This window comes from Rhizobium sp. 42MFCr.1 (assembly GCF_000377185.1).
GTDB classification, from domain to species: domain Bacteria; phylum Pseudomonadota; class Alphaproteobacteria; order Rhizobiales; family Rhizobiaceae; genus Rhizobium; species Rhizobium altiplani.
On sequence record NZ_KB897820.1, the window covers coordinates 1 to 57,671 of the forward strand.

At 59.1% G+C, this 57,671-nt stretch carries 46 protein-coding genes (1 of these 46 running past the window's edge); 18 read left to right on the top strand and 28 right to left on the bottom strand.

Annotated features, from left to right (window positions below; all coding sequences use genetic code 11):
* The 11 genes from C934_RS0103995 to C934_RS0104045 form a co-directional block, all read left to right on the top strand.
* A partial coding sequence (locus tag C934_RS0103995) for a DUF4082 domain-containing protein (protein ID WP_018855405.1) occupies positions 1–1,827 on the top strand: 1,827 nt, incomplete at its 5' end.
* 103 nt (positions 1,828–1,930) lie between these two features.
* Complete coding sequence (locus C934_RS0104000; RefSeq protein WP_037089261.1) at positions 1,931–3,115, top strand: GTP-binding protein; 1,185 nt, start codon at positions 1,931–1,933, stop codon at positions 3,113–3,115.
* Between the two features lie 215 nt (positions 3,116–3,330).
* Positions 3,331–3,663 carry a type II toxin-antitoxin system TacA family antitoxin gene (locus C934_RS0104005; protein ID WP_272481243.1) on the top strand — a complete coding sequence of 111 codons (333 nt, stop codon included), beginning with the start codon at positions 3,331–3,333 and terminating at the stop codon, positions 3,661–3,663.
* Positions 3,664–4,293: 630 nt separating this feature from the next.
* Positions 4,294–4,593: a helix-turn-helix domain-containing protein gene (locus C934_RS0104010; protein WP_245267903.1), complete on the top strand. Its 300-nt coding sequence runs from the start codon at positions 4,294–4,296 to the stop codon at positions 4,591–4,593.
* A complete protein-coding gene (locus C934_RS0104015; protein WP_018855409.1) occupies positions 4,590–5,921 on the top strand; it encodes a type II toxin-antitoxin system HipA family toxin in 1,332 nt (443 codons plus the stop codon). Before C934_RS0104010 ends, C934_RS0104015 begins: the two co-directional genes overlap by 4 nt.
* A 632-nt stretch (positions 5,922–6,553) precedes the next feature.
* A complete protein-coding gene (locus C934_RS0104020; protein WP_018855410.1) occupies positions 6,554–7,276 on the top strand; it encodes a FadR/GntR family transcriptional regulator in 723 nt (240 codons plus the stop codon).
* Positions 7,273–8,439 (top strand): PLP-dependent transferase, encoded by a 1,167-nt coding sequence (locus tag C934_RS0104025; RefSeq protein WP_018855411.1) that lies wholly within the window; start codon positions 7,273–7,275, stop codon positions 8,437–8,439. Before C934_RS0104020 ends, C934_RS0104025 begins: the two co-directional genes overlap by 4 nt.
* A 37-nt stretch (positions 8,440–8,476) precedes the next feature.
* Positions 8,477–9,736 carry an ABC transporter substrate-binding protein gene (locus tag C934_RS0104030; protein ID WP_018855412.1) on the top strand — a complete coding sequence of 420 codons (1,260 nt, stop codon included), beginning with the start codon at positions 8,477–8,479 and terminating at the stop codon, positions 9,734–9,736.
* A gap of 84 nt (positions 9,737–9,820) precedes the next feature.
* Positions 9,821–10,756 carry a carbohydrate ABC transporter permease gene (locus C934_RS0104035; RefSeq protein ID WP_018855413.1) on the top strand — a complete coding sequence of 312 codons (936 nt, stop codon included), beginning with the start codon at positions 9,821–9,823 and terminating at the stop codon, positions 10,754–10,756.
* 4 nt (positions 10,757–10,760) lie between these two features.
* Complete coding sequence (locus tag C934_RS0104040) at positions 10,761–11,591, top strand: carbohydrate ABC transporter permease (RefSeq protein ID WP_018855414.1); 831 nt, start codon at positions 10,761–10,763, stop codon at positions 11,589–11,591.
* A gap of 5 nt (positions 11,592–11,596) precedes the next feature.
* Positions 11,597–12,652 carry an ABC transporter ATP-binding protein gene (locus C934_RS0104045; protein ID WP_018855415.1) on the top strand — a complete coding sequence of 352 codons (1,056 nt, stop codon included), beginning with the start codon at positions 11,597–11,599 and terminating at the stop codon, positions 12,650–12,652.
* A gap of 11 nt (positions 12,653–12,663) precedes the next feature.
* Here the strand turns inward: C934_RS0104045 and C934_RS0104050 are convergent, their stop codons facing one another.
* The 6 genes from C934_RS0104050 to C934_RS0104075 all read right to left on the bottom strand — a co-directional run bounded on the left by C934_RS0104050 (position 12,664) and on the right by C934_RS0104075 (position 18,415).
* Entirely contained in the window at positions 12,664–13,491 is an 828-nt protein-coding gene (locus C934_RS0104050) for a cell wall hydrolase (RefSeq protein WP_026371538.1), read from the bottom strand.
* Between the two features lie 271 nt (positions 13,492–13,762).
* Positions 13,763–14,809: a sulfate/molybdate ABC transporter ATP-binding protein gene (locus tag C934_RS0104055; protein ID WP_018855417.1), complete on the bottom strand. Its 1,047-nt coding sequence runs from the start codon at positions 14,807–14,809 to the stop codon at positions 13,763–13,765.
* 10 nt (positions 14,810–14,819) lie between these two features.
* Positions 14,820–15,689 (bottom strand): sulfate ABC transporter permease subunit CysW, encoded by an 870-nt coding sequence (cysW, locus tag C934_RS0104060; protein WP_018855418.1) that lies wholly within the window; start codon positions 15,687–15,689, stop codon positions 14,820–14,822.
* Positions 15,679–16,536, bottom strand: coding sequence for a sulfate ABC transporter permease subunit CysT (gene cysT, locus C934_RS0104065; RefSeq protein WP_026371539.1), 858 nt, complete (start codon positions 16,534–16,536; stop codon positions 15,679–15,681). Before cysT ends, cysW begins: the two co-directional genes overlap by 11 nt.
* 8 nt (positions 16,537–16,544) lie before the next feature.
* Positions 16,545–17,570: a sulfate ABC transporter substrate-binding protein gene (locus C934_RS0104070; RefSeq protein WP_018855420.1), complete on the bottom strand. Its 1,026-nt coding sequence runs from the start codon at positions 17,568–17,570 to the stop codon at positions 16,545–16,547.
* 389 nt (positions 17,571–17,959) lie between these two features.
* Positions 17,960–18,415: a PTS sugar transporter subunit IIA gene (locus tag C934_RS0104075; RefSeq protein ID WP_018855421.1), complete on the bottom strand. Its 456-nt coding sequence runs from the start codon at positions 18,413–18,415 to the stop codon at positions 17,960–17,962.
* Positions 18,416–18,847: 432 nt separating this feature from the next.
* Here C934_RS0104075 and C934_RS0104085 point away from each other — a divergent pair, with 432 nt between their 5' ends.
* On the top strand, positions 18,848–19,891 hold the full coding sequence (locus C934_RS0104085; RefSeq protein WP_018855423.1) for an NAD(P)-dependent alcohol dehydrogenase: 1,044 nt from the start codon (positions 18,848–18,850) through the stop codon (positions 19,889–19,891).
* Between the two features lie 77 nt (positions 19,892–19,968).
* Here the strand turns inward: C934_RS0104085 and C934_RS0104090 are convergent, their stop codons facing one another.
* The 15 genes from C934_RS0104090 to C934_RS33205 all read right to left on the bottom strand — a co-directional run bounded on the left by C934_RS0104090 (position 19,969) and on the right by C934_RS33205 (position 38,230).
* On the bottom strand, positions 19,969–20,805 hold the full coding sequence (locus C934_RS0104090; RefSeq protein ID WP_026371540.1) for a nickel-binding protein: 837 nt from the start codon (positions 20,803–20,805) through the stop codon (positions 19,969–19,971).
* Between the two features lie 180 nt (positions 20,806–20,985).
* The gene (locus tag C934_RS34520) at positions 20,986–21,231 is read right to left on the bottom strand and encodes a hypothetical protein (protein WP_156828717.1); all 246 of its coding nucleotides are present in this window, start codon (positions 21,229–21,231) and stop codon (positions 20,986–20,988) included.
* A gap of 97 nt (positions 21,232–21,328) precedes the next feature.
* Entirely contained in the window at positions 21,329–22,348 is a 1,020-nt protein-coding gene (locus tag C934_RS31590) for an alginate lyase family protein (RefSeq protein ID WP_198011796.1), read from the bottom strand.
* Positions 22,349–22,412: 64 nt separating this feature from the next.
* Positions 22,413–25,160 carry a tetratricopeptide repeat protein gene (locus tag C934_RS0104105; RefSeq protein ID WP_018855427.1) on the bottom strand — a complete coding sequence of 916 codons (2,748 nt, stop codon included), beginning with the start codon at positions 25,158–25,160 and terminating at the stop codon, positions 22,413–22,415.
* An 11-nt stretch (positions 25,161–25,171) separates the two neighbouring features.
* Positions 25,172–25,810, bottom strand: coding sequence for an alginate O-acetyltransferase AlgF (locus C934_RS31595; protein ID WP_018855428.1), 639 nt, complete (start codon positions 25,808–25,810; stop codon positions 25,172–25,174).
* Between the two features lie 4 nt (positions 25,811–25,814).
* Positions 25,815–27,155, bottom strand: a complete 1,341-nt coding sequence (locus C934_RS31600; RefSeq protein WP_083929813.1) for an alginate O-acetyltransferase AlgX-related protein — start codon at positions 27,153–27,155, stop codon at positions 25,815–25,817.
* Positions 27,152–27,949, bottom strand: a complete 798-nt coding sequence (locus C934_RS0104120) for a hypothetical protein (RefSeq protein ID WP_018855430.1) — start codon at positions 27,947–27,949, stop codon at positions 27,152–27,154. The genes C934_RS31600 and C934_RS0104120 overlap by 4 nt, the downstream gene beginning before the upstream one ends.
* A gap of 4 nt (positions 27,950–27,953) precedes the next feature.
* Positions 27,954–29,045, bottom strand: a complete 1,092-nt coding sequence (locus tag C934_RS0104125; protein ID WP_018855431.1) for an alginate O-acetyltransferase — start codon at positions 29,043–29,045, stop codon at positions 27,954–27,956.
* Between the two features lie 10 nt (positions 29,046–29,055).
* Positions 29,056–30,486 (bottom strand): MBOAT family O-acyltransferase, encoded by a 1,431-nt coding sequence (locus C934_RS0104130; protein WP_018855432.1) that lies wholly within the window; start codon positions 30,484–30,486, stop codon positions 29,056–29,058.
* A gap of 6 nt (positions 30,487–30,492) precedes the next feature.
* The gene (locus C934_RS0104135; RefSeq protein ID WP_018855433.1) at positions 30,493–32,013 is read right to left on the bottom strand and encodes a right-handed parallel beta-helix repeat-containing protein; all 1,521 of its coding nucleotides are present in this window, start codon (positions 32,011–32,013) and stop codon (positions 30,493–30,495) included.
* Complete coding sequence (locus tag C934_RS31605; RefSeq protein WP_018855434.1) at positions 32,006–33,445, bottom strand: mannose-1-phosphate guanylyltransferase/mannose-6-phosphate isomerase; 1,440 nt, start codon at positions 33,443–33,445, stop codon at positions 32,006–32,008. Before C934_RS31605 ends, C934_RS0104135 begins: the two co-directional genes overlap by 8 nt.
* The gene (locus C934_RS0104145) at positions 33,442–34,563 is read right to left on the bottom strand and encodes a hypothetical protein (protein ID WP_018855435.1); all 1,122 of its coding nucleotides are present in this window, start codon (positions 34,561–34,563) and stop codon (positions 33,442–33,444) included. Before C934_RS0104145 ends, C934_RS31605 begins: the two co-directional genes overlap by 4 nt.
* Before the next feature lie 13 nt (positions 34,564–34,576).
* Positions 34,577–36,046: a glycosyltransferase gene (locus C934_RS0104150; RefSeq protein WP_018855436.1), complete on the bottom strand. Its 1,470-nt coding sequence runs from the start codon at positions 36,044–36,046 to the stop codon at positions 34,577–34,579.
* A gap of 11 nt (positions 36,047–36,057) precedes the next feature.
* Positions 36,058–37,374 (bottom strand): nucleotide sugar dehydrogenase, encoded by a 1,317-nt coding sequence (locus C934_RS0104155; RefSeq protein ID WP_018855437.1) that lies wholly within the window; start codon positions 37,372–37,374, stop codon positions 36,058–36,060.
* A gap of 247 nt (positions 37,375–37,621) precedes the next feature.
* Positions 37,622–38,230, bottom strand: a complete 609-nt coding sequence (locus tag C934_RS33205) for a helix-turn-helix transcriptional regulator (protein ID WP_018855438.1) — start codon at positions 38,228–38,230, stop codon at positions 37,622–37,624.
* A 917-nt stretch (positions 38,231–39,147) separates the two neighbouring features.
* Between C934_RS33205 and C934_RS0104170 the strand changes: the two genes are divergently transcribed.
* The 3 genes from C934_RS0104170 (at position 39,148) to C934_RS0104180 (ending at position 44,985) form a co-directional block, all read left to right on the top strand.
* A complete protein-coding gene (locus C934_RS0104170; protein ID WP_018855440.1) occupies positions 39,148–40,320 on the top strand; it encodes an efflux RND transporter periplasmic adaptor subunit in 1,173 nt (390 codons plus the stop codon).
* Positions 40,317–43,478, top strand: coding sequence for an efflux RND transporter permease subunit (locus C934_RS0104175; protein ID WP_026371541.1), 3,162 nt, complete (start codon positions 40,317–40,319; stop codon positions 43,476–43,478). The genes C934_RS0104170 and C934_RS0104175 overlap by 4 nt, the downstream gene beginning before the upstream one ends.
* Before the next feature lie 334 nt (positions 43,479–43,812).
* Complete coding sequence (locus tag C934_RS0104180; protein ID WP_037089271.1) at positions 43,813–44,985, top strand: ATP-binding protein; 1,173 nt, start codon at positions 43,813–43,815, stop codon at positions 44,983–44,985.
* 18 nt (positions 44,986–45,003) lie between these two features.
* On the opposite strand, the gene C934_RS0104185 is transcribed toward C934_RS0104180, so the two are convergent.
* The 7 genes from C934_RS0104185 to C934_RS0104215 all read right to left on the bottom strand — a co-directional run bounded on the left by C934_RS0104185 (position 45,004) and on the right by C934_RS0104215 (position 54,238).
* Positions 45,004–46,728: a hypothetical protein gene (locus C934_RS0104185; protein WP_018855443.1), complete on the bottom strand. Its 1,725-nt coding sequence runs from the start codon at positions 46,726–46,728 to the stop codon at positions 45,004–45,006.
* A 558-nt stretch (positions 46,729–47,286) separates the two neighbouring features.
* Positions 47,287–48,819 (bottom strand): UxaA family hydrolase, encoded by a 1,533-nt coding sequence (locus tag C934_RS0104190; protein ID WP_018855444.1) that lies wholly within the window; start codon positions 48,817–48,819, stop codon positions 47,287–47,289.
* 46 nt (positions 48,820–48,865) lie between these two features.
* Positions 48,866–49,780, bottom strand: a complete 915-nt coding sequence (locus C934_RS0104195; RefSeq protein WP_018855445.1) for an SMP-30/gluconolactonase/LRE family protein — start codon at positions 49,778–49,780, stop codon at positions 48,866–48,868.
* A gap of 14 nt (positions 49,781–49,794) precedes the next feature.
* Positions 49,795–50,745 (bottom strand): ABC transporter permease, encoded by a 951-nt coding sequence (locus tag C934_RS0104200; protein WP_018855446.1) that lies wholly within the window; start codon positions 50,743–50,745, stop codon positions 49,795–49,797.
* Positions 50,742–51,689: an ABC transporter permease gene (locus C934_RS0104205; protein ID WP_018855447.1), complete on the bottom strand. Its 948-nt coding sequence runs from the start codon at positions 51,687–51,689 to the stop codon at positions 50,742–50,744. The genes C934_RS0104200 and C934_RS0104205 overlap by 4 nt, the downstream gene beginning before the upstream one ends.
* Positions 51,686–53,152 carry a sugar ABC transporter ATP-binding protein gene (locus C934_RS0104210; protein WP_018855448.1) on the bottom strand — a complete coding sequence of 489 codons (1,467 nt, stop codon included), beginning with the start codon at positions 53,150–53,152 and terminating at the stop codon, positions 51,686–51,688. Before C934_RS0104210 ends, C934_RS0104205 begins: the two co-directional genes overlap by 4 nt.
* A 69-nt stretch (positions 53,153–53,221) precedes the next feature.
* Positions 53,222–54,238, bottom strand: a complete 1,017-nt coding sequence (locus C934_RS0104215) for an ABC transporter substrate-binding protein (protein ID WP_018855449.1) — start codon at positions 54,236–54,238, stop codon at positions 53,222–53,224.
* A 240-nt stretch (positions 54,239–54,478) separates the two neighbouring features.
* On the opposite strand from C934_RS0104215, the gene C934_RS0104220 reads away from it, so the two are divergent.
* The 3 genes from C934_RS0104220 to C934_RS0104230 all read left to right on the top strand — a co-directional run.
* Positions 54,479–55,720 carry a GAF domain-containing sensor histidine kinase gene (locus C934_RS0104220; RefSeq protein ID WP_018855450.1) on the top strand — a complete coding sequence of 414 codons (1,242 nt, stop codon included), beginning with the start codon at positions 54,479–54,481 and terminating at the stop codon, positions 55,718–55,720.
* A complete protein-coding gene (locus C934_RS0104225; RefSeq protein WP_018855451.1) occupies positions 55,717–56,439 on the top strand; it encodes a response regulator transcription factor in 723 nt (240 codons plus the stop codon). Before C934_RS0104220 ends, C934_RS0104225 begins: the two co-directional genes overlap by 4 nt.
* Positions 56,440–56,570: 131 nt before the next feature.
* Positions 56,571–57,671 carry the 5' portion of a transporter substrate-binding protein gene (locus C934_RS0104230; protein ID WP_037089238.1) on the top strand. The gene runs 72 nt beyond the window's last position, so the window shows 1,101 of its 1,173 coding nt (coding positions 1–1,101); its start codon is at positions 56,571–56,573; its stop codon lies beyond the right edge, outside the window.

Sequence of the window (57,671 nt, forward strand, 5' to 3'; positions counted from 1 at the left end):
GATGCGACCGAAAAGGGCGGCGTTGCCAATGGCTCGGGTGGTTCGCTCGCCAGTGGCAACGTGCTTGCTAACGACACCGATCCTGATGCCGGCGACACCAAGACGGTCACGGCCGTCAGCTTCGGCGCGACAACAGGCACGCTCGGCACCGCACTTGCCGGTGCCTATGGCAGTCTCGTCCTCGCGGCCTCGGGCGCCTATAGCTATACGATCAACGAGGCCAACTCCGCGGTACAGGCGCTGCGGCTGTCGACCAACACGCTGAGCGAGATCTTCAGCTACACCATGCGTGATGCCGCCGGCGCCACCGCCACGGCCGCGCTGACGATCACCATCCACGGCGCCGACGACGCGCCTGTTCTGGCGGCCCAGACCGCCACCCAGAATGCCACGGTCAACACCGCCTTCTCGTTCGCGTTGCCGGCCGGCACTTTCACCGATGTCGACAGCGGCGAAACGCTGACCTACACGGCAACCTCTGGCGACGGCTCGGTTCTTCCCACCTGGCTGAGCTTCAACGCCGCGACGCAGACCTTCAGCGGTACGCCGACGGCAACAGGCACCTCAGGCATCAAGGTGACGGCAACAGACATTGCCGGCCTCGCCACCAGCGAGACCTTCAATATCTCCACCACGATACCGGGCAACACGACGCCGACGGCGGTTGCCGACGCTGGCGATGCGACCGAGAAGGGCGGCATTGCCAATGGTTCGGGCGGTTCTGTCGCCAGCGGCAACGTGCTTGCTAACGACACGGATCCGGATCAAAACGAAACCAAGACCGTCACGGCGGTCAGCTTCGGGGCGACAACAGGCACGCTCGGCACCGCACTTGCCGGCACCTATGGCAGCCTGCTGATCGATGCGACGGGCGCCTATAGCTACACGATCAACGAGACCAACACCGCGGTGCAGGCGCTGCGGCAGTCGACCAACACGCTGAACGAGGTCTTCAGCTACACCATGCGTGACGCCGCCGGCGCCACCGCCACGGCCTCGCTGACGATCACCATCCACGGTGCCGACGACGCCCCTGTTCTGGCGGCCCAGACCGCCACCCAGAACGCCACGGCCGGCACCGCCTTCTCCTTCGCGCTGCCGGCCGGCACCTTCACCGATGTCGACAGCGGCGAAACGCTGACCTACACGGCAACCTCTGCCAACGGCACGGCACTTCCCACCTGGCTGAGCTTCAATGCCTCGACGCGCACCTTCAGCGGCACGCCGACGACATCAGGCACGTCAGACATCAAGGTGACGGCAACAGACATTGCCGGCCTCGCCACCAGCGAGACCTTCAGCATCAATACGGCCGCAGCGCCAACGACCTACAGCCTGTTCAGTGCCTCCAGCACACCGGCCCAGACGAACCTCAACGATGGCCAGCAACTCGAGCTCGGCGTCAAGTTCCAGGCAAACGTTGCCGGCGATATCACCGGCATCAAGTTCTACCGCAACGCCAACGACAACGGCCAGAACGTCGTCGACCTGTGGACGACCGGAGGCACCAAGCTTGCCACCGCCACCTATTCCGGTACCACCGGCAGCGGCTGGCAGACAGTGAACTTTGCAACCCCGGTTACCATCACCGCGGGCACTACCTATGTGGCGTCCTACCACACGACTGGTGCCTATGTGGCGACCGACGGCTTTTTCACAAGTGGCGTCACCAACGGTCCTCTGACGGCCCTCTCGAGTGCCGCCGCGGGTGGGAACGGCGTCTACAGCTATGGCGGGTCCGCGACCGCGGGTCTCTTCCCGACCAGCACCTTTGATTCGGCGAACTACTGGGCCGACGTGGTCTTCCGGCCGCAACTCGCAGCGTGATGGGTCGGCCGAAGTGAGAGGCCGACTTCAGATGCAATGAATGCAATGCAGGTTCTTGCCGCGGCAAATAGTCGTCGCAAATGCCGACATCGAAAGGATGCCGATGGAAGGAACAAAGAGGCTGCCGGTGACAGTGCTCGCCGGTTTTCTCGGGGCTGGCAAGACGGCACTCCTCAACCATGTACTGGCCAACCGCGAGGGCTTGCGGGTCGCTGTCATTGTCAACGACATGAGCGAAGTGAACATAGACGCCAGCCTCATTCGAGATGGCGGCTCCAACCTGTCGCATACGACGGAGACATTGGTTGAGCTGAGCAATGGTTGCATATGCTGCACCCTGCGCGACGACCTGTTGACGGAAGTGCGGCGACTGGCCGAGGAAGGGCGATACGACTATCTGTTGATCGAGGGAACTGGGATTGCCGAGCCACGCCCCATCGCGGCAACCTTTTCGTTTCGCGACGAAAATGGGATCTCCCTATCCGATTTTGCGAAACTTGACACGATGATTACCGTCGTCGACGCGGCAAGCCTTCTTGCCGACTACAGCAGCGCAGACCTGCTCCGTGATCGTGGCCTGGAGCGTGACAGCCAGGACCGGCGAACCTTTATTGACCTTTTGGTCGATCAGATCGAATTTGCCGACGTCGTGGTGATCAACAAGGTCTCGGACACGACCGAGGGCGTTCGCACCGAGGTCCGCAGGGTGGTTGCGGCACTTAATCCGGATGCGCTCCAGGTGGAGACGGATTTCGGCAGGATTCCTCTCGCGACCGTTCTCGACACCGGTCGCTTCGATGAGGCAAAGGCTGCCGCCCACCCGTTGTGGCACAAGGAGCTCTACAGCCCAGGCACCCATGTTCCAGAGACGGAGGAATATGGGGTGTCGAGCTTTGTATACAGAGCAAGGAGTCCCTTCGATCCCATGCGATTTCGCGCATTCCTGGATGAGCCCTGGGCGGGCGTCATTCGCGCAAAGGGCCATTTCTGGCTTGCCACGCGCCCGCGTCACGTGGGTCTGCTGTCGGCTGCCGGAGTGCAGCGGCGCTGCGAACCGATGGGGCTCTGGTGGGCGGCGGTGCCCCGGCAAGATTGGCCTGTCCATCCGCAGTTTCGTGAACGTCTGGAGAGCCACTGGGACAGCGCCTGGGGTGATCGTCGGCAGGAGCTGGTGTTCATTGGTGTGGGCATGGATGAGACAGGCGTTCGCGGCGCGTTGGACGAGTGTCTGGCCAGTGCGGATCCGCGGGACTGGTCCGCACTCGAAGATCCGTTTCCGGTTTGGTAGCGCGAGCGACACTATTTGCTCGTTGACTTCTCTAATGCTTTCTATGTTCCGTCTGACACCATGCTAAAGAGCGATCCAGTGCATCGGCGATACATGGAAGTCTCCATGGCCAATGGCCGAGCGACGATCTTGGCCTAGCCTTCTGCGGGGAGCCCGGCAACGCCCCCTGGGATTGGGTGGGCAACGTACACCATCAAGACACACCATCTTGAAAAATCGGGTGCAATCGCGAACATCTTGAACATGTACGATTTAGGAGGAAGACGGAGATGCCCGAGGCTGCCGTTGATGACAACAAACGCATGAATTTGCGGGTTTCACCGGAAGCGAAGGCCAAGCTCGTGCGCGCCGCTGCGCTGCGCAACACCGACCTGACCAACTTCGTGACCCAGGCCGCCTTACGCGAAGCCGAAGCCGTGATCGAGGCGGCGGAGGTCGTTCGCCTGACCGCGCGCGATCATGCGTGCGTGCTCGCGCTGCTGGAAAATCCGCCCAAGTCCAATGCGAAGCTGCGGGCGGCAATAGCTGGGTTGCCTGACACTCTATGACGCTGCCCTCCTGGAGAGAGGAAGCCATCGCGAAATCGCATCATCGTCAGTCCTTCGATTGCCGCGACCCAACGAAGAACGACTTTTTCCGACGCTATGCGCGTCAAAGCCACAAACAAAACGCCTCAAAGACATTCTGCGCGATCGACGCTTCTGCGCCCAATCGTGTGTTGGGATCTACACGATCGCCCCCTTTTCCGTGGCACACACAGGCGTGCCGGCGTCGATATGTATGCGCTGCCGCATTCCGCATTTTTGTCTTTTCCAGCACAGCGCACAGCCGAGGTCGAGTTGAGGATCAACTCGACGGCTTCGGTTTTACCTCCGCCTTGAGCGGGCGCAATTCGCGCAAAGGGTCATTTCTGGCTTGCCACGCGCCCGCGCCATTGGGTCGGCTGTTCGGCTGCCGGAGCGGAATGACGGACGTTGTCGGAGACCATGTTCAATTGCCTGTAGGATCGCGATACGACGGGATCTCGCCAGGATCGGCGAACTGAACGTTGTCGTATTCGGATGATCCTGAACATCCGGCGAACCATACCAGGGCGATCGATTAGATCATCGACTTGCAATATATTTAAATGCTATTATATTGGCATTAACTTCCCAATAATGCGATTAGGTGATAATATGTTCACATTTAACATGTCGTCCCCGGTGGAAGTTATTCGAGGCTTGGCGGAAAGAATGAAGCGCCGGCGGATCGAGCACGGACTGACCCAGCGGGAACTGGCGGCAAGATCGAATGTCTCGTACGGGTCGTTGAGACTGTTTGAAGAAAGTGGAAAAATCTCCCTCGAGAGTCTCGTGAAAATTGCCTTCGCCCTTGAGGCCGAGGTTGAGTTCGAGCGATTGTTTCCGAGTCGGCCGCCGCAGAATATCGATGATGTCGTTGATCGTCCTCTTAGGCAGCGGGTGCGCAGGAAATGAAGTTCAAACCAGTCCAGCAGATGAACGTCTATCTGAATCTCGAAGGGAATGAGAAGAAGCTCGGCACGCTCGCTTGGAGCGGCAAGGAACGGAGGGCCTACTTCGAGTACTCGGCAGAGTTTCTCGCAGCACCCCTTTTGATTTCACCATTCCATATGATGGCCGCCACTGGATTGATTGCAGCGCCTCGCGATCCGTTTGACGGGCTCCATGGGCTCTTCAACGACAGCCTGCCTGATGGTTGGGGTCGTCTATTGCTTGACCGCCGTCTCCAGCGAGCGGGCATCGACTATACGCAGCTCACTCCTATCGACCGTCTCTCGGCAGTGGGAAGAACGGGAATGGGCGCGCTGACATACGTTCCCGATTTGCCGGACGATCGGAAACAACCGACCGACGCTGACCTCGACTGGTTCGCTGATCAAGTGGAGTTGGTGCAGACAGAAATGGACGTCGCTGACATCGATAGCTTGCAGGGCGCGCAAGGTGGATCCGCAGGTGCACGACCAAAGATTATGATCGCCTTCAACAAGGCCGAGAATACCTGCGTTTTGGACTACGGCCGGCCGTTGGATCCGGGATTTGAAAGATGGATGGTCAAAGCGCCCAGTTCTAATGATCCGGGGGAGATCGGTGCCGAAGAAAAAGCCTATGCGCTCATGGCGGCAGCTGCAGGGCTGGAGATGGCCGACACCCAGCTATTCGACACCCGGAAGGGAAGGCGGCTTTTTGCAACGAAGCGTTTTGACAGGATACCTGCCGGTAGGCTTCACATGCACACGGCAAGCGGTCTGTTGAATGCCAGCCATCGCGAGGCCTCTCTCACCTACGAGCAACTTCACAAGCTTACCCACATAATGACCCGCGACGCCGCAGAAGTCCTCAAGATGTTTCGAAACATGGTGTTCAATGTATATGCCAAGAATCGCGACGACCATGCGAAGAACCACGCATTCCTTATGGACGGGAATGGTCGTTGGTCATTAGCACCTGCATACGATCTTACCTTTTCGTCCGGACCAGGCGGAGAGCACAGCGCGGCAATAGCTGGGGAAGGTAGAAACCCTGGCATGTCTCACCTCTTGGCGGTCGCCAGAGGGGCTTCGATCTCGGATCAAGACGCTCGGTATGTTATAGAGCAGGTGCGAACGGCCGTAGACCGGTGGCCGCAGTTTGCTGACAAAGTCCGGCTATCCAAATCCCGTACTGCTGAACTCGACAAATTCTTGAACGGCAATCGGCCGGCTCAGACGCTTCGCGTGCACTACGATCGGAATGACTACAGCATTTCCAGGCCAACACGAGCGGCCGAAAATCGTAAGCGATGATGATACGGGTGGCTTCAGCCCCAAGCGTTGAATTCCGCCTATGAGGTGTGGCGGTTGCTACCTTACTGCGAGAATTCGTCGCAATCGTTCAGGGCGATACCGACACTGCACGGACGCTGGAACTTGCTGCTAGTCAAGCAGGCGCTGTGGTTTTTCTTTCTCCGGGTTTTCGCGCGCGACGTTTCGGTGTGAGGTCATTCATACATCGCCGATGGCGAAGGACGAAGCGGACGTCCGCGGCGATGGTTGCCGTTGTCCTCCGGAGTGAGGGCGACTTGGAGCAATGGCGGGAACGCCCACGAAGGATATTCGAGAGGTTCCAACCGAGGCTGAACTGGCGGTGCTTGATAACCCGTCGGATAGTCGGCGGTAAGTCTACGGCGGGTTTGCACCGCTCGGTGGGCAAGGACCGACCCGCGCCTTCAGCGTCTGCTGTGAGGTCTGCCTTTTAAAGGTTTGTGTAAGGGTCGCTGACCTTCGCCACGACCTCGATTTCCGAGATCCGTATCTTGGGAGAATCTAGAATCTGCTCTTTAACTTCCGACTTGCCCTTGACGTTTCCGCAGCTTTTTGGAAATGCTAAGATGTCAGACCAATTTCAGGTCGACTGCCTATAAGAATTCTGGGGAACCATGAAGGCACCACGCAGCGACAGGCCGGTTATCCGGCCGCTTCCGGCCATGGATCGGGCACGTCAGGTGACCGACGCACTGGCCGAGTATGTTCAGAGCGCGCAATTGAGGGCAGGCGATCGCCTGCCGGCGGAGCGCGAGCTGATGGCGGCGCTGATGGTGGGCCGTTCGACGATTCGCGAAGCGATCCGTCATTTCCAGGCGCTCGGCGTCATCGAAACCCGAAAGGGCAGCGGAACTTACCTGCTGAAACCGGTTTCGAAGGCGACAATCCATATGCCGCTGTCGCTTGATACCGGCCATCTGCGTAACGCTCTTTTGCAAACGCTCGAGGTGCGTCGCGGGATCGAGTGCGAGGCCTGCATGGTCGCTGCACGCAAGCGGACCGACAAGGATCTCATCGTGATCGAGCAGAACCTCGACGAGATGGAGCGCGTCCACATAGAGAAAGGCACGTCGGGGCCCGAAGACCTTGCCTTCCATCTGGCGATCTACGATGCCACCCACAATCCGCTTTTCCGCCAGCTTCTCGAGCAGATGCGCGAGACATTCTGGCAGTTCTGGGAGCATCCCTTCGAGCGCGAGGACTTCGCCCGCCGCTCGTTTCCCTTTCACCGCACGCTCTTCAACGCGATCGCTGCCCGGGACGCCGAGGCCGCGCGTGAAGAGACACTGAAGATCCTCGGGGTCGTCGAGGAAGATATCAAGGAAATGTCGAAATGAACAACGGCGCAGACGCGTTCGATCTTGCCTCGCTCATCACAGCACACGACGAAGGAAACTTCGCCGAAGCCGTCGTGCCACCGATCTTTCAGACGTCGCTTTTTACCTTTTCCGACTATGACGACATGATCTCCTCCTATCGGGGCGAAAAGGTCCGGCCGATCTATACGCGCGGCCTCAACCCGACCGTCCGCATGTTCGAGGAGATGCTGGCAAAGCTCGAGGGCGCTGAAGATGCGCTCGGCTTTGCAAGCGGCATGGCAGCGATTTCCTCGGCGGTGCTCTCCTTCGTCGAGCCGGGCGACCGGATCGTTGCCGTCAAGCACGTCTATCCCGATGCTTTCCGCCTGTTCGGCACGATCCTGAAGCGCATGAAGGTCGAGGTGACCTATGTCGATGGTCGCGATGAAGAGGCTGTAGCCAAGGCGCTGCCCGGCGCCAAGGTCTTCTACATGGAAAGCCCGACGAGCTGGGTGATGGAAGCCCATGATGTCGGCGCGCTCGCGGCCCTCGCCAGGAAGCATGGCGTTGTCACCATGATCGACAATAGCTGGGCGAGCCCATACTTCCAGCAGCCGATTTCACTCGGCGTCGATATCGTCATCCATTCGGCCTCGAAATACCTCGGCGGCCACAGCGACGTCGTGGCCGGTGTCGTTGCCGGCTCGAAGGAGATGATCGCCCGCATCAAGGCAGAGGCCTACCCCTATCTCGGCGGCAAGCTCTCGCCGTTTGACGCATGGCTTCTGATCCGTGGCCTGCGCACATTACCGATCCGTATGCGAGCGCATGAGGCGGCCGCGATGACGATCGCCAGGCGCCTGCAGGAACTCGACGTGGTGGAGACCGTCTGCCATCCGGGCCTTGCCAACCGGCTTCCGGCTGGCCTCAACGGCACGTCGGGCCTGTTTTCCTTCATATTCCGCGAGGGCGTCGATATCCGCGCCTTCGCCGATCACCTCAAGCTCTTCAAACTGGGAGTGAGCTGGGGTGGGCATGAAAGCCTGATCGTACCAGGCGAGGTCGTCCTTCAGCAGAAGGCGCAACCGAATTCCGCGCATACCTTCGGGATCCATGCGCGGTCAGTACGCCTTCACGTCGGCCTCGAAGGAACTGAGGCGCTGTGGAAGGACATCGAGGCGGCATTGGCGGTCGCCTCTTGAGTTGACAACCTGAAAAACCTGAAAAGGGGGAGCAAGCATGAAAAGACTGATCACCGCCACTCTACTCGCCACGATGATGGCCGGTACGGCGCTCGCCGATACCACGCTGAAACTGGTCGAGGTCATCACCAGCCCCGAACGAACCGAGACCCTGAAATCGATCGTCGGCAAGTTCGAGGCCGCAAACCCCGGCACCAAGGTCGACATCATCTCGCTGCCCTGGAACGAAGCCTTCCAGAAGTTTGCGACCATGGTCTCGGCCGGCGACACGCCAGACGTGATGGAAATGCCCGACACCTGGCTTTCGCTCTATGCCAACAACGGCATGCTCGAAAGCCTCGAGCCCTACCTTGCCAAGTGGGAGCACACCAAGGGCCTGACGCCGCGCGCCCTTGAACTCGGCCGCGACGTCAAGAACACCGCCTACATGCTGCCCTACGGCTTCTACCTGCGTGCGCTGTTCTACAACAAGAACCTCTTCAAGGAAGCCGGCGTTTCCGAGCCGCCGAAGACGCTTGACGATTTCGTCGCAGCTTCCGAAAAGGTCTCCAAGCTCCCGGGCAAGTCCGGTTACTGCCTGCGCGGTGGTCCGGGCGGCCTGAACGGCTGGGTGATGTTCGGCGCGACGATGGCGGGCTCCAACAAGTTCTTCAACGAGGACGGCACCTCGACCATGAACAGCGAAGGCTGGGCAAAGGGTCTCGAATGGGTTGTCGATCTCTACAAGAAGGGCCTGACGCCGAAGGACAGCGTCAACTGGGGCTTCAATGAAACCGTCGCCGGCTTCTACTCAGGCACCTGCGCGATGCTCGACCAGGATCCGGACGCGCTGATCGCGGTTGCCCAGCGCATGAAGCCGGAAGATTTCGGCGTCACCAAGATGCCGGTCGGCCCGAGCGGCAAGGGCTTCACGACTATCGGCTTTGCCGGCTGGTCGATGTTTAACACCAGCCAGAACAAGGATCTCTCCTGGAAGCTGATCGAGACACTTGAATCGCCTGAGGGCAACATCGAGTGGAACAAGCGGACGGGCGCACTTCCGGTTCATACTTCTGCCGAGAAGGATCCCTTCTATGCGGGCGATCAGTTCAAGGGTTGGTTCGAGGAGCTGGCCGATCCGAATATCGTTCCGACCGTGATGCCGACCTACCTCGAAGAGTTCGCCTTCTTCAAGGATTCGCTCGCGATCAAGACGACCCAGCAGGCGCTTCTCGGCGACATCACGCCGAAGGAACTGGCTGACCAGTGGGCAGATTATCTGACCAAGGCACAGCAGAAGTTCCTCGCCAAGAAGTAACGGACCACCGGCGGCGGACCTGTCCGCCGCCTCCTTCCCTGTCTTGCGACGGCGCAACAAGCGCCGCAAAACGGATTTTGTCTGATGACCATGACTGCCGATACGCTGGAAAGGCGCCAGGACCGACGCCCCTGGCTGAAGCGCGTCGCCGATGCCTCCGAACCCTATCTCTACAGTGCGCCATCGCTGGTCCTGATCATTGCGGTGATGCTGGTGCCACTGGTGATCGGGGTGTCCTACGCGTTTCGTGACATCCAGCTGCTCAATCCCTTTTCGGGCGGCTTCATCGGGCTCGACCATTTCCGTGCACTCTCGCAAGATGCCGCTTTTTACGGTGCCTTGAAGAATACGCTGTTGTGGACGGGCGCCTCCGTCCTGCTGCAGTTCATCTTCGGCCTCATCCTCGCGCTTCTGCTCGACAAGCCGTTCTGGGGCAGGGGCGTCGTGCAGGCTCTGGTCTTTCTGCCCTGGGCTGTCCCATCCTTCCTCGCCGGTCTGAACTGGGCCTGGCTATTCAATCCCGTGATCGGGCCAATCCCGCACTGGCTGTTTGCGCTGGGGCTGATGAGCGAGCCTGCCAACATCCTCTCCGATCCGCAACATGCGATGTGGGGACCGATTATCGCCAATGTCTGGTGGGGCATCCCGTTCTTCGCGATCACCCTGCTTGCCGCACTGCAGGCGATCCCGCGCGATCTCTATGAGGCAGCCTCCATCGACGGCGCCGGCTGGTTCCAGCGGTTTCGTTCGATCACCTTGCCCTTCCTCGCGCCGACGATTGCCATCACCGTGCTGCTGCGCACCGTCTGGGTCTCCAACTTCGCCGACCTGATCGTCGTCATGACCGGCGGCGGACCGGCCGACCGGACGCAGATCGTCGCGAGCTACATCTTCACGCAGGCCTTCAAGCGCCTGGACTTCGGCTATGCCTCGGCAATAGCACTGGTGCTGCTCGTCCTGCTGCTCGCCTACTCGATGCTGATCATCCTGCTGCGGCAGACCCTGCTGAACAAGGATTGATGCCATGAAGCGATCCCTTCTCCCCACCATCGCGCATCGCCTGGCCATTCTCTGCTACATCATCTTTGCGCTGTTTCCGCTGTTCTGGCTCCTCAAGGTGTCGGTGACGCCGAACGACCTGCTCTATACGGAAGGCGTCCGGATGTGGCCTTCACGGACGACCTTTGAACATTATTCCTTCGTCATCCAGCACAGTGCCTTCCCGACCTTCTTCAAGAACAGCCTGATCGTGTCGGCCTCGACCGCCGTCGTCGTGACAATCTGCGCTTCGCTTTCGGGCTATGCGCTGTCGCGCTTCAACTTCCGGGCGAAGTACTGGATCGTCGCCTTGATGCTGCTGACGCAGATGTTCCCGCTTGTCATGCTGGTTGCGCCGATCTTCAAGATCTTGACGCCACTGCACCTGACAAACAGCCTGACTGGTCTCGTCGTCGTCTACACCGCCTTCAACGTGCCCTTTGCCACCTTCCTGATGCAGTCGTTCTTCGACGGCATTCCGAAGGATCTCGAGGAGGCAGCGATGATCGACGGCGCAACGCAGTTTACGGCCTTCCGGCAGATCATCCTGCCGCTGACGTTGCCCGGCATCGCCGCGACGCTCGGCTTTGTCTTCACCGCTGCGTGGAGCGAACTGCTCTTTGCCCTCATGCTGATCAACGGCAACGACGCGGCGACCTTCCCGGTCGGGCTTTTGACCTTCGTTTCCAAATTCTCCGTGGATTTCGGGCAGATGATGGCGGCGGGCGTGCTCGCGCTCATCCCGGCCGGTCTCTTCTTCCTGCTCATCCAGCGTTATCTCGTCCAGGGCCTGACGGCCGGCGCGGTCAAGGGTTAATCAAAATGGCATCGATCGATATCCAGAACGTCAAGAAGGCCTATGGCCCCGTCAAAGTGCTGCATGACGTCGACCTCAGGATCAAGGACGGCGAGTTCGTCGTGCTTGTCGGCCCGTCGGGCTGCGGCAAGTCCACCCTGCTGCGCATGATCGCTGGCCTCGAGGACGTTACAGGCGGCGAGATCCGCATTGCCGGCAATCGTGTCAACGAGCTGCATCCGAAGGACCGCGACATCGCCATGGTGTTCCAGTCCTACGCGCTCTATCCGCACATGAATGTCGCCGGCAACATGAGCTACAGCCTGAAGCTTCGCAAAACCGCCAAGGACAAGATCGCCAGCGCCGTCGGTGCTGCCGCCTCAAAACTCGGCCTCGACCCGTTGCTCGAACGCCGGCCGAAGGCGCTTTCGGGCGGCCAGCGCCAGCGCGTCGCCATGGGCCGTGCCATCGTGCGCCAGCCGAAAGCCTTCCTCTTCGATGAGCCGCTGTCGAACCTCGACGCGCGCCTGCGCGAACAGATGCGCGCGGAAATCAAGAAACTGCATGGCGACCTGAAGGCGACCTCGATCTATGTCACCCACGATCAGATCGAGGCGATGACGCTCGCTGACAGGATCGTCGCCATGCATGGCGGCGTCGTGCAGCAGGTCGGCAGCCCGCTTGAACTCTACGATACTCCCGCCAACCTCTTCGTCGCCGGCTTCATCGGCTCGCCAGGCATGAATTTCCTGGACGCGACCTATACAGACGGCGGGGTCCGCCTGAAGGACGGAACGGTTGTCCCGCTCGCTGCGCCGCTATCGCTGACAAACGGTGCCAAAGTCACGCTCGGCATTCGTCCGGAGCATGTTGTGATTGCCAGCGAAGGCGGTCTGAACGCGAACGTCGAATTGGTCGAGCCGACCGGTTTCGGCATCATCCTGCACCTGTCGCTGCACGGCCTGCCATTCAAGATCTTCACGCTCGACCGGGCCGCGTTGACATCCGGCCCGACAATCAACGTCTCGTTCCCCGCGCAGCATCTGCACGTCTTCGATGCCGATGGAACCAGGGCGAAGTAGGGCGAACAGCCTCAGCCGTGGGCGAGGCTGCCGCGCAGAACGGCGTTATCGAGGTCCGGCCTCGGCGTCGGAATGGCGACTGGTATCACCGCGTCGGTGCTGACAGGCACGACAGCTTCCGTCGGTGCCGGAGCAGTGGGTTCCGTTCCCAAGGTCGCCACCGCCCCGGGCATCGGGATCGGCACAGGGACCGTCGTCGGAACAAGCGCCTCGAACTGCACCGGCATCCTGCTGCGGCCCGGCAGATAGTTCATCGCAACTTCATATGCGGGCAAGGGTGCTGGCGTCTGCAGCTCGCCGTCCCGGCCACGCTTCTCGTAGAACGCATTGCCGCCGGCAATCGTCACGTAGTGCATGTTGCGATATGGAAACGACAGACCGTCCGTGTGAAAGAACATCGCGTCCTTGACGCCCGGATGCCGTTCGCCACGCAAGATTGCGTCAGCGGCGTCTGCCAGTTCAACCTCGGCCACAGGCTCGACTTCGCGCGTCATCACGCCAGGTGCAAACTGCCTCTGTTGGGCAACGACACCGCAGATTGAATCGGGATAGGCGCCCGACGTCAGACGGTTCATGACCACGGTTCCGACCGCCATGTAGCCGTCGCGATCAGAATGCTCGGATTCGAAGTACATTGCCCGCTTCAGGCAATCGCGATCCTTGGCCGTATAATTGAAGGTAACTTTGGATGATTGCGCCGCGTGCGCCGCATTCCTGGGCTTGGTGGCGTCGCTCACCACCTTCGAAGCCGGTTGCTGTGCGGTCGTGCAGCCTGCAGCAGCCACGCCCGCGAGCAAAATCCCGGCGAGAGATTTTCCCAACGATGTATGCGCCCTCAATGTCAGGTGCCCCCTATTTAGAGTAGTAAGCCCTTCTCGATTAAGTGATCGCTTTTTTACCTTCGTTTCAGGTAAATTTCAAACCCAATTAGTATCACAATTTGATTTGGCCGCCTTTTGCCCGGCTGCACAGGCTGATTCGCACCCCCGCCATCCACTGAAATGAAAGAGATCTTCCATCGCAGGTGATGGCCACCAGGCGGATGCAACCACCGAAATCGGCCCGCGCAGCATGCTGATTCGTGCCGCTATCGGCCGCGTGGACCCGTCACTATAAAACCGGCCGGAACAACTTCCACCGTGTCGGTCTGAAGGCGATTCGCGTGCGATCGAGCGCCCCTGCCTGCGAAGGCGACAGTTCGAGTTCGATGGGCGGATGTCCCTTGCCGATGTCGACCTCGATGTGGCGCGTGCCGGCAACGCGCCGGCTTGTCGTCAGCAGACCGGCGATGCAGCCGCCGCAGCCGTCCCGCAACTCGATATCGTGCGGCCGGAAGTAAAGCTGGGCGTCTCCATCCGCTTCGCTCTCGACCTTCAGCCCGAGCGGCCGGTCCTCGAACCAGATCTCGCCGCCATTGACCCGCACCTCGAGACAGTTCGACTGTCCGACAAAGCCAAAGACGAAGGGCGAGTTCGGGTTGTCGTATACCTCGTCGGGTGTTCCGATCTGCTCGATCGCGCCCTGGCTCATGACGACCACGCGGTCGGCAAGCTCCATTGCCTCGTCCTGGTCGTGCGTGACGAAGACGGTGGTGTGGCCGGTGCGATCATGGATCTCGCGCAGCCATTTGCGCAGGTCCTTGCGCACCTGGGCGTCGAGCGCGCCGAAGGGCTCGTCAAGCAGAAGCACGTTCGGCTCAACCGCCATGGCACGCGCAAGCGCCACGCGCTGACGCTGGCCGCCGGAAAGCTGGGCCGGATAGCGCTTCTCCAGGCCGGAGAGCTGAACGAGGTCGAGAAGCTCCAGAGCCCGCCTGCGGATCTCAGCCTTGGGCGGGCGCCGCTTACCATCGCGCACTTTCAGGCCGAAGGAGACATTGTCGAGCACGGTCATATGCCTGAAGAGGGCATAATGCTGGAACACGAAGCCGATATTGCGCTGCTGCACGGTCTTTTTCGACGCATCCTCGTCGCCGAAATAGATCGACCCTTCTGTCGGGCTCTCGAGACCGGCAATAAGACGCAGCAAGGTCGTCTTGCCGGAACCAGAGGGTCCGAGCAGCGCAATCAGTTCACCGGAATGTATGTCGAGCGAGACGTCGTGCAGCGCCGGAAAGCGGTCGAATTCCTTGCGCAGGTTTTGTACGCGAACTTCCATTCTAATTCCTTCAGTGCCGTCGGCTGGCGGCGATTTCTTCACTGTATCGCATCTCGAGCAGCGTCTTTAAAACAAGGGTCACGAGCGCAAGCAAGGCAAGCAGGGTGGCGACGGCGAACGCGCCGGTGAAATTGTACTCGTTATAGAGAATTTCCACCTGCAGCGGCATGGTGTTCGTCTGTCCCCGGATGTGACCGGAGACCACGGAAACGGCGCCGAACTCGCCCATGGCGCGGGCGTTGCAGAGCAGCACGCCGTAGAGCAGACCCCATTTGATGTTCGGCAAGGTCACATGCCAGAAGGTCTGCCAGCCACTGGCCCCGAGCGATATCGCCGCCTCTTCGTCACCCGTGCCCTGTTCCTGCATCAGGGGGATCAGCTCGCGCGCCACGAAGGGAAAGGTGACGAACATGGTCGCGAGAATGAGCCCCGGAACGGCAAACAGGATCTTGATGTTGTAGGCGCTCAGCCAATGACCAAGATAGGTATTGGCACCAAGCAACAGGACGAAGACCAGGCCCGAAATGACCGGCGAGACCGAGAAGGGCAGGTCGATCAGCGTTGTCAGAAGAGCCTTGCCCTTGAACTCGAACTTGGCAATCGCCCAGGCGGCCGCCACTCCAAAAGACAGGTTGAGAGGCACGCTGACACCCGCGACGATGAGGGTCAGGCGAATGGCGGAAAAGGTCTCCTCGTCCTGGAGCGCCTCGAGGAACGGTCCGGCGCCCTTGCGGAAGGCTTCGACGAAAACGGCTGCCAGGGGCAGAAGCAGGATCAGCGTCAGGAAAGTGAGAGAGACAAGGATCAGCGTCCACCGCGCGAACCGGTGCTCGGTAACGGCGGAGCGCACCTTTGTCGGAGCGACGGTATCAAGTGCCATAACCATATCTCCGTCTGCTCCAGCTCTGGATGAGGTTGATGATCAGCAACATGGCAAACGAGATGACCAGCATCACGGCCGCGATGCCCGTCGCAGCTGCATAATTGTATTCTTCGAGCTTGATGACGATCAGAAGCGGCGCAATCTCCGACCGGAACGGAAGATTGCCGGCAATAAAGATCACCGAGCCATACTCGCCGACGCCGCGGGCGAAGGCGAGCGCAAAACCCGTCAGGACAGGTGGGGCAAGGCCCGGCAGCAAAACGCGGAAGATCGTCTGCAGACGCGTGGCGCCAAGCGTTGCGGCAGCTTCTTCCACCTCCTTGTCGATCTCCTCCATGACGGGCTGGACCGTCCGCACGACGAAGGGAAGGCCGACGAAGACCAGGGCAATGACGATACCAAGCGGCGTGAAGGCGATCTTGATGCCGAGTGGTGTCAGGAACTGGCCGATCCAGCCATTCGGCGCATAAAGTGTTGCGAGCGCAATACCGGCCACGGCGGTCGGCAATGCAAACGGCAAATCGACCATGGCATCTATGATGCGCTTGCCAGGGAAGCGGTAGCGCACGAGCACCCAGGCCAGAACCACGCCGAAGGCGGCATTGAGGCAGGCGGCTGCGAAGGCGGTTCCAAAGCTGATGCGAAGAGCACTCAGCGTTCGAGGATCGAAGGCGATGGCCAGGAATTTTGTCCAGCCGAGCTCGCTCGACCGCCAGGCAAGGCCCGAAAGCGGAATGAGGATCAGAAGGGTGAGCCAGGTCAAGGTAAGGCCGAGCGCCATTCCAAAGCCTGGAATGACGCTCGGCCGTCTGAACCGCCACCGCGTGGGGCTATATGATTTCATGCGACGTATTATTGTGCCGGCTTGTAGATTTGGTCAAATACGCCGCCATCGCCGAAGAATTTCGGCTGCGCGTCCTTCCAGCCACCGAAATCATCGATTGTCGCCAGCTTCAGGTTCGGGAAGCGCGCAATGTCTGCCTTGTCGGCAGCTTCGGGCTTGATCGGCCGGTAGAAGTGCTTGGCAGCAATCTTCTGGCCTTCGTCCGAATAGAGATAATTCAGATAGGCTTCAGCGAGCTTGCGGGTGCCCTTCTTGTCGACGTTGCCGTCAACGACTGCGACCGGGGGGTCCGCGCGGATCGAGAAGGCCGGGGTGACGATCTCAAACTGGTCGGGACCGAGTTCTTCCAGGGAGAGATAGGCCTCATTCTCCCAGGCAAGGAGGACGTCGCCGAGGCCGCGCTGCACGAAGGTCGTCGTTGCGCCGCGCGCACCGGTGTCGAGTACCGGGACATGCTGCAGGAGCTTTGTTACATATTCCTGTGCCTTGGCGTCATCGCCGCCATTGGCCTGCTTGGCCCATGCCCAGGCGGCCAGGAAGTTCCAGCGCGCACCACCCGACGTCTTCGGATTGGGCGTGATGACCTGGACATCATCCTTCACCAGATCAGCCCAGTCCTTGATACCCTTCGGATTGCCCTTGCGCACAAGGAAGACGATCGTGGAGGTGTACGGCGTCGAGTTGTTCGGGAACTTGGTCTTCCAGTCGGCAGGGATCTTTCCAGTCTTCTTGGCAATCGCGTCGATATCGCCCTCGAGGGCGAGGGTTACGACATCGGCATCAAGCCCGTCGATGACAGAACGTGCCTGTGCGCCAGAGCCACCATGAGAAGCCTTGACGGTGACCGCTTCACCGGTGTCCTTCTGCCACTTCGCAGCGAAGGCGGCGTTGAAATCCTTATACAGTTCTCTCGTCGGATCGTAGGATACGTTGAGAAGCGTCTGATCCGCGAGTGCGGGAGCGACAGCCCCGATTGCGACGCTGCCTGCCAGCGCCACAGCCGCGAGAAGCCGTGTGATCCTTATGGACTGCATGGAAACCTCCTTCGTTGATGGCCGAAACTCTACCAAGTCAGTCGTATAATGAAACGAAGAATGTTTCTGTTCCTCCCTCAACTCTGGAATGGCATCCCATTTGGAAGCCACTTTGGAAATGGACTTGCTCCCTCGGGCACGCCGGACCTTCAGGTGCACCCGTGAACACAGCCCGTCTGCGGGCGCTTATCCTCATCGATATCGCCTGAATCGGATCGGATGCACCGGCTGGCGGGTCCACCGAGCGGCGAGAAGCCGAAGCTGTCGTCAGCAACGAGGCGAACTATGGTCGAGAGGCATTCGGTGCGATCCTGTCTGCCGGGTCCGGACGGCAGCCTGGGCCCGCGGCGTTGGAACACCGAGCCAAATCGGAGAGATCTACCGGTTCGTCAAAGACGCGAATCCGCCAGGAAATCAGAATAGAGTTCTTCGACGGTCCTGGCCTTGCGCATGGCTGCAAGAACCCCCGGCGCCTGCAGCTGACGCGCGATTGCCGCCAGCACGTTCAGATACTCGCCGCGGTTGGCCTCGCCAAACAGAAGCGCGAAGGCAATGTCTGTCGGCACGTCGTCGACGGCCTCGAAATCCAGTGGCCGCGCAAAGCGCACGAGCAAGCCACGCGGATGTGTCAGCCCTTCGACGACAGCGTGCGGAACGGCGACACCATTGCCGATCCCCGTCGATCCAAGGCTCTCACGGCTCTCCAGAGCCTGGAGTATCTTCCTCTCCTCGACATGGAAGGCGATGGCGGCTTTCTCAGCAATATTCGCCAACGCCTTCCATTTCGTCGCCACCGACACACCGATGAAGGTGTGCTCGGGACGGATGATCATCGAAAGGTCCATGAAGTCTCTCTTGTCGTTCGTGCGGGCGGGTCCGGGGATCAGCCAGGACTGTCGCTGTCGCCAGCCGGTTTCGTGGGTCGCCTGGCTCCGCGTTCATAGGCTCAGACGGGATAAAGGTTCGAGCGTGATAAACGACTACAAATATAAGGACGGCATAAAGATCACCCAAGCTTCCAACCACTGATCGAGGAAAATTCAGGCAAGCGATCAGTTTCTAGAAATGAATTGATCGGCGGTTCCCGGTGGACCATCGTCAGCGATAAATCTCGTCACCTCCGGCTGATCAGATCTCAAACAAAATGAGCATTTGAACTTTTCTTGAGCAAAAGCCTTCTAGGTACGATTGAATGCGAAGGCTTCGGATCATATAGTCCGTCCGAAAGCCGCCGCGCCCAGACAAGAGCGGGCGCCAACCGGGAAGGAAACACACAAATGGCCAAAGTCCGCGCGCTGGTGCTCGAGCGCCAGCATGAACTCGCGCTTCGCGACATCGATTTGCCAATGGAGACAGGCCCGGGACAGGTGAAGATCAGGATCCATACCGTCGGGGTTTGCGGTTCCGATGTGCATTACTACACCCATGGCAAGATCGGTCCCTTCATCGTCAACGAACCGATGGTGCTCGGACACGAAGCGGCCGGCACCGTCGTCGAGGTCGGCGCCGGCGTCACGCATCTGAAAGTCGGCGACCGCGTCTGCATGGAGCCCGGTATCCCCGACCCCAATTCCAAGGCGAGTCGCCTTGGAATGTACAATGTCGACCCGGCCGTTGCCTTCTGGGCCACTCCGCCGGTCCACGGGGTGCTGACATCAGAAGTCGTGCATCCGGCCAATTATACCTACAAGCTTCCTGATGGCGTCAGCTTCGCCGAAGGCGCCATGGTCGAGCCCTTCGCGGTCGGCATGCAGGCCGCAGCCAAGGCGAAGATCAGCCCTGGCGATACGGCCGTCGTGCTTGGTGCCGGCCCGATCGGCACGATGGTGGCGATTGCCGCTCTTGCCGGTGGGTGTGCTCGCGCTGTCGTTGCTGATCTGGCCCAACCAAAGCTCGACATTGCGGCCCAATATCAGGGTGTCATCCCGGTCAATATCCGCGAGAGGAACCTCGTCGAGGAAGTGGCTCGCCTGACGGATGGGTGGGGCGCTGATGTGATCTTCGAATGCTCCGGCTCGCCAAAGGCCTGGGAAACCATCATGGAACTGCCCCGTCCGGGCGGCGTCATCGTCGCCGTCGGTCTGCCGGTCAATCCGATCGGCTTCGATCTCTCGACGGCCTCGACAAAGGAAATCCGCATCGAGACGGTGTTCCGCTACGCACACCAATACGAGCGTTCGATTGCGCTGCTCGGCTCCGGCCGTGTCGATCTCAAGCCGCTGATCTCGGAGACATTCAGCTTCGAGGATTCCATTGCCGCCTTCGATCGCGCCGTCGAAGCGCGTCCGAGTGACGTGAAGCTGCAGATCGTGATGGGGTAGGGCGACGGTTTTCGCAGGCTCTGTTGCGTTCATTCGGAGCGAACCTGCCTGCGGCGCCGACATCGACATTGCGATTCCTACTCCGACCGAACTCCCTCGGCGTCGCTCCAGGCGCATTCGAATGCCAGCACAGGCTTCGAAAAGCCCTTGAGACGTCGGCGCCCTGCGTTGGCGAAAAGATCGGAGGCTCCGTGTTCCCTGAAGATATTCTCCGATACGAGTATCTGATCGACACCGGCTGCCGCACAGAGCCGAGCGGCGAGCTGCACCGTCGAGCCGAAGAGATCGTGGCTGTCTTCGATGGGCTCGCCGCAATCAAGGCCGATACGAACGTGAATGGGTTCCGGCGTTCCGCTGTTATAGCTGGTGAATTCGCGCTGGATGCTCATGGCACAGCCAACGGCGGCGTGCGTCGAAACGAACGAGGCCATGATCCCGTCGCCGGTATGCTTTACTTCCCGACCCTCGCATTGTGCCAGGCAACGGCGCACGATCGCATCATGCGCTCGCACCAGTTCCGCAGCCATGCGGTCGCCAAGGCGTGATGTCATCTCCGTCGAGCCCACAATATCGGTAAACAGGATCGCCCTGTGCCCGGCATCCCTTTCGGCACCGGGCTGGCCGGCCTTCTGCTCGGGCTCGTGAATGCGCCCAAGGAATGCCTCGACCGCCGACAACGCCACCTCGACCACTTCACCGGCGACAAATCCATGTGCCTCGCGATGCACGCATTGCGCGGTGTCGGCGTCCGGCGCATCGATAAGGCAGAACGCCGTTCCGCGCCGCTGGTCATACCAATAGGTGAGGAACTTCACCCCATACCGATCCTCGACCGCCAGATCCCTGCGATGCGCCTCGGCTATGTCTTCGGCGGATGTCCCCGCAAGATCATGCCGGTCCATGAAGATAGCCACGTGCGTGCGTCCTTCGGAGAGCCCCTCAGCATTGGCGGCATCTTACGCCGTTGGCACCGTCAGGTCCACCTGAGGGGATGGTGGCGCGTCAGCGGGAGTGCCAGGACGCCTTGCTGACAGGGGCCGGCTGCGGGATATTCACACCGCAGATCGAGGCGGAAATATGGACGCTGGCCGGCGTCAGAAAACGCAGCCTCGTGCCTCAAGCCGCATCTTTCTTCTCAGTATGATTTCGTTGCTTTTGCCTGAGTTTTTCGCTTTTGCTATCAGCTTTGCGCAGGCCTTCGGACTTAGCCTGGATTGACTGTCAGGCGCAACATATCCGCTTTGTTGTTGCGGGGCAGTGGGCGGAGCAGCAAGAACCGGATTAAAGGTGAGTGCGGCCACGGCACTGAACGCGATCCCAAATACCAGGTGCTTTTTCAACGCGACCTCCCTATTCGATTGGTTTTTTGAGGATAGGTTGCAGGCCCGCCTTTGACCGTCAGTCGTGGTAAAGGAGGGCGTTCCAGCTATCCTGCACTCATTTTTTTGACTTCGCGGAATACTGACTGGTCAAGTTTCCGCCGAGGTTCGAATTGGATAGCGGCCGGTAGCGCTCGGCGAGCCGTGTCGCTTTCTCACTATGCCGAAACTTCAGATAGGGTTCCAGCCATGCGATCTGGAAGGCTTCGAGTTTTTCCTTGCCAGTCGAAAATGTCTGTTCAGTGCCTGCCTTGGCCGCAGCCAGCTCTGGTTTCTGGAGTGCGGACAGCGTGAAATCAACGATCCGGTCGAGCTTGCCCTGGCATACGTTGAAACTGTCGTTGAACTTCGCATTGAGGAGTGCCGCATTGACGACAAGAGGACCCACCGCATGAAGCTGGTAATGGAGCGCCTTGTCGCCCCGCTTCATCTCCAAGGGCAGTCCGCCGTCATCGTCTGCCGAGCAGATGACCATCTCATTCGTTTTTGCACCCCAACTGGAAAGCTGGTCATTGTCTGTCGCCACACCGATCTGGCCGACGGCGAGGCCTGCCCAGGCCCGTAAATTGTTTCGCGAAGCCATTTTCGGCGCGTCTTCGTCGAAGAATGTCATGAGCTCCACGCCGAGAGCCTGAAGCCAGGTTTCGATCGCCTTCTTCTGTTCGTCGTCGGGCGGCGTGACGGCCTTTGCGTCGTGGTAGGATATTGCCATTCCCGCCACTCGCGGCGAGATCGCAAGCTTGGCATTGAGCGTGCCAAGGTCGGAAAGTGCGCCGGCATCCGCCCAACTCGACAGCGCACGATACAAACAGCGGTTCGTTTCGTCCCGCGTCGAAGCCTTCGGCGACTGGTCGGAAAGATTTGCCAGGCTCCTGACATAGACGTCGATCGGCTTCAACGCCTTGTCGACGGCCGCATCTGCATTCTCGTCGATGTCGGAACGAGACTTGTCATTGCTTTCATATCGGCTGCCCAACTCCAGGCTGACCACAGGTTTTCCGATGCTTGGGCACTTTACGGCCGCCAACGCGAAGGGCGGTGCAGCAAGCAGGCCCATTGTCATGATGATAGATGGCAACTGCCACTTTCGGCGCCGATCGACGTGACCTTCGCATGGTCTCCAAAACCGAATGGTTTGCATGTCAATTGGCCTTCATTGTCATGACAACGAGCATTTCCTTCGCCTCCTTGTTGCCCAGGCTTGCCGCCTTTTCGAGCCACGTCCTGGCCAGCGAGAGGGATGGGGTGGTGCCGATACCGAACGCGTAATTTCTGGAAAGCAGCACCATTGCTTCGACGTCGCCCTTGCCGGCTGCCTTTTGGAACATATCCTGGGCGACCACCGCGTCTTCGGGACCGTCCATCCTGGCAAGCTGGAGCTTGCCAAATTCCCTCATGCCAACGGGATCGCCAGCTGCAGCAGCATCGTGAAACAGTGTCGCCAGGTTCACGCGCGCCAACACCTGCTGTTGTATGGCCTTGTGTGACCTCTCAAGCCGCGACAAGCTGTCAAGAATCTGCGCAGGCGAAGCCTTGCTGATCGTGGCCACCATCAGGTCGACCGCTTTTTCCTGGGAGTAATTGGCGCCCGCGGCGTCCAGGTAGGCCTTCAGCAGATACTGCTGGGCCTTTGCGTCGCCGCCTAATGCCGCGACTTCAAACAGCCGCATGGCATTGGTCTGCATATCGGGCTGTGGGATCCTCTGGAACGTCTCGCCGAGCAGTCTTGATCTCCACGGCTTTCCTGCAGAAAACGCCTCTGCAACCGTCATCCATTTGACGGCGTCCGCCGCCTGATTGAAGGAGAAATAGGCGCTGGCCATCGAAAGTGCCGAGTCGAAAGAGCAATCGATTCTACCCGCCGCCCGGGCAAGATAACTCCGTTTCTGTTCGACGTCGGAAACCTGCCCGGCCGCAAAAATCATTGCCTCCGTATCACCGCGGGCTTCGATAGCGTCGCTATACTCCCGGTAGACGTCGGCAGCCGATGTCGACGGGCCCGACTTTGTTGCAAGAAGCTGCATGGCGGCTCCCGATCCGCCTGCCGCTTCGGCATGAAGGAAATCTCCCGCCGTCTTAACCAGTTTCGCGTCTTGACCAAAAGAGGTCAGGATAAGATCGGCGGCGGCTGTCCTTGCGCCCCGGCCGCCGGCTTGCGCCGCTTCCAGCAGCATTTTCAAGGCAGCCTTCTTGTTGTCTACGCCGTCATCAGCCTGCAGCATTAGAACTGCGTAGGCGGTCTTCGCGTCGGGATTTTGCGCAACGCGTTTTTCCCATTCGCCGATCGCCTCGGGGGTAGCCTTCGACGTCTTGAGGTACCAGAGATATCCCGCGATGAAATTGGATTGCCCGTTCAAGGCGCCCGACTGCAGGCTCGCCGTTTCGGCGGTGCTGGGATGCTCGACAAGATCTCCGATGGTCTTGACGGACCACCCGGCATTGAGTGCCTCTTTTGCATTCGCCGACCAGTATTGGGCCTTCTCGATCTGCGGACCGTCGGGGGCATGGCAAAGGTAGGCATCTCGAAGGTCGGCCATCGTGTCCGTCCGGCCATAGCTATCAAGCAATTCGAGAAGCAGATTTATGCCCTCGTCGAACTGACCGTCGGTGGCACTGTGTTGAAGACGGATCAGAGCCAAACTGCGGATTGATGTCATATCCCGGCGCTCGGCGCCCTTTTCGAAAAAGTCGGTCGCTGTTTTCTCTGCCCGCCAGTAGCCGCTTTCCTCGATGGCGAGATTGCCAAGCTTGGCAAAAGTCCAGCCTGGTGGGTCCGAGAGTGCAGCGAGTTCATTCAATGCGTGGCGGTATTTTTCGCGCGCCCCCTGCTGATCGGTGTCTTCGTAGAGATTTGCAAGTTTGATCAGGCTGTTTCGATGACCCGCGGCGACGGCAAGCTGATAGTAATACTCGGACTTGGCCAGATCCTTTGGAACAATCGCCCCGACCTCATAGAGGTGCCCGAGTTCAGACTGCGCGGCAACCACGCCCTTGTCGGCGGCAAATTGGAGATAGTGGATCAGCAGATTGTTGTCCTTGGTAATCTCGGAGCTGTCGAGATGGTAACGGGCAACATTCCAGGCGGCGTTTCCATCTCCGAGATCGGCCGCAAACCGCAACCACGCCTCAGAAATACGGCGATCGGCGGCGACCACCTCTCCCTTTTCGTACTCCCGCGCGATCCGCGTGACGCGGTCACATATTCCGTTGTCGAGCTTACCAACCATCGCGCCAAAGGCCATCGTTACGGCCAGCGACGGATCGACACTCCAGCCCTGGATCTGCTGACCCTCGAGATTTCTCTTGGCCAGCTCCAGAAGGGCGTTCGGGTTGCCGCCGTAGGCGGCTGCCACGAGATAGGAAAGGGCCTTCTTCTCATCCTGCTTTGCGCTTACACCATCAAGCATCAGTTCAGCAGCAAGATAAAGGCTTTTCGGGGTGTTCGCCTCTGCGCGATTGATCAGCTGTTCGACCATCTTGCTCTGACGCAGCTCGTCAGTCTTTCCGGCGCGCAGGTAGAGTGTAATCTCCTCAGCGGCGACATCGTCTGCCTTCATTCCGGGGTCGATCGTGGGCAGAAGTTCGATCATCCGTTTTATGATCGGAAAATACTGTTGCGGGTCGATGTCGCGCAGGCGCTGAGCCTCCCTCAGAACAAGCCAAGGCTGTTGCTTCGGCAGCGCCTTTCTGTCCCAGGCAAGCCAGCGACCGACGACATCGCTGTCCTGTGAGCGCTGTTCGCAAATGGGCTTCAACTCGATCGCCGGAGGCAGAAACTCAACGGCGACCGGCTTTGCAGCAGCGGATGCAGCCCCCAAAACGGCACACACGCCCGCTGCCACACCGAGATGGCTGATCCACAGAACTGAGAAACGCAAACGCCCGGTCACGATTGGATCTCCTATTGGTTCAAGTAATTTTCTAGTGCGATGACGCGGTAGTTGCCGGCGCTGCCGGAAAGAACAATCGTGAAGCCCGAGCGCCTCTTGAGATCCACCTTGCTGGTTTCCGCTACGGTCTTCCCGCCTTCCTGGATGGCAAAGCTCAAGCTCAGTGGTGCTCTCAGCGATACGCTTTGAGCCTCTCCCTGCGCCACTGCCTTCAGTGCGGTGGCCTTGGCAGCCGGAACCACGAGATCCACCGCTTTCAAATCGCTCAGATTGTAGAGATAAACCTGTGCCTTCGACGGATCGTCCTTGACCGCATCCGTGTAAAGCTTCGTCTGCCCATCTGCCAGGGCGGCGTATGTGTAGTATTTTCCGGGTTCGGCCGTCACCTTGGCTGTCTTGGCCCCCAGGGACATCTCTACTTCGCCCGGCTTTACGTTGACGTAGGGTGAGACGCCATCGCTAAAATTCTCGATGGATGCCCCCGCAATGATGGCTGAAGAGGCAGTTGCGTCAAGAACTCGAATGAAGGAGGAATTCGGATCCATCGGCTTGCCGTAGAGGCCAGAGTCCTGGGCCAGCCCAGCTGAATAGGTTGAGGCAACCAGAAGAGTTCCTGCGGCGAATATTCCAAAGGCACGAGCCCTATCCATCAGATTATCCTCCTCTTGTGTTGCAGATGCCGACCGACACTTCCTTCGCCGACATGCGATCAAACTCAAGGTTCAGTTTTTGCGATGCCTGTACTCCAAAGTAGCGCACAGGAAAGTAATACCGCCCGGTGGAGATCATCCTGTCCGCACGCCGGATGCTGCTCTCGAACATGTGGCCGTCATTCAATTGGAAGCGCAGGGTTGCCTGTCGACTGCGGTCATCGCCGGAATACACGTATATTACTGCCGAATCCGGGATTTTGCCGCCATCTTGAAGGGCGATTTCGAGAGTACTGTCGCCAACGGTGGAAATCTCGTCGGGCTCGATCTCGTGGCAACTCTGGCCAGCCGCCGTTCTCAGCTCGAGCAGGGGCGCATCACCAAATTTTCCGAGACTGTTGTAGATCGGGTTTTCCCAGATGAGAAAGCGCGGTCGCGACTGCGCGAAGGTCTTCGAGGTCAGATAGGATGTAATTGATCCGAACTGATTGCCGCCCGAGATCGAATAATTCGTAACCGGGGAGGAGAGCGCTTGCGAGAGGAAGCCCGCAAAGTTCGATGCAGCCAGATCCGAGTAACTCGTTCCCACCAGCGCTACAGCGCCCTTCGAGGTGCCGTCTCCAAAAATATCGAGCCCGGCATCTCCGGCTGCCACCTCAGTCGTCGTAAATGCATCGGTTTCCGGCAACGGCAGGGCCTGTTTGCAGTTTGCCTGCAGCAGGCGGCGCATCGTTGAGATGATTGCCTGGCGCCCTGCGGGTTTGGTCTCGAATGAAGCCTTCGCGAGATCATTGACACCCGGAAGTTGCTGGATCACGGCCGCAATCCCATCTGCCGCTGCGCGAGCTCCTGAAGAGGTCCAGTGAAAGTCCGCTTGAAAGAACGGTGGCTCCTGGCCTCCTGCGCGCTTCATCGCACCGAGAACATCGACCGTCACCACCCCGTGGTCGCGAAGGCGCTTGATGACATCGTCATAGACGCGCTTTGCCACGTCATAGTCAAAACCATAGTCGCCCGCCTCCCGCGGCAGATACTCGGGCATCACCAGGCTTTTTGTCGGAATTGGCACATAAACGAGCGTCGTTCCTCCTGCTTCCAGAGCCTCCGAGAGTGCGGCCATTTGACTGGCCGTATGCTCGGAAAGTTGCTGCTCCATTCGCAGATCCGCGATCGTCCGATAAAAATACCCCTGCCTGCCTTCCACGACGCTCAGTTGCTTATCGGTCTCAAGGTTCGCACAGCCGAAGTTTGATTCCGCCTTGGCGGTATGGGCCAGCACAAAAACGCCAAGTGCACATAGGACAGCGCAGGGCCACCGCGACGATCTTGTCAGAGGATACCTCATTGGCTTACCTCGATCGGGTTGACGGGCGCAGCGTCGAGTTGCCGGAGCACCGCCGCGGCTACGGTCTTGACACTCAGTTCAGGTGACTTTTCGGCGATTTCCAGATATCTGCGGGCCTCGGATTTTTCGTCTTCGTCCAGCAGGCCTTCCGAGATCATCGCGATGGCTAAATCAAGCGCGACTTTGCTGTCGCCACCCTTTGCGGCCTCGCGTCGCAGTCGTTCGGCTTCCTGCGGGTTGGTGCCGAACGGCTCCCCGGCGGCATAGAATTTGACAAGCGCGTCGATGGCGACGGGGTTCCTGCGCGCGGCGTGCTGAAGCAGTGTCGCCTCTGCCTGGTCAAGGCGGACCTTGCTGACACCATCGCTGGCGCTCTTGAGCTGTCTTGCAAGCGGTGCAACCGCACCCGCCCTGCCGGTGGTGCAGGCGATTGTATAGTAGTGAATGGTATCCGCGTTATGGGCGGGATTTGTCGAAAGCCGTTTTGCGACGTAAAGCGCTGCCAGGCCATCGCCACGATCCGCCAACAATTGAAGCTCCCTGTAGGACACTTTCCGGTGGCCAATCATGCGCTTGCGAATTCCCTGAAGCTGGGCGCTGTCGAGCTGATCGGTGCGCGTTACTCCCTGATTAAACCCGCGTCGATAACGCCGATCGTCGGCTTTCGATTTCCTGGTCTCGACCTTGGTGTTCTTGGGTTGGGTAACCGCGCCCGACTGGGTAACCGCGCCAGCGTCGCTGCCAGCGATGCATATCGCGATGCCAAGAGCGATCAGACTCGCGGTCCTGAGCATCCTGTTACTCCTTCGTCTTTAGATCGTCCGACTTCCACAACGCCGGATCGGTCAAGTAGCGGATCGGAAATTCCCATATGACTGTCTCTGGCCAACTCGTGCCGTTTGCGTTGGACAAGAACTTGTGCATTGGAAAAACCGGTCCTCGACCGACCTCGGCGACATTGAGGACGTTCGACCCCAGTGCCGCTTCAAGATAAGAAGCGAATGACCAAGCCTCGTTGGCACTGTAACTTGTCCCGACCAGAACCGTTGGAAAGCTCTCGTCTGCCAGAATGTCATTTAGCGCGTCGGACCCGGTTTGCGACGCTGTTTGCGGCGTGATGCTTTCATCTGCCAGCCCGATCGCAGCCGCAAGCGCCCTGCCGGTGACGAATTTGACCAGGTCGCCCCGCACGTCTTCGGCTGGGGCATCATTCAGTGCATATTGCGCCATGGGGGAAACACCCACCCTGGCGCCGGTAGCGTCGGCGACGGCCTTGGCACCAAGCGGCGTCCAATGCGTGTCGGTCTTCAGAAAAACGGTTCCCCTCGACTTCATCTCAAGAAGCGCCGCTCTTGCGTCTACAAACTCAATATTCGCCGAAGCCATCGCCCGGGTGAAGTCCAGATAGCGATCCCGGGAAATCTCGGCGTAACGAGGATCTGCAAGGTGCTCGCGATAGACATCGTTCTTGGCTGGAAGCGGAACAACAATCAGGCGTACGCCGTGTGAGCGCAACGACGCCGCGATCTTGGCTATTTCCCGTGTGGCGTCGCTAATACCGGCTTCAGCGCTCCCGGCACCGCGAAATTCCTCGTCCGAAAACAGCCATCCCTCCTTTCCGACGATAACGCCGCGGCGGCCTTCCCCGAGGACCATGTACCTTGCTGCACCGATCAGATCGAACGCGAGTTCCCGATGGGGAAGCTCAGTCTTGTAGAGCGCGTCGAGCCCGTCTCCGAGCATGCCGTGGCTCAGCGAGCCGCCATCGGTTGGCAGCCGTGAAAAGGCGCCGGCAATCTTATCTCGGATGTCGACATTGGCGAAGGCCGCATAGCCGAACAGCAAGGCGGGAAGCAGGAATTTTGTAATCGGTATAGCGCGTTCAAACATGGCACCACCCTCAGAATTGAAAATAGAGGAAGGGAGTCTGGCTGGATTCCGCGAGCTTCAGAATGGTGACCGTGGCGAGCAAGGAAAGCAGCAGCGGCATGACGATCGGCTGGCGCATCACGGCGGCGCCGTCACCTGCCGGTGCTGCAATGTTTGTTTGCCTGAGCGATCCCATCATCGGCTCGATGGCCACCACGAAACACGCAACGGCCAGCGTCAACATTGCCTCATGCGTGATATCGAGGAGCGTGTCGGCACGAATTCCCAGCCCGTTTTGACCGAGCATGCCGCCATAAAGGGCAAAAGCATCGGCCACGCTGTCGGCGCGAAACATCACCCAGCCTAGCAACACGACAAGCAAGGTCCCTGGCAGGGCGATCCACCTGGTGTCGGCGATCCTGTTCCAGCCAGTCGCACGCTCAAGCGCAAGCCATCCGCCGTGCCATCCACCCCAAAGCACGAATGTCCAGTTTGCTCCATGCCACAGGCCGCCAAGCAGCATGACCAGAACCAGATTGACATAGGTGCGCGTCGGGCCGAGCCGACTGCCGCCCAACGGAATGTAAAGGTAGTCACGAAGCCAGCTCGACAGGCTGATGTGCCAGCGACGCCAGAATTCGGTTATGCTGCGGCTGATGTAGGGGTTGTCAAAGTTTGGTCTGAACTGGAAACCGATCATCAGCCCGAGACCGATTGCCATGTCGCTATATCCCGAAAAGTCAAAATACAGCTGCATCGCGTAGGCGATCGCGCCGAGCCAGGCCTCCGCCATGGTCGGATGCGAGCTTGCAAAAACGGTGTTGGCAATGGGCGCGATGGGATCGGCAAGCAGCACCTTCTTTGCAAGGCCTATGACGAACAGGGACGTGCCGTCCGTGAACTTCTCGAGCGTATGTTGCCTCGACTGGAACTGGCCGGCGAGATCCCTGAAGCGCAAGATGGGGCCTGCTATCAGCTGCGGAAAGAGGGCTTTATATGCGGCCAGGTCGATGAAATTGCGGGTTGCAGGCGTGTCACGCCGATAGACGTCGACCAGATAGCTGATCGACTGGAAGATATAGAAAGAGATACCGATCGGAAGGATGAGGCGCCAGTGAACGCCAAGGCCCTGCGCATCGGTTCCCATCAACTCGGCGAAGCTGTCGATAAAGAAATTCAGGTATTTGAAGATGCCGAGCACAGCCAGGCACCCGGCAATCCCAATGGTTAGGAAGAGCTTGGCATGGCGGCTACCGAGATTGCGCTCGACCAGGATCGCAAAGGTGTAAACCCAGACGGTCGTTCCGAACAAAAGAAGAAGGAAGTCCATCCGCCACCACGCGTAGAAGACATAGGATCCCAAAAGGATGGTGACGGAGCGGCCCCGCATGGGCGTCAAATAGTAGACCGCCAGGAAAACTGGCAGAAAGAGAAACAGGAAGACTTCGGAGGAGAATACCATTTGGATTCATTCCTCCTTTCCTGCGCAGGCAGCAAGGTCGACAGCGGAAAACGCCGCGAGAGCTGGCTGATTGTCGACTGTTTTTCCCGCCAGGCGAAATTCGCCAGGCTGCCTTGACGCGTCGAACGCCAGCAACTGGCCGACGCTACCGGCAAATTCACCGACGCCGAGGCGCGGCATTTGCCTGTCGAAATCATTTCCCACCAGAACCACGGATCCGACCCCTGACCCAGCCAGGCCCGCTCGGTTTTCGCTAAACGCATTGCGGGATACTTCGAGCGGCATGCCGTGATACTGGTCGTCGACCGAAAGGCCCGCAAAGCCGTTGCCTGCGAGGTGGTTTTGACGAACGTGGCTGTGAAGTGCGGTGCGCATTGCAACGCCCTTGGAACCATTGTTGATGACAGCGTTTTGCTGCACGGTGACGCAGGCTGCTGTATCGACACCGATGCCGGTCAGAGCCGACAGGGCAACGATGTTGTTGGAGATCGCAACCGATGTCGCGCCACCGGTCACAAAAATTCCGTTGCCCGCACCGCCCACGACGAGATTGTCATTGATCGTGACGCCGCTCGAACTGCTCATCACCTTGATGCCATGCGAGCCGAGGTCGCCGACGATAATATTGCCGGCGATGTGCACGTCGCGGGCAGCTCTGAGGATGATTGCTGTCGTTGGGCTGTCAATGAAGCGATTACCCAGAATATTCAAGCCGTTGACGTCGATCAGGCTGAGGCCCGCGACATCCTGGAACAGACTGCCTTGCACGATCGAAGGCCTGGCGGCATTCGCAAATTGCTGTCGGGCGAATGCAATGCCTGCGGTTTCAGCTGACGCGTCGAAGCCAAGGCTGACGAGATTGCTGCGATCAATTGTTGTGGTGCCGCCGAATGTGGTCAGGACGAAGGATCGAAATGTCGACGCGCCCCGGCCAATGCCTTGCAATGTTGCATGATCAACCGTGAGCGAACCGGCGTTCACCATGAACGCGCCCTTGGCATTGTCCATCTTGAGAATTTCGCCGGGCGTTATCTTCAACTCTGCGCCATTCCAGATGAAGATTGGCGTGTGTGCAATGTATCCACCAGGTGTTGCTTCGAGATGTCCGGCGTGGCCAAGCGCTTCCAGTTCACGCCTGACATCGCCAAGCCGGAACGAGCCGCTCTCGATGACGATCGCACCGATCCCGTCAGGCGGCTGCGCAGCCAGAACCGTCTCCATGAAACCGGCGCCGGCTGATGGACCGATGCGGCGCACAAGAATGTCGACAGCAGATCGGCTGATCCTCTTCTGGCGACTTGAAGCAGGGACGCTGTCTGGCTGTTTGAGTGCTGGGAGCGCGTGAACGTCGCCAAAGGCCGCAGCGCGCTGGAAGACATCAGGCGCCGCGACGGAGAGGTCACGGGCGTCCTGTGCCAGGGCCAGGAGCGGTTGCCGCTTCTGTGCAGGTCCGGCGTCCGTCGCCGATGACGACGTTGCAACTGCTATCGCACCGACCAGGGAGGCTACCCTCAACCAGCTAGGCATAGTCGGCCATCCTCACGCCGGTCGCGAACGGTGTCAGAGATGGCGCGACGACGCCAGCCATCACCGTTCCACAGCTGATCTCGACGATTTCCGCAGCACCATCTGCATTGTTGAAAAGCGTTACGCTCGTTGCCGAATCGATCATCGCCGACAAGCCGGGGGTGAGCTGTTCCTGAGACCGGTTGCCATTCACGCTGACGCTGCCGCGGATCACCACGAGCACCCGCGACACGCCTTCTTCCCCGATCAGGGTCACCTGCTTTCCTGGATCAACCGTCAGCAGGTCCATTGCAAATCCCGCACCCGCCTGCATGGTCTTCATGCCGCCCCATTCCGTGACCTGACTGCGGTGGCTTTCTACTTCGCGGCGCTTGAGCGAAACGAGATGTTCAACGATCTTCTTGACATCCTGCGCACTGGCCCTGTTGGTGACCAGCAGGGCGTCATCGGTATCAACGACGACGACGTCATTCATGCCAACCACGGCAACCAGGCGATCACTGCCGCGGACCAGAGAGCCGCGGGTGTCCAGCAAGACAACGTCGCCCGATGTGACGTTGCCGCTCTCGTTCTTCAACCCGATCGAATGGACGGAGGTCCATCCTCCTACGTCGTCCCATTCGATTACAGTTGGGGCCAGCGCGATATCCCTGCATTTTTCGAACACAGCCATTTCCGTCGGCTGGCTGACGGCCTGCGCAAAGAAATGCTCTTCCAGAAGCAGCCCGGTTTCAGCGGCCAACGGCGAAGCCGCCGCCAATGCGCGGGTGACTGCATCAAGTGTGGCTGGGTCGTACCGTCGATATTCATCGACAAGTTTATCCGCCCGGAACATGCTGATACCGGAAGCCCAGTACGCAAAGCCGGTGTCAATCAGCGACTGTGCAACATTGACGCTCGGCTTTTCGATAAAGCGTTCAACCCTGTGAAGGCCGGGATAATCGTCAAACTCGCCGCCATCCATGATGTAGCCGTATCCCTTTTCCGCATAGGTCGGATGGATACCGAACGTCACAATCATTCCATCGAAAGCCGCACGGTGCATCCGCGCGATGACACGGTTCAGGTCGCCCTGAATCACGTGATCGGAAGGAAGGACAATGAGAACGGCATCAGGCTCGGCTGCCATAAGGTAAAGCGCGGCGGCAAGAACGGCCGGCCCGGTGTTTCGAGTTACCGGCTCCGTCAGGATGCTGGCTTTGCATTGGATTTCACGAAGCTGACGGCCCACCGTTCCCACGTGCCGCGCATTCACACACACGATCGGATCAGAAAACATTTGCGTGCGATGGCGCTGAACGGTGCTTTGAAAGAACGTCAGCGTGCCGTCGCCGTTAATGGGCTGAAACTGCTTCGGCTGATGAGCCCTGGACAGCGGCCAGAGACGCGTCCCGGAGCCGCCGCAGAGAATAAGGGGATGTATGTGCTTCATTGTGCACCTCCTACGGTTTGCTCGGCCGCAAACGAGATGCCGCTGCGAATGGTTCGCAGCCATTGCGGGGTAGCGTCTAGACGGACGGCAACAGGTGATCCTGGCTGCAATCCGGACACGGGTTGCAGTGGAACCAGAACTACCGATGCGGATTGGCCATCGCCAATGGCTTCGCGATCAACTTCGACCTTCGCAGGAACGGAGCCGCCATCGGCGGTTTCAATCGTCACTTTCGCGCCGTCCGCAATATGGCGGAAGTCGGAGCCCGTGAAGGCCGTGCGAACGATCATCGGCGCTCCCGGCTCGCTGACGAAGAGAACCGGCTGACCGGCAATCACGGTCCCACCCTTCGCAAGGCCGGCTGTCTCAACATCGCAGTCGCAAGGCATCGTAGCCGTTACCGCAACGCCGGTTGACGCAAGGATCGAATATGCGGGCTTGCCGACTGCGGCATGAGTGTCGATAAAATCGAGCTGACCGCCCGTTGTTGCGGTCATCGTCGAACCCTGCCTGTAAGCAATCGCCGGTGCCTCGACGTCCGTCACGAAAAGGCGCTCACTGAGCATCGATGCTGCAAAGACAAATAGCGCAGCCGACGCGGCTGCGACGACGCATGTACCGAGTAATTTCGAAAGGCGTGATGAGCCAGACTGGGCGACTTTGTGTGCGGTATTTTTGCCTTTCGGCAGACTGCTTTCGGCCACCAGCATCCCGTTTACGTCGACGTGGTCGCCAGCAAGCCAGGAATTCAGGATGTAACGCAGTTGCGGCATGTGCTGGCCGGTCGGATCGCGATACCGAAGAGTAACTGCTCCGGTCTTGCTGTCAGCAGCGGAAATCGTCACGTCGATTGGAAGAGACATCCAGAAGCTCCCAAAATTGAAGCGAAAGATCGCCAATTTGTGGGCGCCCGGCCAATTTGCTCCGACGATTCCAGTCACGCGGGCTGCGACCATGGACAGCACGGAGCCCTCATATGATCGCCCTTCGATGGTCACCGAGAAGGGCAGTCTGACGCGCGGATGTTCGTTGCCATCGGCAAGATCGAGCAAACTGTCGCGTTCCGCGTCTGTTGGCGGCGGGCTATCACTGTGTTCACGTTGATCAAATGTCGTCATGAGAAACTCCAAATCAGATCTTGGCGCTTGAAATCATAAAGGCAGCGAACAACAGCCACCCGCTTGCGAGGATGTGTACGTAGGTCGATGAGAGCCCGCGAAGGCGCTCGGAGGCGGATGGAATGCGGTGTGAGGCTTCGGCTGTTTGACGTGTCCACCTCTGTCGATCGAGACGAAAAAACACGAAGCTTTTGACGAGCGCCCCACAGATCTGGCTGAAATAAAGAAGGAACGGATAGGATATCGGGAAGGACAGTCGGAATGTCGCCAGCAGGCAGCAGTTTATGTAGCGCGTGAACATCACCCACGCGACATAGATCGGCAGGACGAGCGGACTGACGAAGAGTGTCGACATGAGCACCGCTACCGGGCCGAAGAGGGTAGTCCACATCGAGATGCGCTGGTCCAGTAGCGACCACCAGGTGAACAAGCCAATGCGTCTTGGCCCAAGAGCCAATGCTCGGCCATTGGTTCGCAGCATGTTGCCAAACCAGCGCAGCATCAATGCCACAGCGGAATCCACGAACCCCGGCTTCGGCTGGCTTTCCATCGAAACAGAGCGCACGTCGGGCAGGTAGGCCATTTCATAGCCGTTCTTCAACAGCCAGAACCACGTCGACTTGTCGTCACCGGTGACAAAGGGGACGTTGCCAAGACGCCAGTGCTCAAGCGAGTCGTACTGAATGCTCTCGATAAAATCGGCATTGCAGGCGAGAGACGCACGGAATATCGACAGGCGTCCGGTCAAGGTCAGGACGCGCCTTGATAGCCCCATCGAAGACATCATCATATGGCGCTGCGTGAAGCGCAGTTTGAACCAGTCGCGAAAGAGCTTTGAATCGCTGATTTCACAATCTTCGTCGGTCGTAACAGCGCCCAGGCGGTGATCAACGAAGAAGGGCGCGCATGCCTCCACAACATCTTCCGGTGGGCAGCTGTCACCGTCGACGAAGACCACAATGTCATTGTCTGTGGGGCATTGCCTCGAAAGGATACGCAAGGAAGCAGCTAAGGCATCGCGCTTGCCGGTCGCCGGTATCCGGTCAACGATCAGATGAATGCCTCTCGCGTTTTGTGGCATCAACGAAAATATTCGCCGAACCAAACGCTCGTCAGCGACGTCCACGACAGAGGCAACGACAGTGGCGCCGCCCCGGGATGCGGCTGCAGCCCGAAAAATCGCGCGGTAGACACGTACTGTTACCGCGACATCAACCTTGTAGCTCGTGACGACAAAGAAGGCGTGAGCCGGTCTGTTTCGTGCCTCGTATTCCTGGACTGCAGCTGCTCGTCGGGCTGGATGCGCGAAGTGAATGAAGAGCTTCGCCCTTGCGAAATTCACAGCACCCCAGCCATAACGCCAGATACCCAGCGTGCCGATTGTCAGCGCCAGGCCGGCATTCTCAGCAAGCCGGTGGGTCGGTACGGCAATCGCGATACTCACGAACACTAGCATGTAGAGGATGTGACCAAGCACAAGCATACGGGTCTCTCCTACCAGCAAATACCCTCGTAGAAGCCACCTGACCGCAAATCCGGCCGGAGGCGCGTGAGGTCGACAAGACTTTTGGCCACGGCAGCCCTTGCCAATGGCTCGATCGTCTCTTCGTAGCGATTGCCGACCAAAAGAACGTCGGCTTCGTCGATCAGTTCTTCGATCCCGGCAACCAGTCGTTCCTTAAGGTCGGGAACCTTGCCGTCGCCGCGCCCAGATCCACCAAGCTCGCTCTGATAGGCAACACGGACGCTCGGGTCGTAGACCTTTAGGCCGAAGCCCTTGGAAATCAGCCGTGATGCGAGCTCGGCAAGCGGGCTCTCCCGCAGATCGTCCGTCCCTGCCTTGAAGCTTATTCCGACCATTCCGACGGATCTGCCACCGCTGTTGTGGACGAGATTCTCGGCTCTTTCGATTTGGCGAGTGTTTGCCTCAAGGACCGAATCCAGCATTGGCGTCGCAACACCGCCTTTATGCGCGACATGACGCAGCGCGCGCACATCCTTTGGCAGGCAGGAACCGCCAAAAGCAAATCCCGGTCGCATGAAATAGGGCGACATGCTCACCTTGCTGTCGGAGCAGAGAACCTTCATGACCAACTGGCCGTCGATCCCACAGCTCTTGGCAATGTTGCCGATTTCGTTTGCGAAAGTGATCTTGGCCGCGCGCCACGAATTGCTGGTATATTTGATCATTTCCGCGGTCGACAGCGGCACGACGCTGCACACGCAGGCAAGCCTAGCGTTCAACTCGCGCAGGATGTTTTCAGTCGTGGAATCGAGGGCGGCAAAAACGATGAGGCCCGGATTGTAATTGTCATCGATGGCCGTACCTTCACGAAGGAATTCAGGATAATAGCCAACCCCGAAATCCCTTCCTGCCGTAAGGCCCGAAACCATCTCGAGGATCGGTATGCAGGTCTCTTCCATTGTCCCTGGTACAATCGTGGAACGCAGGACAACGGAGTGGAATGAGTTCTTTTTGCGCAAGGCACCGGCAACATCGCTGCACGCCTGCTTGACATAGTTGAGCTCAACTGAGCCCTCGGCGGCGCTGGGTGTTCCTACACAGATGAATGTTATGTCAGTATTGGCCACTGCCGCGCAAACATCTATCGTGGCCGAGAGCCGTCCACGGTTGACGTTTCGGGCCAGCAGCGTCGCCAGTCCAGCTTCGACAATTGGCGGCTCACCCGCATTGAGTCTGGCCACTTTCGAGGGATCGGTGTCAACCGCGACAACAGTGTGACCGTCCTCCGCGAGACAGGCAGCCGAAACGGCACCGACATATCCGATGCCAATAATGCTTATTCTCATGTCATGTCCCCGTTTTACGATCACTAAAAACTCTCGCTGCGGAATTCAGCAGCGTCTGCTTTTTAGGCAAGTCTCGAGTCTCGTCAGGCGCAAGAGAATGTTATGCCCGTGACAAAAGAATTGAAGTCGGGAAAAACAGAATAAATGTAGGGAAAATGCGAAAATCCGATTTTATATTTAGGCGCAATTGTATTGATCCGTAGAATAGACGGCAGCATCTATAGTACGTTCTAATTACGCGCGCGATTTAAGTATTGTATATGTCGAACCAGCCTCTCGATGCGCCATATTTTACTATGGATGCCCGGCTGGAAAGGCTGAGCTTGTCGGCTCCACGTGCCTTGTATGTCTCGACCGTTTTGGTGCTCACATGGATTTCGGCGGCAATTTCCTTCGTGCTGAATCCATATGCAAAAAGCTTCAGCACGATTTCCTCTCTGGCGCTGAGATTGCCCTCGGAGAGACGCTCGATCCTCTCGGGTCCGCTATTGATCAGGGAATGAAAACTGCGAATATCGAGCGCCGACAAGCTGTTGAAGACAGCCGCGCTGATGTAGTGGCCGCCCTGCGCAACAAGCGATATCGCCTTATAGATCTGCTGATCATCGTCGTTGGTGAAGACGATGTTTAGCATGCCATCGACGTAGATTTCGTCGATCCGGCGCGCGATCAGGGGATCCACCGCGTAGATGACCTTGAACGAGCTATCCCGCTCGGCATTTGACAGCCGACGCACGGCCCTGCCGACTGCAAGGTCAGCGTCATTTGCCACTTCGCAAATGACAACAGTGGGAAGGGTTCGACCGATGAAATCGACCAATGATTCCTCCTTGCGTTTCGTGTCGACGAAACACATCGAGGAATCTCCCAACAAACTTGAACCTATGACGTCGGGCAGTCCCGGAGATGCGCAAATAGCCGAAACCCGGCTCTTATTCGGTGCCATGAAAGTTCCTCGATTAAGACGAAACTTCCTCCCAGGCTTAGTTCGAAGTTACTGCATGTGTCCCGATGTAATACGACATCGCCTCCGGACATCAGTGAAGTAAGCTAGAACAGTGCTTATAGTTTGGAATTTAAATTACTAAGTCAAGGGATAAATAAACATCTTTTGTCGCGCGATTTATCGAAAGAAAGCCGATAAATACAGTTTTTTGCTGCATAAACATGTCGGCGATACTGAAAGTTGCTGACCTCGGCAAACCTGTGATGACGGCATTTGATCGACCGCAACGGTGAGTAGTGTCAACCATGTGGGTGCTTTTCCCCACACGATAGGCCTGCGATGCCGCGCCAGGCAGCCCTACTTGTGGAACCGAGCTGCGGGACGACCAGATCAAGATGAGCCGACGGATATGGATGCAGATCACGGCTCTGATCGCCGGGAGCGGGCTGCTGAAGAAAACCGTTTCATGCCGGGGAGCCCAGGCGTCTGCTGACAATTTTTCACGCCAACGGAACCTTTTCGCGATTGGGAGGTTTGAGCCATGGCCACGCGCGGAGCCCTTCCTCCGGGCCACGCCTTTGGTGAAGGGCCTGCTGTCTCCCAGGCCAGGCTCTTCACCGTCCTTCCCACGCATTCGAGACAGGGACCGACCCGATTGAGGCGACGACATCGTTGTCAGCTCGCCATCAGCGTTCCAAGCCTGGATGCCCCGGGGCTTGCCGATTTCAGCGACTAACGGTAGCATTTGTGAATTGCGGTCGATCTGATACCTACTTTTAAGTGCCTGGAGTTGAAGAAGCCATCTCGGTTCTGCTGGAGACTGGTCGATGAAACTGTCACGTGGTGTTCCGCCAGCCTGCCTGTTGATCGTGCTTGCAGCCTGGATGGCCGCGCCTCAAGGTGCAGTGGCACAGACTGCCCCATCGGTTGGCGTTATCAGCGTTCCGGTGGAAGATGTTTCGCCCAAGCACGAATTCGTCGCGCGCGTGGAAGCGGTTAATGCCGTCGATATTCGATCGCGGATCGAAGGTTTCCTGGACAAGCGCCTTTTCGACGAAGGCCAGGTCGTCCAAAAGGATCAGGACCTTTTCCTTATCGATCCTCGATCCCTGGAAATATCCTTGTCAGATGCCAAGGCTGCCCTTGCGAGTGCGCAGGCGACGCTCGCTGACGCCCAGCGTCGACTTGCGCGAAATCAGTCACTGACCACACAGACCGTATCGCGTGCAACGCTGGAAGAAAGTCAGGCCGCGGTCGAAACCTCTCAGGCTTCCGTGATGTCGGCGCAGGCGCGAGTGGGCCAAGCCGAACTTAATCTCAGCTACACCCGGATAACCGCACCGATCAAGGGGCGCATAGGGGCGGCCGAGTTGTCGGTCGGCAGCTTCGTCAGCGGCAGTTCGGTGACACTGGCTCGCATTGTCGAGCTGGATCCGATCCGGGTTGTATTCTCTGTCAGCGACCGATCGATCCTTGAACTGCGTGCGGCTGCCGGAGGTGCCAGCAAGGACGATCTTGCAAAGCGGTATGAGCCTACCCTGCGACTATCCAACGGTCAGCAGTACAAGGAACCCGGCAAGATCGAGTTTTTCGGAAACGAAATCGACGAATCAACGGGAACGCTGGCAATTCGAGCGCTGTTTCCCAATCCGGAGCTCCTGCTCACCCCGGGCCAGTTCGTAACGGTGATAATTTCGGAAAGGGAAAAGACGCTACGCCCGGTTGTGCCGCTCGGAGCAGTCCAGCAGGATCGCGAGGGCAAGTTTGTCCTGCTCGTCGATGAAAAGAACGAGGTCGCGCTTCGACGCATAAAAGTTTCCCAGCAAGTAGGTGCAAACTGGGAGGTGGACGACGGCTTGAAAGGCGGCGAGAAGCTGATCGTCGAGGGCCTGCAGAATGTCTCCGAGGGCTTGGCTGTGACCGTCACTCAGATATCCCCTGATGACAACAACCTGACCTCTGCCACTCCCGTCCTATCACCATCCGGTACGCCGCAATGAACATATCAGCGCCGTTCATTGCCCGGCCAAGGTTCGCGATGGTTATTGCGATCGTCATGATCATCGCAGGGCTCGTCTCCCTCCTTCAGATACCCGTCGCGCAGTTTCCGCAGATCACCCCGCCCGAAGTCCAGGTGACGGCAAGTTATCCGGGCGCGAGTGCCAGTGTCATGACTGACAGTGTGGGCGCACTGATCGAAGATCAGGTGAATGGTGTCGAAGACATGCTCTATATGTCGTCGTCGAGCACCAACAACGGCAGCTATAGTCTGACGGTCACATTTGCGGCAGGGACAGACCCGGCGATTGCCCAAGTCAACGTACAAAATCGCGTCGCAATGGCGACACCACGCCTTCCTGCCGCGGTCTCCCAAACAGGCGTCTCGGTGAGAAGTCGTTCCTCGAGCATGCTTCTCGGTTTTGCGGTCTATTCCCCAAAGGGGACCAAGGACGACGTCTTCATCAGCAACTACGCGACGGTCAATATCCGAGATGCGATCGCACGCCTGCCGGGCGTCGGGGAGGCCAGCGTATTTGGTCCCGTCTACAGCATGCGCGTCTGGATGAACCCCGATCGGATGCAGGCGCTTGGGGTGACGGCATCCGACTTGACCGCGGCCATCCAGGGCCAGAACGCGCAGGCATCCGCCGGCCAGCTAGGATCTCCTCCATCGCCGACAGGCCAGCAATTGCAATTGACGGTTCAGGCCCAGGGACGGCTTGCGGATGCGACAGAGTTCGGCAACATAATCGTCCGCACCAACAGAGACGGAGCGATCGTCCGTCTTCGCGACGTCGCCCGGGTGGAGCTCGGAGCGCAATCATACGACACGGCCTCAACCCTGAACGGGCAGCCGAGCGCCACTGTTGTCGTTTATCAATCTCCGGATGCAAATGCGCTCGCCGTGTCAGCCGCGGTCCTTGCGGAACTGCAAACATTGTCGAAGCAGTTTCCTGACGACGTCGCATATACGGTCGTTTTCGACACGACCACTTTCGTTCGCCAAACCATCGAGGAAATTTTCATTACGCTGGCAATCACCTTTGTGCTTGTCGTGGCGGTCGTCTTCCTTTTCCTGCAGGACTGGCGTGCAACGGTCATTCCCACGTTGACGATTCCCGTTTCGCTGATAGGCGGCTTTGCCGTGCTTTACGTGATGGGCTATTCAGCGAATACAATCACCCTGTTCGCCATGATCCTTGCCGTCACTCTGGTCGTCGACGACGCGATTATCGTCGTGGAAAACGTCCAGCGCGTCATGAGCGAAACCGGCGTCGACGTGCGCGAGGCTACACTGCGCACGATGGACCAGGTCACGGGCCCGATTGTCGCCACCACACTGGTGCTGGCCGCCCTCTTCGTGCCAGTCGCCTTTCTCGCCGGAATAACCGGTGAGCTCTATCGGCAATTTGCGGTCACCATCCTGGTCACGATCACTTTCTCGACAATCAACGCGCTGACGTTCAGCCCGGCAATTTGCGTTCTGATGCTGCGCCCCACCCCCGAGAGCCGCTCGCGGTTTTTTGTCAAGGTGAACCAGGGACTGGATGCTTCACGGCGGTTTTATCTGCGGTTGCTCGATCTCTTTGCCCGCAAGCTTGCCCTCAGCGCGCTGGTTTTTGCTGTCATCGTGGGCGGTACATACGGTTTCTATCGCATCCTTCCGACCGGCTTTGTTCCTTCGGAAGACCAGGGCTATCTCTTCATGAATGTGCAATTGCCAAACGCCGCTTCGCTCGAACGCACGCAGCAGACAATTGCGACCGTCAGTTCCGTGCTTCAACGCACGCCGGGCGTTGCAAATACGATCGGAATTGCCGGCGCAAGCATGGTTGGTGGCGGCGGCTCCAATTCCGGAATGATCATTTCCGCGCTGAAGCCCTGGAATGAACGGGGGGCAGATCAAAGCGTCTTTGCTCTCATGGACCGATTGCGCGCCGAGTTCGCCGCGATTTCGACCGCCTCGGTCGTGCCGTTTAATCCGCCTGCAATTCCCGGTCTCGGGACGACGGGGGGTTTTGACTTCCGACTTCAGGCGCGGGCCGGGCAAAGCCAGGCGGAGCTCGCTGAAGTCATGAGGGGCCTGATTATCGCAGCAAACCAGACGAAGACATTGACCAGTGTCTTCAGTACTTTTTCCGCCGACGTTCCCGAGGTCTATCTCGATATCGACAGGAAGCGCACGGAGCTTTACGGGGTTTCGCCCGCCACGATCTTCAACACGCTGCAAGCCCACCTGGGATCGTCATATGTTGACGACTTCAACATTTTTTCGCGCGTATACCAGGTTCGCCTTCAGGACGAACCAAGTTTTCGAACCCGCATCGAGGACATTCAACGGCTGAGAGTGCGAAGCCAGTCGGGGAGCCTTATTCCGCTACAGGGACTGCTTTCCATTTCTACCGTCTACGGACCCAACTCCATCAGCCGCTACAATCTTTTCCCGTCCGCTGCGATCAACGGACAGGCTGCCGCGGGAACGAGTACAGGCGCCGCCCTCGACGCCATGGAGACACTCGCTGCGCAAAAGCTGCCACCCGGCTTCGGATACGAATGGACGGGCATGGCGCTTCAGGAGAAGCAGGCCGGTAACCAAACAACAATCATCCTGATTGCGGGGATCCTTTTCACCTATCTCTTCCTCGTTGCCCAATATGAAAGCTGGAGCGTCCCGCTTGCAGTGATGCTGTCCGTGACGGTGGCCGTTCTGGGAGCGTTGGGCAGCCTTCTGATTGGTGGTATCGACCTCAACATCTACGCCCAAATTGGCCTGCTGCTGCTGGTCGGACTGGCCGCCAAAAATGCGATTCTCATCGTGGAGTTCGCCAAGAAGCGCCGGGAGGAAGGGCTGAGCATCATGGAAGCGGCGACCGATGGCACGTCACAGCGCTTCAGGCCAGTGCTGATGACTGCGATGGCATCTGTGCTTGGCGTGGTGCCGCTGGTCGTGGCTACAGGTGCGGGTGCAGGCAGCAGGCAGGCAATCGGCACGACGGTTCTCGGCGGCCTGGTGGTCGGATCGGTCCTCGGCCTCCTGATAATTCCACTCCTCTATATATACGTTCAAACGGTCAGGGAAGCGGTCAAGCGTCAGCTTTTTGGTGTCGATCGGGTCGATCCAGACAGCAAACCTCCGGCTGCGGCGGCCGCGGATTGAAAATCCCAACTCTTTAGGAAAGCTGAACTTTGGGGTTCTCTGCCGAGAGAGAGCACTATAGTTCTTGAAAGCGGACCATCTGGAAGATCGCGTCCTCTCATTGAGGCGGAGGAGCAATCACGCCATCGGTCGGTGCAGCAGACGTCGAACTGCTACAACCTTGCAACCCGGCGCAGCGGACGCGCGCCCCGCGGATATGACTCGCTCGGGCGCCACTTCACTACTTGAGATCGTTAGCGTGCTGTCGCTTGCCCAGGGATTTGAATCGCATGTCTCCCTTCCCATCTCGATATTTAACCTTGCATTTCTGGATCTGAACTCCATAATTGCAAGGATGATCCGCAGGCGAAAAACATTAGAACTCATTGAGCTCATCGATTCCAATCCGGCCGTCGCTTTGCTGGGACCTCGACAGGTAGGAAAGACAACGCTCGCATTTGAAATAGGCGAACAGCGGCCGTCGATCTATCTCGATCTGGAGTCGGACGCCGATCGAGCCAAGCTCTCCGAGCCGGAGCTCTACCTTTCCGGTCACGAGGATAAACTGGTTATTCTCGACGAGGTCCACCGCCTCCCGGACCTCTTCCAGGCTCTTCGTGGACTAATCGACAAGGGGCGGCGAAAGGGATTGCGCAGCGGCCGTTTCCTTTTGCTCGGCTCGGCCTCAATCGATCTCCTGAAACAGTCCGGCGAGAGCCTAGCCGGACGGATAGCATATTTGGAGCTTGCCCCAATTGACGGCCTCGAGGTCCACACGACTGAGCTCAACACCCTGTGGAACCGGGGTGGGTTTCCTGACAGTCTTCTGGCCAGGACAGATGCTGTTAGCCAGCGGTGGCGCCTTGATTTCATTCGAACGTACCTAGAACGGGACATTCCGCTTCTTGGACCAAGGATCCCTGCCGAAACGCTACGCCGATTCTGGACAATGCTCGCGCATCGTCAATCCAGCCTTCTCAATGCGGCAGACTTCGCCCGCGCACTCGGCGTCGACGGAAAGACCGTTGCTTCCTATCTCGATCTCATGGTGGATCTGCTTCTGGTGCGTCGGCTCGAACCCTGGCACAACAATGCGGGAAAGCGCCTGGTAAAGTCGCCGCGTGTGTACGTTCGCGACTCCGGGCTGCTCCACAGTCTACTTGGATTGACAACGCTCGAGGATATTCTCGGGCACCCGATCGCCGGCGCCAGTTGGGAAGGTTTCGTGATCGAAACGCTTCATGCCGCTATACCAGTGGGCGCACATGCGAATTTCTATCGTACCGCTGCCGGCGCCGAGGTCGACCTCATTGTCACTCTGCCCGGCGGGCGCCGTTGGGCAATCGAGATCAAGCGAAGTCTCACTCCGAAAGTGGAACGCGGCTTTCGTAACGCCTGTCTGGAACTGAAGCCCGATCGCCGCATCGTCGTTTACCCAGGGTCCGAGGCCTATCCTCTCAACAACGAAATCGAGGTGCTGCCGTTGCGACAGCTTGGTGAGGAACTCACGCATCTTCAGCCCCGATAGCGAGTGCGCCCGGCTATTTTAGTGTGATTTCACCAGGCCGGAGAAACCAGCGACAGCCAGAAGGCTGAGGGCCCAGCCGATGACGGACTGGAAGAAAAAATATCTCAAGGAGAACGTGCCGTTTGGTTTCATCGAATCCGGTCGCCAGTATTCCCTTTGACCGATGGACGCTACCGGCAGGAGTACATCCAGCGAGTACATTGGCGCATTGAACTCCGGGTAGCTGGCCGCTTCCGGCTGATTGCGGAAGCAAGTGAGCTGGTCTTCCCCGACCGCGGCACGTCCGGCCAGGTCCTGTCCGGTTGATGGCATATAGCGGATTTCGGTTCGCGGGAGATCACACATTGTCCACTCGGGGGAACGCAGAACGATGGGATTGTTCGGTTTCATTGCACCGTTGCGATAGGCGAATGCGAAGACACCCGTGCCGATCGCCCAGAAGAGCATCAGCCAGACCAGCACCAGCAGAGGCTGCCGCCCGTAACGAAGGGTGACGGCAAGCACACCGTCGACAATCGCCAGGCTTGCCCGCAAGATTGGATTTTTGGCACGCGCTCGGCGCGCACGTCGCTGCAGTCGCTCCTTGGCGATCAAGACCGCACGGGCATCCTCGTCATGGCCCATTTCCCGCAATACCATTGACAGATGCTCGTAGGGCTGCGGCCAGAAGTCCGCGTTCCACCGTTCTGGCGTCTGACGCGATAGCCAGTCGAGCCGGCTTGCCGCATCGGCTGGCCCTCCAATGAAAGCACCGTACCGGCAGCGGTTCAAAAGCAGGTCGCCAGTCTTGGGCCAGCTGCTCTGATCGTCATCGATCGCGCCGATCGTCGTCGCAGTGAGGTCGAGCGCACCCTCGACGGATGCACCTTGTCGCAGGAAGAATGCGCCGTCGATGATGGCGCGATTGAGCCGCAGCGCATTGCCGTCGGGCTGCGAAAGTGATGCGGAGGTGCAATTGACGTCACCTCCGAAGCGGGCACCGAGCAGGCGCGTTTCGCCGACGATGGTCGCCCCACGCAAGGCAAGGTCGCCCCCTGCCACGATCGCGTCTGCGTTCAATGCGACTTCGCCCGGGCGTTCAATCTGCGCGCCGACCGCATTGACGTCGCCCCCAAGCCGCGCCGCCGAAAGATTGATGCCGCCACGCACATTGGCGCCACGCAACAGGATGCCACCGCGTGTTTCCAATGCCTCGGCGTCAAACGCCATATCGCCGGGCGAAGCGATCGAAACACCATCAGCCTCAATGCTACCGCCAATCCGCGCACCGGGAAGGCGGATTTCACCGGTGATAATCGCGCCGCGAAGCGAAATGACCCCCCGCGCCTCCAACCTGTCGGCCTGCAAGCCGGGGAGGGCCGAACCGTCCAGGAACAGATTGTCGATAACCGCCGAGCGCAGCACCGGCGAGGCGTCGAAGTGACAATCCTTGAGACCGATGTCGCGCGGTATCCGGCACCCCTCCAGGTCGAGAATGCCAATGATCCAGGCTCCGCTCAGCCTCAACCCTTTCTCATGCAAACGATAGGCACCGTCGCCAAGGATGAGATAGCGCAACAGGTCCGCCCGCACCGTCCGCTCGGGATCTTCCTGTTCCGGCCGCAGACCGTCGCCCAATCGGTCGAAGTCTCCCAGCTGCAGATGTGCCACGACCTTCGTTTCAGCGGCGCTCAGCGGATGAAAATCGGCAAGGCTGGGTAGGACGGGAACATGAGATCCCGGTTGGGGCGCTTTCTGGTTCATGAAGCCGGCATCCGTCTGACATCACGTATAGATCTTGTTCGAACGCCGCTTTGCCTTTTGGGTCCGCAAATCGGTCGATGGACAAGCAGGGCATGGCAATTCATGACGATCGTTCTCCTCCACCATGGCGTTCGCGCCGATCGTGAACTATGCGCCCCGACACCCGTCAACGTGATCCCAAGACATCGATCAAGCTAGGGAGCTCCCGCTCGACCTCGGGTTCAACGATATCGAATCGTCGCTCGCTTGGAAACGCGCCGGGTCAGCACTTTTCCAGCCCGCCATTGATTTCGTCGTTTGGGTTGAGGGTCAACAGATCACGCCGAAATGTGATGTGTTGCAGCGGCATATGGGACCAGAAGCGTAGGTTCCGGACGCAGTGCCGATCACAGGCCCGCGTGGCCGACCCCGACGTCTCATATTACAGATTGCCGAAGAGCGCAGTTTCAAAACGCGCCCCACCGGAGCGTTTGGATGACCGTGAGCGTTGAACACAAACAGCAGCCGTCGTCGGGCTTATTCCTATGGGCGCTGCTCAAAGCATGCGCATCATCGATCCTATGTGACTGCACCCACCTGCCAGGGCACGAATTCGTTGTCGCCGTAATCATAAATTTCGCTCAACGTCTTCTTTCCTGATGCGACGGCGATGATGTCCTCGAATATCCGTTCACCGGCGGCCTCGATCGTATCGTCTCCGGTGACGATGCCACCGCAGTTGATGTCCATATCCTCCTGCATGTGCTCATACATTTCGGTGTTTGTGGCGATCTTTATGCAAGGGGCCGGCTTGAAGCCGGAAACGGAACCACGGCCCGTCGTAAAACAGATGACATTACAGCCGCCGGCCACTTGGCCCGTCACCGCGACGGGATCGTAGCCGGGCGTGTCCATGAAGACGAAGCCGGGCTCATCGACAATTTCTGCATATTCGTAAACGGCTTTCAGGGGCATGGTGCCCCCCTTGGCGACGGCGCCAAGCGACTTTTCGAGGATCGTCGTCAGGCCACCCAGCTTGTTACCATGCGACGGGTTGTTGTTGAGTTCGGCACCATTGCGCTCGGTATAGTCGCGCCACCAGTCGATCCGCGACAGTAGTTTCTCGGCGACCGCTGGCGTAGCGGCGCGACGGGTCAGAAGATGTTCGGCGCCGTAGATTTCAGGCGTTTCGGCCAGAACGGACGTACCTCCATTGCGCACGACGAGATCGGAGGCGTAGCCGAGTGCCGGATTGGCAGAAATGCCCGAATACCCATCCGAGCCGCCGCATTCGAGCGCCACCTTGAGGCCGGACAGCGGTTGCTTCGTGCGGTTTGCCGAATTCACCTCCGGCAACATGTCGCGGATCATCTCGCTTGCCGCTTCGATCGTCTTGCGCGTTCCGCCAAGTCCCTGGATCGTCATCGTGCGCAGGCGCTTGCCCTCTTCGAGCTTGTAGTGCTCGAGGATCGGCGCGATCTGGTTGGTCTCGCAGCCAAGCCCGATCATCAGGATCCCACCAAAGTTCGGATGCCGGGCATAGCCTTGCAGCGTGCGCGTGAGGTAGCGGTAGCCCTCGGTCTTGGTATTGATCGCGCAACCGCCGCCATGCGTCAGCGCCACGATACCGTCGACATTGCCGAAGCCCTCAAGCCCGCCGGTACGATTGAAGTGCGCGGCGATGTATTTGGAAACCGTTGCCGAACAGTTCACGGTGGTGACGATACCGATAAAGTTGCGCGTGCCGACGCCCCCCGCGCCGCGATCAAAGCCCATGAACGTACGCCGCTGGTCCAGCGGCAGCATGCCGGTCTCTTCGATATCGACGCTGAACTGGTGGCGGTGCTCCGATTCCACGACCGCCAGATTATGCAGATGCACATGGCTCCCCTGTGGGATGAAGATCGTTGCAACGCCGATCGGCTGGCCGAATTTGCGAACTTCCTCACCGGCCGCGATGTCGCGGATAGCAATCTTGTGACCGCGAGGAATCTGGTCAACAGCCACGAGACCCTCAATCCCCGTCAGGCCGCCCGCTCTTATCATGACACGTGCCACAGCGACGTCGTCGAGCGTATTGAGAAGGATCACCGGAGTGTCAGAACTGGACATGGTCATTTTCCAAGATGGCTTTCATTTCTCGTTACACGCTTTGGTTTCAGGGATACTGCGCGCCGTTCGTCGTTAAATAAATGGCGTAGACGGAGCGTGTCGCGGTGATGAACAGCCGGTTTCGGCGGGGACCGCCGAATGTCAGGTTGGCGACCGTCTGCGGAACCTTGATCTTTCCAAGCAGCGTAGCGTCGGGCGAGAAGCAGTGAACGCCGTCGCCGGCGCTTGACCAGAGATTGCCCTGATTGTCTACCCGGATACCGTCCGGAATTCCGGTATCGATGCTGCAAAAGACCCGGCCATTCGTCAGCGTCCGCCCATCCACGACATCAAAGACACGTATATGTCGGGGAGCCGCGGGGTCATGACTGGCACCGCTGTCGGCGATATAGAGTCTGGTTTCGTCCACTGAGAAGGCCAGCCCGTTCGGCTGCAGAAAATCGTCCACGACCGCTGTCAGCTCGCCGCTATCAGGATCCAGGCGATATACATTGCGCCGGGATTGCTCGGGGTCGGACTTGTAGCCCTCATAATCGGACAGGATGCCGTAGGTGGGATCCGTGAACCAGATGGTGCCATCGGAGCGCACGACCACGTCGTTGGGAGAATTCAGCCGCTTGCCCTCAAAGCTGTCGGCGAGAATGGTGATGCTGCCGTCGGGCTCCGTACGGGTGACACGGCGGGGGCCATGTTCGCAGGAGACCAACCGTCCCTGGCGATCGCGTGTGTTGCCGTTGCTGAAGTTGGACGGGCTGCGAAAAACCGAAACACCGCCGTCGGGAACCCAACGCATCATCCGCTGGTTCGGAATATCGCTCCACAAGAGACACTGCATGTCGTCGAACCAGACCGGTCCTTCCGCCCAGCGGCATGAGCCGTCGAGCACCTCCAGTTGAGCACTTCCAACGAACAGGGCCGTGAAGCGTGCATCATGGACTTCAAAATGTGAGGCATCAGGCATGGAACAATCCGCGTTCAGTGGTTTCTGAGCTTGCGGCCGCCGGCGATGACGATGACCGCAATGATGATGACCCCGGTCATGACGAGGCGGATGCCGGCGCCAAACCCGTAGGTGTTGAGCATCGAGACGACTAGGAACATGAACAGAGAGGCGCCCCAAATGCCAGGAACGTTCGAATCGCCACCCGCAACGGCGGTTCCGCCGATCACAACCACCGCGATCGACGTCAGTAGATATTCCTGCCCCATGTTGAGCGCCGCGCCCCCGGCGAAACTGGCCAAGAGATATCCGCAGATCGCCGCAAGGACCGAGCATAACATGTATGTCGCAAACCGGACGCCATCGACGGGAATTCCGGCCATGCGAGCGGCATTGATGCTTTGACCGATTGCCGCAACCCAGCGTCCGTAGACGCTCCGGTAGAGGAGAATGTAAGCCACACCCGACAGAACAAGGGCAACGATCGCCACGTTCGGCACGCCCAAGGTCGTTTCCGTCGTGAAACGCGCAAGTGCCTCGGGCGGCTTGATACGCAGGCCGCGATTCGTCCAGATTGCCGTAGACTGCACAATGAAACTCATCGACAGCGTTGCGATGATTGGCGGAATTCGCAGCAACTTGATCAGCAAATAGTTCCCGATACCGACGGCCACGCCCACCCCTATCGCGACGAGCAGCCCCGCCACGATCAAGGAGTTGTCGACATTCATGAACTTAAGGGCAACCGTTCCTGAAAGCGTCATGGTTGCCGGCACGCAGAGATCGATATTGCCCGGTCCGAGGGTGATGACGAGCATCTGGCCGAGCCCGACGACGATCGAGAAGGCTGCGAAGGTCAGCGCGGCCTGGCTGAGGCCGAGAGTGCTTGCCCCGCCGGTAAACAGGATGGTGACGAACCAGACCAGGAATGCGGCCACGAAAGACCACACCCAGGGCTTGCGCGCGATGATGGCAAGCGTCGTCATGCGCGCTTCTCCCTCTTTTCAATGCGGTTCAGCAATAGCCGCAGGCCGAGCACCACGATCAGGATCGCACCTTGCGCTCCGATCTGCCAATCCGGCGAGATGCGCAGGAAAGACAGGAAAGAGCCGGCCAGCGTCAATGTCAGCGCCCCGATCACGGCCCCGATCGGCGAGACGCGGCCACCCACAAACTCGCCTCCGCCCAGAATAACTCCCGCAATGGAGAGCAGCGTGTAGCGCAAGGCGATGTTGGCATCGGCGGAGGTCGTGAGGCCGACCAGCGCTATTCCAGCGAAAACGGCAAAGACAGCTGCCAGCGCATAGGCGCCTCCCCTGATAGTCAGAACCGACCAGCCGGCGCGCTCCACCGAACGCGCATTGCCCCCTACACCACGCAAAAGCACACCGAGCGAGGAACGCATGACGAGGAAATGGGCAACGACCGCGATAACGACACTTGCGACGATTGCCATCGGAATGAGGGGTGGCCGCGACGTCATCAGGCCGCGAGCCCATTCCGGCGCATGCCCGCCCGGCGCAGGCAGGAGGATTACGGCAAGTCCGCTCCAGACGAAACTCATCCCGAGCGTGACGACGATCGACGGCAGATCGCGAACGTGGATCAGTATGCCGAGCCCAGCATATGTGGCAATTGCGACGATCAGAATAAGCAGGCCAAGCAGCGGATTCGATTGAAGGACGGTCGCAGAGACGCAGGCGACGAAGCTGACGAATGCGCCCATCGACAGATCAAGGTCGTTCACGGTCATGATCAGCATCTGCGCGATCGTCGCCAGTGCGATCGGCACGGCCAGATTGAACAGCAGGTTCAGCCCGACGTAACTCATGGCGCGGGGCTGCAGGTAGAAAACCGAAAGCAACAGGATCGTGAGCGACAAGGCGGGAATGATCAGGCGGATGGTATCCGAAGACAGCCGAAGCTTCATGCAGCGGCTCCCGAAAAAGAGGCGGCCAGGATATTTTCCTCCGTTATGTCGGCACCGATGAGTTCACGGACGATGACCCCGCCGTTGAATACATAGACGCGGTCGCAAAGGCTGACCTCGTCCATCTCCGTGGAATACCAGACGAACGCGCGTCCCTTGTCCGCTTCCGCTCTTACGATGGCATAGACTTCCTGCTTGGTACCGATATCGACGCCGCGCATGGGATCATCCATCAAGACAGCCGGCGCGCTCGTGGCCAGCGCTCGCGCGAACAGCACTTTTTGCTGGTTGCCGCCGGAGAGTGAGAGAACGGGATTGTCCATATCCCTTGTCCGAATTTCGATGCGTTCCTTCCAGGAAGCGCCAAGCTCATCTTCCCTCTCTCGGCTCACCATGCCCCTGCGGGACAGATCACCGAGGTTGGCGATGGTCAGGTTGTTCAAAATGCTCCACAGCGGAAACACCCCGTTCAGGGCGCGGTCGCCCGCCACGAAAGTCACGTTGGGATTCGGACGGCGAAGCCAGCTGCCGGTTTGCGAGAGGTAAAGATCAAGGAGAATATCCGTCTGACCATGCCCGCCCAACCCCGCGAGACCGACCAGCTCGCCGGGGAAAGCGGCGAACGGCAAGCCCTTGCCCTTTCGCGGCGCAGCCGTCAACAATGGCGGCCCCTTGCCGCCACCGGAGCGGCGTGGTGACAGGTCGCGCGCCTTGACCACGCTTCCCATGGTAGCGACGAGGCTGCCATGATCGAAATCCGCGGATTGTTTCTCGGTTACGACCTTTCCATCCTTCATGACGATGATGCGGTCCGTCGCGGACAGGATTTCGCCGAGGATGTGGGAAATCAGAATGATCGAGCCGCCCTTCTTGATGAAGGTGCGCACGTAGGCGAGCAATTGAGCCGCAAGGCTCGCGTCGAGCGAGGATGTGGGCTCATCGAGGATCACCAGCTGGGCCGGATGGGATATCGTCGAAAAAGCCATGGCGATCTCGACCATCTGGCGCTCTGAAATGGACAGATCGCCGACCACGGCTTCGGATTTTATGGCATGGCCGGGAAATATCTCGTCCAGCGTCTTGCGGATCATGTCGGCGGCGCGGCTGCGCCAGCCCCACCCCTTTAGCTCTGGGTGCATGACTCGCGTGTTTTCGATCACCGTCAGATTGGGACACAGCGACAGTTCCTGGAAAACGCAGCGCACGCCGTTGGCGCGCGCGGTGCCGATGCCATGGCGCTCAACGTCAGTTCCGCCGTAGCGGACCGTTCCCGCATGGGGCGTCAGCCCGCCGTTGATGATGTTGACGATCGTCGATTTTCCCGCCCCGTTGTGACCGACGAGACCGATACACTCACCAGCGGCAATTCGGATCGTTACGCCGTCCAGGGCCTTAACAGCACCGAAATGTACCTTGACGTCCCGGACCTCGACGACGGCCGGACCTTGAGCTTCAACGGTCAAAATTCAATCTCCCAATAAATGGAGGATCCGCCCGACGAGTCGGGCGGAGCAATGCGTTGGGAGGACCGGTTACTTGCTGTCGGCGATGATCTTCTCGGCGTCAGCCTGCGAATACTCAACGTTTGCGACACCGCCAGCCTGGGTGGTGGCAAGGTTGGCTTCGAGATTGTCCTGGTCGATGCGCAGGAAAGGCACGACAAGATCTTTCTTGACATCCTTGCCGTCGAGGATTTGCTGCGCCACCCAGAACGCCAGCGTCGAGACGCCGGGCGCGATGGAGACGGACATGGTCTCGTAGTTGTTGGCGTCCTTCTGCTTCTTCCACCAGACGAGCTCATCCTGGCGGTTGCCCATCACGACTGTAGGCGTCGGGCGCTTAGCGGCTTCGAACGCCTGGGCGGCGCCGTAGCCGTCACCACCCTGGGTCACCACGGCGGCGATCTCGGGCAAGCTTGGCAGGATGCCCGCAACCGCCTTCTGAGCGACGTCCTGAGCCCAGTCGCCGTGAACGGAACCGACGATCTTGAACTGCGGGTTCTTCTCCACGCCCGCATGGATGCCGGCCGAGATCTCATCGTCGACCGAAACGCCTGCGAGGCCACGGATTTCGAGAAGATTGCCGCCCTTCGGGAGTTTCTTTGCAAGATAATCGATCTGGCTTTCACCCATGGCCTTGAAGTCGACGGCAATGCGCCAGGCGCAGGGCTCCTTCACGATGCCATCGAACGAAACAACGACGATTCCGGCATCGCACGCTTCCTTGACGGCGCCGTTGAGCGCTGTCGGAGAGGCTGCGTTGATGACGATTGCATCGTAGCCCTGCAGGATCATGTTCTGGATCTGCGCGGCCTGTTCAGTGGCCTGGTTTTCCGCCGTCGTGAAGGGATCTGCAGAAGCAACGACGCCGGCCTTCACGGCTTCGCCGGTCACCTTTTCCCAGCTCGTCAACATGGCCTGACGCCAGGAATTCCCTGCGTAGTTGTTGGACAGTGCGATTTTTTTTGCCGAAGTATCGGCCATGGCCGTTACCGGAATCGCCGCGCAGGCCACAGCCGCGGACGTCAGAAGCAGTTTCCTGAAATTCATGTGCTCTCTCCCTGTTGCTCGCGGCCCCACTTCCGGGGCGGATGCAACTTTGCAATAGTGTCGAGTTTCCTCCTCTCGACGAGCGGGAGAATGTTATAGATCGACAGGCCTGTATAGTAAGAAAGAGGCACCCAATTTGCGGCATTTGCTCTAATTGATGCGGGATCCTGCAGGACGCAACCATACCATCTGGCGCTTACTAGAGCTGGCGCGCGCACGGAACCGCGCGAGGAGGAAACTATGCTCAAGCTGGCGCCTTCGGCGCTTCTCGACCATTATCTGGCGATTTCCCGACTTCTGGCGGGACAGCTGGAATTCCGGTCGGCCATCCGCGCGGTTGCCGCTGAGATTTCCCATATCATCCCGCATGACCATCTTGATGTATGCATCATGACCCATGGCGGAAAATATCATACCGCCTATGAAACCGGCATCGAAACGGCGTGGGGAAACCGCCCATCGGCGCTCGTCTTAGAAAGCCCGATCCGCACCCTGCTTTGGGGCGAGGTCGGCTATCTTCTGACCGACGACGCCTGTGTCGATCCACGGTTCAATTTTGATGGTGCCTTCTCCCGCCCCATACTCGAAGAGGCGCTGCGAAGCCGCATTCACGTTCCACTCAAGGTCGAAGGCGACGTTATCGGCGCGCTCAGCTGTTCCGCCCATGATGCGGCGTTGTACACGCTCGACGACGTTTCCAACGCCCGATCCATTGCCGATCTGCTGTCGCCCTATTTCTTCGCCCTGCGCGCCGCCGAGCAAGCCCAGCAGTCGGCAATCGTCGAGGCGGAAGCACGGGCACGAGAGGAAGGCTTGCGTCTCGGCGCGCTCAAGCTGACCGAGGCGCTTGAAGCCGAACGGCAGCGCATCGGCATGGACCTGCACGATCAGACGCTCGCGGACCTGACGCGCCTGTCGCGCCGTCTGGAACGGCTGACCCGCGAGCCGGATATTTCGGGGGAAACGCTGGAGCCGCTTGCACGCAGCCTCCAGCACAGCATGCAGGATCTCCGTCAAATCATCGACGAGGCGAAGCCTTCGATATTGCAGCTGTTCGGATTTGCCCAGGCAGTCGAAAACCAGCTGGATCGCGCCATCCGTGATAGCGGCCTGTGCGTGACGCAACGACTTGTCGACAACACCGCCGGCATCATCGACAAGCTCGAGCCGACCGTCCGCATTGCACTTTTCCGCATCACGCAGGAAGCTATCAACAACGCCGTGCGGCACGGGCAGCCCGATCACATCACCGTCACCCTAAGCGGGAAGCCCGACGGCATTTCGATCGAGGTATGCGACGACGGCATTGGCATTGCAAAGCTGAGGCGCCGTAATGGCTCGGGCATCGACAACATGAAAACGCGCGCACGACTGATTTCTGCCAGGTTCACGATACTGGACGCACGGGATGCATCTGGAACCATCGTTGCAATTCATCTACCGACGACTGCCCAGTCGATCCAATCGGGGAATCAAGCATGAAGGTTCTGATCGTCGAAGATGACCCTCTCCACCGGTCCTATCTGCATGAGGCCATCTGCGCCTCGCTGCCGGAGTGCGAGATGGTCATCGAGGCGCAAAATGGCAAAGAGGGAGAGAAACTTGCGCGCGACCACAAATCCGCGCACGTCGTCATGGACCTCCAGATGAACAACCGCAACGGTATAGAGGCTGCGCGCACGATCTGGAACGAGCGGCCTGATACCCGCATTCTCTTTTGGTCCAACTATTCCGACGAAGCTTATGTACGCGGCGTATCGCGCATCGTTCCCGACGGCGCTGCTTACGGCTACGTGCTGAAGTCTGCCTCGGACGAACGCCTCAGACTTGCGTTGCGGAGCATTTTCATCGAGGCGCAGTGCGTGATTGACCGCGAGGTTCGCGGGATGCAGCAGAAGAGCCTTGGTCACGCAAAAGGCTTCAGCGATAGCGAGTATGAAATCCTTGTCGATATCGCGCTCGGCCTTACGGATCGCGCGATCGCCCGCCGGCGCGGTCTTTCTCTGCGCAGCGTTCAAAACAGACTACAGCAGCTGTATGAAAAGCTCGAAGTCTATCAAAACTCATCTGAAGACAATGAGGACGGCCGCTTTAATCTGAGGGCCAGGGCAGTGACCGTCGCGCTGTTGCGGAAGCTTTTGAACTACAGTGCTCTGGAACGGGCCGAAACCGAACTCTCAGAATGGTTGTCGTCACTTTAATTCTTGCTTTCGCCTATACTTGACGGCCCTATGCAAAGGGCGCTATCAATTTCGAACATCGAAAAAAATCAGGCGGTTCGGCCTCACCGGGATGACATCCCGCGTGGGGCTTTTTCGTTCATAGGTGCTTTTTGGACACTCGGACGGTTGTTCAGGTCGGCGTATTGTTTTCCCGCTCCGGTCCCTACGCGGATCTGGGCGAGCAGGGCTACGCTGGCACAATGGCTGGGATCGCCGCAGTCAATGCACGCACCGGCCTGCCGTTCCGGCTTGAGGCCAGTGTTGCCGATCCGAAGGGAAATACCGATCGCTATGCTGCGCTTGCCGCCGAGCTGGTGAGCGGTGGCGAGGTCCGACATATTGTCGGCTGCACGACATCCTGGAGCCGCAAAGAGGTCATCCCGGTCCTGGAAAAGACGCAGGCACTCCTCTGGTACCCCTGCGTCTACGAGGGGTTCGAGGCGAACGAGAATGTTGTCTATGTCGGTGCCTGCGCCAACCAGCACATTCTACCGCTTCTGGAATTCGCCCTTCCTGCCTTCGGCCGCCGGGGTTTTCTCCTCGGCTCCAACTACATTTGGGGCTGGGAGACCTGCCGTATTGCTCGTGATGTGATCCTGCGTTCCGGTGGCGAGGTCCTCGGCGAAAGGCACGTTCCGCTCGGCGACGCCGATATCGACCGTATCATCGATGAAATTCGCCGCAAAAAGCCGGATTTCATCCTTAATTCCCTGATCGGACCCTCATCCTATGCTTTCCTGCGCGCCTATCGCGCGCTCGGCGAGCGCGACGGCGATTTCGCGCCGGGCCGTCGCCCGGTGCTGAGCTGCAATCTCGGTGAGAACGAGATCGTCAAGATCATGCCCGCGGCCGAAGGGCACTACACCACAGCCACCTATTTCGAAACGCTGGAGACGCAGGAGAACGCGCGCTTTCTCGCGGGACTTCCAGAAGACGCTCGCGCCGCCGGCATTTCGGCCTTCTTCGCGCAGGCCTATTCGGCGGTTCTGCTGATCGCTGCCGGGATCGAGGTCGCAGGCGAAGCGGCGGCACTCGATGTGCTCGAAGCGGTCAAGGCACGCGCGGTCGAAACGCCCTTCGGCCCGTTGCGGATCGACCCGGCCAACAACCATATTCACGTGGTCGCGCATGTCGCTCGGGCGACTGCCGGCGGCCGTTATGATATCGTCCGGCAAGGACGCGACGCGATCGCACCGGATCCCTTCCTCATC

Coding starts and splice junctions, on each gene's coding strand:
- C934_RS0104225 (WP_018855451.1), top strand. CDS start 55,717: ATGAAGGTTCTGATCGTCGAAGATGACCCTCTCCACCGGTCCTATCTG.
- C934_RS0104035 (WP_018855413.1), top strand. CDS start 9,821: ATGACCATGACTGCCGATACGCTGGAAAGGCGCCAGGACCGACGCCCC.
- C934_RS0104200 (WP_018855446.1), bottom strand. CDS start 50,745: ATGACGACGCTTGCCATCATCGCGCGCAAGCCCTGGGTGTGGTCTTTC.
- C934_RS0104000 (WP_037089261.1), top strand. CDS start 1,931: ATGGAAGGAACAAAGAGGCTGCCGGTGACAGTGCTCGCCGGTTTTCTC.
- C934_RS0104195 (WP_018855445.1), bottom strand. CDS start 49,780: ATGCCTGATGCCTCACATTTTGAAGTCCATGATGCACGCTTCACGGCC.
- C934_RS31605 (WP_018855434.1), bottom strand. CDS start 33,445: ATGAAGCACATACATCCCCTTATTCTCTGCGGCGGCTCCGGGACGCGT.
- C934_RS0104145 (WP_018855435.1), bottom strand. CDS start 34,563: ATGACGACATTTGATCAACGTGAACACAGTGATAGCCCGCCGCCAACA.
- cysW (WP_018855418.1), bottom strand. CDS start 15,689: ATGGCACTTGATACCGTCGCTCCGACAAAGGTGCGCTCCGCCGTTACC.
- C934_RS0104070 (WP_018855420.1), bottom strand. CDS start 17,570: ATGCAGTCCATAAGGATCACACGGCTTCTCGCGGCTGTGGCGCTGGCA.
- C934_RS0104130 (WP_018855432.1), bottom strand. CDS start 30,486: ATGGTATTCTCCTCCGAAGTCTTCCTGTTTCTCTTTCTGCCAGTTTTC.
- C934_RS0104135 (WP_018855433.1), bottom strand. CDS start 32,013: ATGCCTAGCTGGTTGAGGGTAGCCTCCCTGGTCGGTGCGATAGCAGTT.
- C934_RS0104170 (WP_018855440.1), top strand. CDS start 39,148: ATGAAACTGTCACGTGGTGTTCCGCCAGCCTGCCTGTTGATCGTGCTT.
- C934_RS0104120 (WP_018855430.1), bottom strand. CDS start 27,949: ATGCTCAGGACCGCGAGTCTGATCGCTCTTGGCATCGCGATATGCATC.
- C934_RS31600 (WP_083929813.1), bottom strand. CDS start 27,155: ATGAGGTATCCTCTGACAAGATCGTCGCGGTGGCCCTGCGCTGTCCTA.
- C934_RS0104150 (WP_018855436.1), bottom strand. CDS start 36,046: ATGCTTGTGCTTGGTCACATCCTCTACATGCTAGTGTTCGTGAGTATC.
- C934_RS0104185 (WP_018855443.1), bottom strand. CDS start 46,728: ATGAACCAGAAAGCGCCCCAACCGGGATCTCATGTTCCCGTCCTACCC.
- C934_RS0104190 (WP_018855444.1), bottom strand. CDS start 48,819: ATGTCCAGTTCTGACACTCCGGTGATCCTTCTCAATACGCTCGACGAC.
- C934_RS0104125 (WP_018855431.1), bottom strand. CDS start 29,045: ATGTTTGAACGCGCTATACCGATTACAAAATTCCTGCTTCCCGCCTTG.
- C934_RS33205 (WP_018855438.1), bottom strand. CDS start 38,230: ATGTGTTTCGTCGACACGAAACGCAAGGAGGAATCATTGGTCGATTTC.
- C934_RS0104025 (WP_018855411.1), top strand. CDS start 7,273: ATGAACAACGGCGCAGACGCGTTCGATCTTGCCTCGCTCATCACAGCA.
- C934_RS0104180 (WP_037089271.1), top strand. CDS start 43,813: ATGATCCGCAGGCGAAAAACATTAGAACTCATTGAGCTCATCGATTCC.
- C934_RS0104030 (WP_018855412.1), top strand. CDS start 8,477: ATGAAAAGACTGATCACCGCCACTCTACTCGCCACGATGATGGCCGGT.
- C934_RS0104040 (WP_018855414.1), top strand. CDS start 10,761: ATGAAGCGATCCCTTCTCCCCACCATCGCGCATCGCCTGGCCATTCTC.
- C934_RS0104220 (WP_018855450.1), top strand. CDS start 54,479: ATGCTCAAGCTGGCGCCTTCGGCGCTTCTCGACCATTATCTGGCGATT.
- C934_RS0104020 (WP_018855410.1), top strand. CDS start 6,554: ATGAAGGCACCACGCAGCGACAGGCCGGTTATCCGGCCGCTTCCGGCC.
- C934_RS0104075 (WP_018855421.1), bottom strand. CDS start 18,415: ATGGACCTTTCGATGATCATCCGTCCCGAGCACACCTTCATCGGTGTG.
- C934_RS0104175 (WP_026371541.1), top strand. CDS start 40,317: ATGAACATATCAGCGCCGTTCATTGCCCGGCCAAGGTTCGCGATGGTT.
- C934_RS0104215 (WP_018855449.1), bottom strand. CDS start 54,238: ATGAATTTCAGGAAACTGCTTCTGACGTCCGCGGCTGTGGCCTGCGCG.
- C934_RS0104055 (WP_018855417.1), bottom strand. CDS start 14,809: ATGGAAGTTCGCGTACAAAACCTGCGCAAGGAATTCGACCGCTTTCCG.
- C934_RS0104045 (WP_018855415.1), top strand. CDS start 11,597: ATGGCATCGATCGATATCCAGAACGTCAAGAAGGCCTATGGCCCCGTC.
- C934_RS0104205 (WP_018855447.1), bottom strand. CDS start 51,689: ATGAAGCTTCGGCTGTCTTCGGATACCATCCGCCTGATCATTCCCGCC.
- cysT (WP_026371539.1), bottom strand. CDS start 16,536: ATGAAATCATATAGCCCCACGCGGTGGCGGTTCAGACGGCCGAGCGTC.
- C934_RS31595 (WP_018855428.1), bottom strand. CDS start 25,810: ATGGATAGGGCTCGTGCCTTTGGAATATTCGCCGCAGGAACTCTTCTG.
- C934_RS0104015 (WP_018855409.1), top strand. CDS start 4,590: ATGAAGTTCAAACCAGTCCAGCAGATGAACGTCTATCTGAATCTCGAA.
- C934_RS0104085 (WP_018855423.1), top strand. CDS start 18,848: ATGGCCAAAGTCCGCGCGCTGGTGCTCGAGCGCCAGCATGAACTCGCG.
- C934_RS0104010 (WP_245267903.1), top strand. CDS start 4,294: ATGTTCACATTTAACATGTCGTCCCCGGTGGAAGTTATTCGAGGCTTG.
- C934_RS0104155 (WP_018855437.1), bottom strand. CDS start 37,374: ATGAGAATAAGCATTATTGGCATCGGATATGTCGGTGCCGTTTCGGCT.